At 66.9% G+C, this 52,437-nt stretch carries 61 protein-coding genes and 1 tRNA gene (1 of these 62 cut by a window edge); 37 read left to right on the forward strand and 25 right to left on the reverse strand.

What is annotated here, in order from left to right:
• Positions 1–27: 27 nt before the first annotated feature.
• Complete coding sequence (locus AC1DS0_RS21980; RefSeq protein ID WP_476816396.1) at positions 28–633, reverse strand: outer membrane protein; 606 nt, start codon at positions 631–633, stop codon at positions 28–30.
• An 87-nt stretch (positions 634–720) separates the two neighbouring features.
• Complete coding sequence (locus AC1DS0_RS21985; protein ID WP_476816397.1) at positions 721–1,734, reverse strand: DUF2336 domain-containing protein; 1,014 nt, start codon at positions 1,732–1,734, stop codon at positions 721–723.
• Positions 1,735–1,997: 263 nt separating this feature from the next.
• Between AC1DS0_RS21985 and AC1DS0_RS21990 the strand changes: the two genes are divergently transcribed.
• Positions 1,998–3,713 (forward strand): OpgD/OpgG family glucan biosynthesis protein, encoded by a 1,716-nt coding sequence (locus AC1DS0_RS21990; protein ID WP_476816398.1) that lies wholly within the window; start codon positions 1,998–2,000, stop codon positions 3,711–3,713.
• 38 nt (positions 3,714–3,751) lie between these two features.
• On the opposite strand, the gene AC1DS0_RS21995 is transcribed toward AC1DS0_RS21990, so the two are convergent.
• The 6 genes from AC1DS0_RS21995 to AC1DS0_RS22020 form a co-directional block, all read right to left on the reverse strand.
• Positions 3,752–4,678 (reverse strand): hypothetical protein, encoded by a 927-nt coding sequence (locus AC1DS0_RS21995; RefSeq protein ID WP_476816399.1) that lies wholly within the window; start codon positions 4,676–4,678, stop codon positions 3,752–3,754.
• A 54-nt stretch (positions 4,679–4,732) separates the two neighbouring features.
• A complete protein-coding gene (locus AC1DS0_RS22000; RefSeq protein WP_476816400.1) occupies positions 4,733–5,095 on the reverse strand; it encodes a peptidoglycan-binding domain-containing protein in 363 nt (120 codons plus the stop codon).
• Between the two features lie 84 nt (positions 5,096–5,179).
• Complete coding sequence (locus AC1DS0_RS22005; protein ID WP_476816401.1) at positions 5,180–6,379, reverse strand: UxaA family hydrolase; 1,200 nt, start codon at positions 6,377–6,379, stop codon at positions 5,180–5,182.
• Positions 6,376–6,690, reverse strand: coding sequence for a UxaA family hydrolase (locus AC1DS0_RS22010; RefSeq protein WP_476816402.1), 315 nt, complete (start codon positions 6,688–6,690; stop codon positions 6,376–6,378). The genes AC1DS0_RS22005 and AC1DS0_RS22010 overlap by 4 nt, the downstream gene beginning before the upstream one ends.
• A complete protein-coding gene (locus AC1DS0_RS22015) occupies positions 6,690–7,337 on the reverse strand; it encodes an RraA family protein (protein WP_476816403.1) in 648 nt (215 codons plus the stop codon). Before AC1DS0_RS22015 ends, AC1DS0_RS22010 begins: the two co-directional genes overlap by 1 nt.
• Before the next feature lie 224 nt (positions 7,338–7,561).
• Positions 7,562–8,308 (reverse strand): arginyltransferase, encoded by a 747-nt coding sequence (locus AC1DS0_RS22020; protein ID WP_152014171.1) that lies wholly within the window; start codon positions 8,306–8,308, stop codon positions 7,562–7,564.
• 166 nt (positions 8,309–8,474) lie between these two features.
• Between AC1DS0_RS22020 and AC1DS0_RS22025 the strand changes: the two genes are divergently transcribed.
• Positions 8,475–9,305, forward strand: a complete 831-nt coding sequence (locus tag AC1DS0_RS22025; RefSeq protein ID WP_476816404.1) for a class I SAM-dependent methyltransferase — start codon at positions 8,475–8,477, stop codon at positions 9,303–9,305.
• 7 nt (positions 9,306–9,312) lie between these two features.
• Here AC1DS0_RS22025 and AC1DS0_RS22030 read toward each other — a convergent pair whose 3' ends face one another.
• Positions 9,313–9,786 (reverse strand): RDD family protein, encoded by a 474-nt coding sequence (locus AC1DS0_RS22030; protein ID WP_476816405.1) that lies wholly within the window; start codon positions 9,784–9,786, stop codon positions 9,313–9,315.
• Positions 9,787–9,973: 187 nt separating this feature from the next.
• Between AC1DS0_RS22030 and AC1DS0_RS22035 the strand changes: the two genes are divergently transcribed.
• On the forward strand, positions 9,974–10,231 hold the full coding sequence (locus AC1DS0_RS22035) for a type II toxin-antitoxin system ParD family antitoxin (protein WP_152014174.1): 258 nt from the start codon (positions 9,974–9,976) through the stop codon (positions 10,229–10,231).
• Positions 10,232–10,237: 6 nt separating this feature from the next.
• Positions 10,238–10,537, forward strand: a complete 300-nt coding sequence (locus AC1DS0_RS22040) for a type II toxin-antitoxin system RelE/ParE family toxin (protein WP_476816406.1) — start codon at positions 10,238–10,240, stop codon at positions 10,535–10,537.
• A gap of 9 nt (positions 10,538–10,546) precedes the next feature.
• On the opposite strand, the gene AC1DS0_RS22045 is transcribed toward AC1DS0_RS22040, so the two are convergent.
• Together AC1DS0_RS22045 and AC1DS0_RS22050 are read right to left on the reverse strand one after the other, a co-directional pair.
• Positions 10,547–11,791: a threonine ammonia-lyase gene (locus AC1DS0_RS22045; protein WP_476816407.1), complete on the reverse strand. Its 1,245-nt coding sequence runs from the start codon at positions 11,789–11,791 to the stop codon at positions 10,547–10,549.
• Between the two features lie 20 nt (positions 11,792–11,811).
• Complete coding sequence (locus tag AC1DS0_RS22050; RefSeq protein WP_476816408.1) at positions 11,812–13,143, reverse strand: branched-chain amino acid ABC transporter permease; 1,332 nt, start codon at positions 13,141–13,143, stop codon at positions 11,812–11,814.
• Between the two features lie 152 nt (positions 13,144–13,295).
• Here AC1DS0_RS22050 and AC1DS0_RS22055 point away from each other — a divergent pair, with 152 nt between their 5' ends.
• Positions 13,296–14,033, forward strand: coding sequence for a class I SAM-dependent methyltransferase (locus tag AC1DS0_RS22055; protein ID WP_476816409.1), 738 nt, complete (start codon positions 13,296–13,298; stop codon positions 14,031–14,033).
• A gap of 1 nt (position 14,034) precedes the next feature.
• Here the strand turns inward: AC1DS0_RS22055 and hemB are convergent, their stop codons facing one another.
• Positions 14,035–15,081, reverse strand: a complete 1,047-nt coding sequence (hemB, locus tag AC1DS0_RS22060; RefSeq protein WP_476816410.1) for a porphobilinogen synthase — start codon at positions 15,079–15,081, stop codon at positions 14,035–14,037.
• A gap of 157 nt (positions 15,082–15,238) precedes the next feature.
• Between hemB and AC1DS0_RS22065 the strand changes: the two genes are divergently transcribed.
• The 5 genes from AC1DS0_RS22065 to AC1DS0_RS22085 all read left to right on the forward strand — a co-directional run bounded on the left by AC1DS0_RS22065 (position 15,239) and on the right by AC1DS0_RS22085 (position 19,421).
• Positions 15,239–15,589: a hypothetical protein gene (locus AC1DS0_RS22065; RefSeq protein WP_476816411.1), complete on the forward strand. Its 351-nt coding sequence runs from the start codon at positions 15,239–15,241 to the stop codon at positions 15,587–15,589.
• Positions 15,590–15,676: 87 nt separating this feature from the next.
• Entirely contained in the window at positions 15,677–16,732 is a 1,056-nt protein-coding gene (locus AC1DS0_RS22070) for an enoyl-CoA hydratase/isomerase family protein (RefSeq protein ID WP_476816412.1), read from the forward strand.
• 1 nt (position 16,733) lies between these two features.
• The gene (locus AC1DS0_RS22075; protein ID WP_152014182.1) at positions 16,734–17,174 is read left to right on the forward strand and encodes a DUF6163 family protein; all 441 of its coding nucleotides are present in this window, start codon (positions 16,734–16,736) and stop codon (positions 17,172–17,174) included.
• A 206-nt stretch (positions 17,175–17,380) separates the two neighbouring features.
• Positions 17,381–17,893, forward strand: coding sequence for a transcriptional regulator LdtR (gene ldtR, locus AC1DS0_RS22080; RefSeq protein WP_057192211.1), 513 nt, complete (start codon positions 17,381–17,383; stop codon positions 17,891–17,893).
• A 286-nt stretch (positions 17,894–18,179) separates the two neighbouring features.
• On the forward strand, positions 18,180–19,421 hold the full coding sequence (locus tag AC1DS0_RS22085) for a L,D-transpeptidase family protein (RefSeq protein ID WP_152014183.1): 1,242 nt from the start codon (positions 18,180–18,182) through the stop codon (positions 19,419–19,421).
• Between the two features lie 193 nt (positions 19,422–19,614).
• Here AC1DS0_RS22085 and AC1DS0_RS22090 read toward each other — a convergent pair whose 3' ends face one another.
• Both AC1DS0_RS22090 and AC1DS0_RS22095 read right to left on the reverse strand, forming a co-directional pair.
• On the reverse strand, positions 19,615–20,709 hold the full coding sequence (locus tag AC1DS0_RS22090; RefSeq protein ID WP_476816413.1) for an isocitrate/isopropylmalate dehydrogenase family protein: 1,095 nt from the start codon (positions 20,707–20,709) through the stop codon (positions 19,615–19,617).
• Between the two features lie 50 nt (positions 20,710–20,759).
• Positions 20,760–21,734, reverse strand: coding sequence for a Bug family tripartite tricarboxylate transporter substrate binding protein (locus AC1DS0_RS22095; RefSeq protein ID WP_476816414.1), 975 nt, complete (start codon positions 21,732–21,734; stop codon positions 20,760–20,762).
• 139 nt (positions 21,735–21,873) lie between these two features.
• Between AC1DS0_RS22095 and AC1DS0_RS22100 the strand changes: the two genes are divergently transcribed.
• On the forward strand, positions 21,874–22,527 hold the full coding sequence (locus AC1DS0_RS22100; RefSeq protein ID WP_476816540.1) for a GntR family transcriptional regulator: 654 nt from the start codon (positions 21,874–21,876) through the stop codon (positions 22,525–22,527).
• 194 nt (positions 22,528–22,721) lie between these two features.
• Here AC1DS0_RS22100 and nhaA read toward each other — a convergent pair whose 3' ends face one another.
• Positions 22,722–23,981, reverse strand: coding sequence for a Na+/H+ antiporter NhaA (gene nhaA / locus AC1DS0_RS22105; RefSeq protein ID WP_476816415.1), 1,260 nt, complete (start codon positions 23,979–23,981; stop codon positions 22,722–22,724).
• 155 nt (positions 23,982–24,136) lie between these two features.
• Positions 24,137–25,345, reverse strand: coding sequence for an MFS transporter (locus tag AC1DS0_RS22110; protein WP_476816416.1), 1,209 nt, complete (start codon positions 25,343–25,345; stop codon positions 24,137–24,139).
• Positions 25,346–25,412: 67 nt separating this feature from the next.
• Here AC1DS0_RS22110 and AC1DS0_RS22115 point away from each other — a divergent pair, with 67 nt between their 5' ends.
• Complete coding sequence (locus AC1DS0_RS22115) at positions 25,413–25,859, forward strand: helix-turn-helix domain-containing protein (protein WP_476816417.1); 447 nt, start codon at positions 25,413–25,415, stop codon at positions 25,857–25,859.
• A 95-nt stretch (positions 25,860–25,954) separates the two neighbouring features.
• On the forward strand, positions 25,955–27,253 hold the full coding sequence (gene glyA, locus AC1DS0_RS22120; protein WP_152014189.1) for a serine hydroxymethyltransferase: 1,299 nt from the start codon (positions 25,955–25,957) through the stop codon (positions 27,251–27,253).
• Positions 27,254–27,276: 23 nt separating this feature from the next.
• Here the strand turns inward: glyA and AC1DS0_RS22125 are convergent, their stop codons facing one another.
• Positions 27,277–28,227 (reverse strand): hypothetical protein, encoded by a 951-nt coding sequence (locus tag AC1DS0_RS22125; protein WP_476816418.1) that lies wholly within the window; start codon positions 28,225–28,227, stop codon positions 27,277–27,279.
• A 261-nt stretch (positions 28,228–28,488) separates the two neighbouring features.
• On the opposite strand from AC1DS0_RS22125, the gene nrdR reads away from it, so the two are divergent.
• The 10 genes from nrdR (at position 28,489) to AC1DS0_RS22175 (ending at position 38,368) form a co-directional block, all read left to right on the forward strand.
• Positions 28,489–28,986, forward strand: a complete 498-nt coding sequence (gene nrdR / locus AC1DS0_RS22130) for a transcriptional regulator NrdR (protein ID WP_476816419.1) — start codon at positions 28,489–28,491, stop codon at positions 28,984–28,986.
• Entirely contained in the window at positions 28,979–30,109 is a 1,131-nt protein-coding gene (gene ribD, locus AC1DS0_RS22135) for a bifunctional diaminohydroxyphosphoribosylaminopyrimidine deaminase/5-amino-6-(5-phosphoribosylamino)uracil reductase RibD (RefSeq protein ID WP_476816420.1), read from the forward strand. The genes nrdR and ribD overlap by 8 nt, the downstream gene beginning before the upstream one ends.
• Complete coding sequence (locus AC1DS0_RS22140; protein ID WP_476816421.1) at positions 30,109–30,756, forward strand: riboflavin synthase; 648 nt, start codon at positions 30,109–30,111, stop codon at positions 30,754–30,756. Before ribD ends, AC1DS0_RS22140 begins: the two co-directional genes overlap by 1 nt.
• Positions 30,757–30,790: 34 nt before the next feature.
• The gene (gene ribH, locus AC1DS0_RS22145) at positions 30,791–31,288 is read left to right on the forward strand and encodes a 6,7-dimethyl-8-ribityllumazine synthase (RefSeq protein ID WP_476816422.1); all 498 of its coding nucleotides are present in this window, start codon (positions 30,791–30,793) and stop codon (positions 31,286–31,288) included.
• Entirely contained in the window at positions 31,285–31,752 is a 468-nt protein-coding gene (gene nusB / locus AC1DS0_RS22150) for a transcription antitermination factor NusB (RefSeq protein ID WP_091830088.1), read from the forward strand. The genes ribH and nusB overlap by 4 nt, the downstream gene beginning before the upstream one ends.
• An 8-nt stretch (positions 31,753–31,760) precedes the next feature.
• The gene (gene thiL, locus AC1DS0_RS22155; protein WP_476816423.1) at positions 31,761–32,756 is read left to right on the forward strand and encodes a thiamine-phosphate kinase; all 996 of its coding nucleotides are present in this window, start codon (positions 31,761–31,763) and stop codon (positions 32,754–32,756) included.
• A 36-nt stretch (positions 32,757–32,792) separates the two neighbouring features.
• Positions 32,793–33,995, forward strand: a complete 1,203-nt coding sequence (locus tag AC1DS0_RS22160) for an MFS transporter (RefSeq protein WP_476816424.1) — start codon at positions 32,793–32,795, stop codon at positions 33,993–33,995.
• Positions 33,996–34,033: 38 nt separating this feature from the next.
• Complete coding sequence (gene allE / locus AC1DS0_RS22165; protein ID WP_476816425.1) at positions 34,034–34,834, forward strand: (S)-ureidoglycine aminohydrolase; 801 nt, start codon at positions 34,034–34,036, stop codon at positions 34,832–34,834.
• 254 nt (positions 34,835–35,088) lie between these two features.
• Entirely contained in the window at positions 35,089–37,245 is a 2,157-nt protein-coding gene (locus AC1DS0_RS22170; RefSeq protein WP_476816426.1) for a sodium-translocating pyrophosphatase, read from the forward strand.
• 202 nt (positions 37,246–37,447) lie between these two features.
• A complete protein-coding gene (locus tag AC1DS0_RS22175; RefSeq protein WP_476816427.1) occupies positions 37,448–38,368 on the forward strand; it encodes a DMT family transporter in 921 nt (306 codons plus the stop codon).
• Between the two features lie 80 nt (positions 38,369–38,448).
• Here the strand turns inward: AC1DS0_RS22175 and AC1DS0_RS22180 are convergent, their stop codons facing one another.
• Positions 38,449–39,261, reverse strand: coding sequence for a class I SAM-dependent methyltransferase (locus AC1DS0_RS22180; protein ID WP_476816428.1), 813 nt, complete (start codon positions 39,259–39,261; stop codon positions 38,449–38,451).
• Positions 39,262–39,460: 199 nt separating this feature from the next.
• The gene (locus AC1DS0_RS22185) at positions 39,461–39,955 is read right to left on the reverse strand and encodes an outer membrane protein assembly factor BamE (RefSeq protein WP_152014200.1); all 495 of its coding nucleotides are present in this window, start codon (positions 39,953–39,955) and stop codon (positions 39,461–39,463) included.
• A gap of 174 nt (positions 39,956–40,129) precedes the next feature.
• On the opposite strand from AC1DS0_RS22185, the gene AC1DS0_RS22190 reads away from it, so the two are divergent.
• The 7 genes from AC1DS0_RS22190 (at position 40,130) to sugE (ending at position 44,912) form a co-directional block, all read left to right on the forward strand.
• The gene (locus AC1DS0_RS22190) at positions 40,130–40,630 is read left to right on the forward strand and encodes a ubiquinol-cytochrome C chaperone family protein (protein ID WP_476816429.1); all 501 of its coding nucleotides are present in this window, start codon (positions 40,130–40,132) and stop codon (positions 40,628–40,630) included.
• The gene (locus AC1DS0_RS22195) at positions 40,627–41,178 is read left to right on the forward strand and encodes a YceD family protein (protein ID WP_476816430.1); all 552 of its coding nucleotides are present in this window, start codon (positions 40,627–40,629) and stop codon (positions 41,176–41,178) included. The genes AC1DS0_RS22190 and AC1DS0_RS22195 overlap by 4 nt, the downstream gene beginning before the upstream one ends.
• A gap of 112 nt (positions 41,179–41,290) precedes the next feature.
• Positions 41,291–42,355 carry a phosphate acyltransferase PlsX gene (gene plsX / locus AC1DS0_RS22200; protein WP_476816431.1) on the forward strand — a complete coding sequence of 355 codons (1,065 nt, stop codon included), beginning with the start codon at positions 41,291–41,293 and terminating at the stop codon, positions 42,353–42,355.
• A 15-nt stretch (positions 42,356–42,370) separates the two neighbouring features.
• The gene (locus tag AC1DS0_RS22205; RefSeq protein WP_476816432.1) at positions 42,371–43,348 is read left to right on the forward strand and encodes a beta-ketoacyl-ACP synthase III; all 978 of its coding nucleotides are present in this window, start codon (positions 42,371–42,373) and stop codon (positions 43,346–43,348) included.
• A gap of 203 nt (positions 43,349–43,551) precedes the next feature.
• Complete coding sequence (locus AC1DS0_RS22210; protein WP_057192231.1) at positions 43,552–43,866, forward strand: integration host factor subunit alpha; 315 nt, start codon at positions 43,552–43,554, stop codon at positions 43,864–43,866.
• A gap of 35 nt (positions 43,867–43,901) precedes the next feature.
• Positions 43,902–44,468, forward strand: a complete 567-nt coding sequence (locus tag AC1DS0_RS22215; RefSeq protein ID WP_476816433.1) for a MerR family transcriptional regulator — start codon at positions 43,902–43,904, stop codon at positions 44,466–44,468.
• A gap of 129 nt (positions 44,469–44,597) precedes the next feature.
• Positions 44,598–44,912: a quaternary ammonium compound efflux SMR transporter SugE gene (gene sugE, locus AC1DS0_RS22220; RefSeq protein ID WP_476816434.1), complete on the forward strand. Its 315-nt coding sequence runs from the start codon at positions 44,598–44,600 to the stop codon at positions 44,910–44,912.
• Between the two features lie 28 nt (positions 44,913–44,940).
• Here sugE and AC1DS0_RS22225 read toward each other — a convergent pair whose 3' ends face one another.
• A complete protein-coding gene (locus AC1DS0_RS22225) occupies positions 44,941–45,111 on the reverse strand; it encodes a hypothetical protein (RefSeq protein WP_167561519.1) in 171 nt (56 codons plus the stop codon).
• 151 nt (positions 45,112–45,262) lie between these two features.
• Here AC1DS0_RS22225 and AC1DS0_RS22230 point away from each other — a divergent pair, with 151 nt between their 5' ends.
• Positions 45,263–45,766 (forward strand): YciE/YciF ferroxidase family protein, encoded by a 504-nt coding sequence (locus AC1DS0_RS22230; RefSeq protein ID WP_476816435.1) that lies wholly within the window; start codon positions 45,263–45,265, stop codon positions 45,764–45,766.
• A gap of 7 nt (positions 45,767–45,773) precedes the next feature.
• Here the strand turns inward: AC1DS0_RS22230 and AC1DS0_RS22235 are convergent, their stop codons facing one another.
• Both AC1DS0_RS22235 and AC1DS0_RS22240 read right to left on the reverse strand, forming a co-directional pair.
• Positions 45,774–46,727 (reverse strand): LysR family transcriptional regulator, encoded by a 954-nt coding sequence (locus AC1DS0_RS22235; protein WP_476816436.1) that lies wholly within the window; start codon positions 46,725–46,727, stop codon positions 45,774–45,776.
• A 97-nt stretch (positions 46,728–46,824) separates the two neighbouring features.
• Entirely contained in the window at positions 46,825–47,250 is a 426-nt protein-coding gene (locus AC1DS0_RS22240) for a DoxX family protein (protein ID WP_476816437.1), read from the reverse strand.
• A gap of 184 nt (positions 47,251–47,434) precedes the next feature.
• On the opposite strand from AC1DS0_RS22240, the gene AC1DS0_RS22245 reads away from it, so the two are divergent.
• Complete coding sequence (locus tag AC1DS0_RS22245) at positions 47,435–48,367, forward strand: ring-cleaving dioxygenase (protein ID WP_476816438.1); 933 nt, start codon at positions 47,435–47,437, stop codon at positions 48,365–48,367.
• Positions 48,368–48,436: 69 nt separating this feature from the next.
• Positions 48,437–49,084 carry an alpha/beta hydrolase gene (locus AC1DS0_RS22250; RefSeq protein WP_476816439.1) on the forward strand — a complete coding sequence of 216 codons (648 nt, stop codon included), beginning with the start codon at positions 48,437–48,439 and terminating at the stop codon, positions 49,082–49,084.
• A gap of 7 nt (positions 49,085–49,091) precedes the next feature.
• Here AC1DS0_RS22250 and AC1DS0_RS22255 read toward each other — a convergent pair whose 3' ends face one another.
• Entirely contained in the window at positions 49,092–49,241 is a 150-nt protein-coding gene (locus AC1DS0_RS22255) for a hypothetical protein (protein ID WP_158673524.1), read from the reverse strand.
• Between the two features lie 151 nt (positions 49,242–49,392).
• Positions 49,393–49,695 (reverse strand): SH3 domain-containing protein, encoded by a 303-nt coding sequence (locus AC1DS0_RS22260; RefSeq protein ID WP_476816440.1) that lies wholly within the window; start codon positions 49,693–49,695, stop codon positions 49,393–49,395.
• A 140-nt stretch (positions 49,696–49,835) separates the two neighbouring features.
• On the opposite strand from AC1DS0_RS22260, the gene AC1DS0_RS22265 reads away from it, so the two are divergent.
• The 4 genes from AC1DS0_RS22265 (at position 49,836) to AC1DS0_RS22280 (ending at position 51,824) form a co-directional block, all read left to right on the forward strand.
• Positions 49,836–50,114 (forward strand): hypothetical protein, encoded by a 279-nt coding sequence (locus AC1DS0_RS22265; RefSeq protein ID WP_476816441.1) that lies wholly within the window; start codon positions 49,836–49,838, stop codon positions 50,112–50,114.
• A 139-nt stretch (positions 50,115–50,253) separates the two neighbouring features.
• Positions 50,254–50,457, forward strand: coding sequence for a hypothetical protein (locus AC1DS0_RS22270; protein WP_476816442.1), 204 nt, complete (start codon positions 50,254–50,256; stop codon positions 50,455–50,457).
• A 68-nt stretch (positions 50,458–50,525) separates the two neighbouring features.
• Positions 50,526–50,603 (forward strand) — tRNA-Pro (locus AC1DS0_RS22275).
• A 408-nt stretch (positions 50,604–51,011) separates the two neighbouring features.
• Entirely contained in the window at positions 51,012–51,824 is an 813-nt protein-coding gene (locus AC1DS0_RS22280; RefSeq protein ID WP_476816443.1) for a methyltransferase domain-containing protein, read from the forward strand.
• On the opposite strand, the gene AC1DS0_RS22285 is transcribed toward AC1DS0_RS22280, so the two are convergent.
• Positions 51,797–52,437: the 3' portion of an acyltransferase family protein gene (locus AC1DS0_RS22285; RefSeq protein WP_476816444.1), read on the reverse strand. It continues 502 nt past the right edge of the window; only the last 641 of its 1,143 coding nucleotides appear in the window; the start codon falls outside the window, past its right edge; the stop codon is at positions 51,797–51,799. The two genes, AC1DS0_RS22280 and AC1DS0_RS22285, sit on opposite strands and share 28 nt — an antisense overlap.

Here is a 52,437-nt window from a genome sequence, read left to right on the forward strand (position 1 = left end):
AACCCGCCAGCGTCTTGAATCGCATCCTCAGCGCATCGCCGGCCCGACGACGCCGACTTCGAGTCCGAGCGTCAGCTTGTCGGTGACCGCCCATTCGACGCCCGCACGCGCCTCCGGCCTGACGGCGATGTCGGAGCGCGAGAACGGCGCCGAGAACGACGTCGCGCCATAGCGGAAGGTCTCGTTGGCTGCCGCCAGGCCGACCGTGGTGTAGAGCAGCACATCAGGCGTCGCGAACACGCCGGCCTTGACCTGGAAGGCGCCGGCGATGTCGCGGGTATAGGTCGCGCGGTTGAAGCCGGGATTGGCATAGCCGCCGAAGGCGGGGGAGAATTCGAGTGCTCCGGAGATGCCGTAGACGAAATCGCCGTCGCGCCACATCTTGCCGGCTTCCAGCCCGATCACCGGGCCGGCGGACGTTCCGTAATGCTTCGAGCTGATGACCTGGAAGCCACTGGAGATGCGGGCATAGGAGCCTTCCCATTTCACGCCGCCGGGCGACAGGGTCGGCTGCGACCAGGCGAAGGAGGGCAGGACGCTGAAGCCGGAGAGCGGCAGGAAGGCCTGCGCCTGCGCCGGGGCGCCGGCCGCGAGCAGCGCGGCCAGGGCTGCGCCGGCTGAAAGAAGCTTCATGCGTGCGGTGCCGAGGGCCGGGATCATGCTCATGGCATAGCAGGTGAGGGTGGGATTGTCGCGCTTTTGTGGCGCGACACCCGGTCGTCAGCTGAGCTTGGTCTTGAGGCGCAGGAACCGCATCGTCCGTTCGGCGGTGGCCATGTCGAGGTGCTCATAGCCCTTGAGATCGTCCTCGATGTCCTTGGCCTTGAAGTAGAGGCGTCGTGCGCGCAGTTCCAGGATCGCGTGAAAGCTGTGCTTGTCGAGTTCCAGTATGCGCGCCAGCACGGCGATGCCGCTGACGTCGCGCTGCATCAGCACACGCAGGGCCTGCTCGTTGGTGACCTCGGCGCTGGTCGCGATCACCTGGGCGAGGTGGAAGGCGCGATCCTCCTCCGCCAGCATCGTGACGACGTCGTCGAGCGTGCGGGTCTTCGCGCGCAGATCCGAGAGCAGCAGCTTGACCTCGAGCCTTTGCTGGCGCGCCTGCTTGGCGAGTGTCTCGGCTTCCTCGTTGCGCTCGGACTGGTCGGACATCTGCTCCACGATGCGCAGCACGCGCTGGGCACGCTGCGGCGACAGGTCGGAGCGGCGTGAGAGCGCCTCGCCTACGGCCGCATCGTCGCCGCCGCGTTGCAGCAGCCGGTCGAAGCCGTGGTCGGAGAATTGCGCCCCTTCATTGCCGGAGACCGTGCGCAGCACCGTCGTGTCGCCGCGCTCGACCAGGATATCGGTCACGCCTTCGGACAAGCGGGCGCGTTCGGCGATCGCCGCGAGATGGGCTTGCGTCTGGCTGACGGCGATGGCTGCGAGGTCGGTGTCGGTCAGGACCGGGGAGAGCTTGAGCACGAGCCGCGCGACGTCGGCATCCGCATCGTTCGCCAGCGTCACCGCCACCTGCCGCGGCAGCGTTTCGGTCGCGGCGACCGAGTCAGCGTATTCGCGGCGGCCGTCGGTATCGAGATGCGGCAACGAACGCAGCGCGATGTCGCCATAGTGATCCTTCGATTCCTCGCTCGGATCGGTATCGAGCAGAAAGAGGTCGGTCACGGCGTTGAGGAGCTTGCGCCGAGAATCGGACGACATCTCCGCGGGCATGCGGGTGAGAGTCTGCAGCATGGATTCTTCCACAAGGCTCCGGCGGCATTCTGACGCCAGTTCCCGCAACCTGCCGCAGCGCCGTTTGATTTAGTCTTAAGCCGGCCGGCGATTCTTCAGTATTTCCAGTGTTTTTAATTACAACCAGTGATTGTATCAATGTATATATTCAATTACCAAGTTGTATCTGCACTTCGTGCAATGGAACTTCATCCTCCGCGCCACGTTGCCACACCGCCAGCTGCGATGCGACGCGCGGCGCCAGGAACAGCGCGGAGCCCAAGGTGAGCACGATCCGGCCTGACCATCGCGATGGGCTTCGCCAGCAGGCACGGCCGCTGCTGGCCGAACCGTCGCGCCGCGCGATCCTTGCAGCCCTGGCGTCGGCGGCGGCACTCTCTTCGCCCGCCGGCGCCCAGGATGCGGGCCGGCCTCCGGCGGCGGCGAACAACGCGCCAACCGAGCCCAGGCGCGGCAGTTTCAGCTATGAAGCTGTGGTCAAGCAGGCCCAGGAGCTTGCGGCACGGCCGTTCGACGCGACCGCTCCCGACCTTCCGGAGGCGCTGAAGGCGCTGACGTATGACAGCTATCGCGAGATCCGGTTCCGGCGCGACAAGGCGCTCTGGCGCGAGAGCGGTTCTGACTATCGTCTCCACCTGTTCCATCTCGGCTTCCTGCATGACCGGCCGGTGCAGATCCATGACGTGGTCGACGGCAATGCGATCCCGATCCCCTACAGCATGGCGCTGTTCGAGTTCGGCAAGGCACAGGTGCCTCAGAAGCTGACGGTTTCGCTCGGCTTCGCCGGTTTCGCGGTCACCACGACCCTGAACGACCTCAAGCGCCAGGACGAGCTGATCTCTTTCCTCGGCGCGAGCTATTTCCGCTTCCTCGGGCGTGGCCATCGCTATGGCCTGTCGGCCCGCTCGCTCGCCCTCGATGTCGGCGGCGAGCAGCCCGAGGAGTTTCCGTTCTTCCGCTCGCTCTGGCTCGACCGCCCGAATGCGGACAGCGTCGATCTCGTCATCTATGGCCTGGTCGACTCGCCTTCCGTCAGCGGCGCCTTCCGCTTCATCGTTTCGCCCGGCCAGCAGACCAGCGTCGCCGTTACCGCGACGATCGTCCCGCGCAAGCCGATCGCGCGGCTCGGCATCGCGCCCCTGACCTCGATGTTCCTGGCCGGCGAGGGCGACCGCGAGCAGCGTACCGATTTCCGGCCGGAGATCCATGATTCCGACGGGCTGATGCTGAACACGGGGAGCGGCGACTGGATCTGGCGACCGATCCGCAACCCGAAGGCGCTGAGCATCTCCTCCTTCCAGGATCGCAATCCGCGTGGCTTCGGCCTGATCCAGCGCGATCGCGAATTCGGCCACTACCAGGATCTCGAAGCGCACTATCACGCCCGGCCCGGCTACTGGATCGAGCCCTCTGGCGAATGGGGCGAGGGGCGGGTCGACCTGATCGAGATTCCGACCCAGGGCGAGGCCTTCGACAATATCGTCTGCTGCTGGACGCCGAAGGAGCCTCTGCCGCCGGGGCAACCGAGCGAGTTCCGCTATCGGATCCGCACGATCTCGACCACCGAGACGCTGCACGCGCTGGGGCAGGTGCAGAGCAGCTTCGCCGCCGACGAGGTGGTCGACGAGGCTGCCGGCCGGGTCCGCAAGCGCTTCATCGTCGACTTCAACGCCGGCGATCTCGAATATTACCTCTCCGACCCGAAGCGCGTCACCATCGCCACCTCGGTTTCGAGCGGCTCGGTCGCCGGCACGATCGTCGACGCCAACGTCGCGGCGAAAGGTTTCCGGGCCATCGTCGATGTCGCGCTGCGTCCGGGCGAGAGTACCGATCTCAGCCTCTTCCTGCGAACGGCGAAGCGCGCGCTCACGGAAACCTGGGTGACCTCCTGGGCTACGGCAGCCCCTCAGCCGGCGCCTCCTCAGCCGGCGCCCGCGCCGCCGGCCGGCGCTACGGACCCGGCCGCGTCGCGCAATTGAACCCGGTCAGGCGTTAGCGATCCGGAGATGTCTAGGCGCTACGGCGTCGCAAAAAAATTGCTCGGCAGGTTGCCGGGCCGCGTCGTCGACTCGGTCCGCACCGGTTCTCTCGCACCGATGCCATAGCCCCTGTCGAAAGCGGTGCCATCCTGCTCGTTGCAGGTCGGCCGCTGCGGGTTCTTGGCGATGGCAGCCGATTTGGGGAAAGCGGTGTTGTCGACCGCGTCGGTGGTCGGCTGGCCGATATCGATACGCGAGGTCACCATGCTTACGGTCGGCTTGGCGGTCGGCGTGGTCCAGCCGAGCGTGCCGTGCCAGATGATGTGCCAGCCGATCCGCGCCAGATGATGCACCGTCGAGCCGCGTTCCCGCGCGACGAAATAGGCGATGAAGCCTTCGTCGCGCCGTGCCGTGTGCAGGAAGTTCGGCGCAGGCACCTTGCTGTTGGTCTGGCGCAGGGGGAACGGGTTGTTGGGATGGTCGCCGAGCTTGTAGGTCACCAGAAAGCCCCTGGTGCCGGTGGTCTGGTCGGTGATGACCTGATTGCTCGGGTCGAAGATCATCTCGTCGACAGTCGGCAGATCGCCGTCGCCGTCCAGCGATGGGTTGGTGCCGAAGGCGGATTTAAGATTGACGGCGATGCTGCCTTCATTGGCCATCCGCCCGGCATAAAGCGCCTCGTAGACCACGATGTCGGAGACCAGGATCATCCCGAACTCCCAATTGGTCGTCAGGTCGACCTTGTCCTGCCGGTTGGCCGGATCGCCTGACATCAGCACGGTGCCGGTGCAGGTGATCATCGGGCCGGTATGGCCGGGATGCCCCGCCGGATCGTCGGCGGCGGCGCGGCGAGCATTGGTCGTGCAGTGCAGCAGGGCGTGCTCCGTGCCGACATGGATGTCGGTACGCGAGCCACCCTTGTTGGCGGTGATCGTGGCGGTGCCGGGAGCGATCGCGACAACCATGGCTTCTCCTGCGGTTATCCGGCTGTCTGATGTCTTCGGGCGGGGCGCGTCGATCTAGCGAACCGCTGCGCTGTGGGTGCGCGCCTTGGCCGCTTCGGCGCGGCGATTGAGGGCACTCACCGCGATGATGGCGCGCTCCAGCGCCGCCATGGTCAACGGGCCGACGATGGCGTCGGCGACGAGCCCGTTGGCCGTCTGGAAGCTGCGCACCCGGTTTGCCGTCTCCGGGCCGAAGATGCCGTCGGGCAGGGTGCGGCCCTGGCTGGTCGAATTCGGCATTGCCAGGCCGAGATCAATCAGCGCCAGCTGGACGATGGCGACGGCCTGGCCGCGCTCGCCCTGCTTCAGCGGCGGCGCGTTCTCGGCCGCCTTCCTAAGGCGGTCATTATTCGAAAAGCGCGGTGACGTGAGCGCCATGATCTCGATCCTGCCCGTCCCCGATGACCCAAGGTTAGTTCCGGGTCCGGGGAGGGGTCAAGGATCGCGCCGGGTCTTTTGGCCTCACGCCGCCGGCAGGCAGGCCGGACCGAGCGGTTCGAAGCTCTTATAGGTCAGGATGAATTCCTGATGGCCGAGCTCTTCCGACTTGGTGCGTCCGCCCTGCGCCAGCGAGACGACGAGGTCGCGGATCTCCGTGCCGACCTCGTCGAGGCTGGCTCGGCCTTCGAGGATGCGGCCGGCATCGACGTCCATGTCGTCGCTCATCCGGCGATAGGTCTCCGGATTGGCGCAGATCTTGACAACCGGCGAGATCGCCGAGCCGACGACCGAGCCGCGTCCGGTAACGAACAGCACGCAATGCGCGCCGCAGGCGATCAATTCGGCGATCTCGGCATTGTCGTTGATGTTGGGGAAGCCGAAGCGGACCTCGCCATCCGGCACCACGTCGAGCAGATAGAGCCCGCCATGCGGCGGCACATCACCGGGCTTGATCAGGCCGGAGATCGGCGACGCTCCCGACTTGGCATAGGCGCCCATCGATTTCTCCTCGATGGTCGAGAGCCCACCCTCGGCATTGCCGGCGGCGAAGGAGCCATAGCCAAGCGTCGCGTAGTAGCGCGCCGCCTTGGCCACGGATTTCTCCAGTTCGACGCCGAGCTCGGGCGTGATCGCGCGCGCCGCCATGATGTGCTCGCAGCCGATCAGCTCGCCGGTCTCCTCGAAGATGCAGGCGGCGCCCTCCGCGATGAGCTGGTCGAAGGCGCGGCCCGCAGCCGGGTTGCCGGTGATGCCGGAGGTGCCGTCCGAGCCGCCGCAGACGGTGCCGATCACCAGTTCGCTGACCTGCATCGGCACGGTCTCGGCGGTATCGAGCGCGATGCGCTGCTCCTCGACCCAGGCGCGGCCTTCCTTGATCGAGGCGCGGGTGCCGCCGGTGCCCTGGATCACGATGGTCTTCACCGGCCGGCCGGTGGCGCGCACCGCCCGCTCCAGCGCATATTTGTTGAAGCTCTCGCAGCCGAGCGAGACCAGCAGCACTGCCCCGACATTGGGGTGGGTGCAGAGCTGCTCCATCATCCGCTCGGCATAAGGGTTCGGGTAGCAGCCCGGGAAGCCGATGGCGTGGACCTCATGCTCGCGCCAGGGCAGGGCGATCTCGCGCGCGACATGGTGGGCGCATTCGACCAGATAGGCGACGGCGACGACGTTGCGGATGCCCTTGCGGCCGTCGCTGCGCAGATAACCTTGCAGTCCGCTCATTGCGCCGCTCCCGCCTTGCGCTCGTCTTCCAGATGATAGGTCGGCGTGTAGTCGCTCTTCATGTTCTGGACATGTACATGGTGACCCGCAGCGATCGCCTGTGTCGCCACGCCGATCGGCGCGCCGTATTTCAGGATCTTCTCGCCCGGCGCGATGGCACGCCGGGCGATCTTGTGGGCGAGCGCGATGTCGCGGTCGATCACCGCCGGGCCCGTGCCGGTCTCGATGGGCTCGCCCGCCGGCAGGCGGGTGCGCGCGACGAAGACGTTGTCGCGCGGGTCGAGCAGGATCAGGCGGGGATCGTGGGACATCAGAACTTGCCGAATTGCAGATAGGCCTGCTGGGGATCGGTGCCGGCGAGGATCGCGGTGCGCACCTCGTTTTCGGCCGAAATCGCGGTCTCGGACTTCTCCAGGACTTCCTCGATGATCTCTGAGGGGATGCGGACGACGCCGTCGCGGTCGGCTAGGATGTAATCGCCCGGCCGGATCCAGACCTCGCCGATCTTGATCGGCTCGTCGACCGCCTTGGGCAGCCAGACGCCGACGATGTCACGCGGTGTATAGGCCTTGAAATAGGCCTGGAAGCCCATCTCGACCATGAATTCGGTATCGCGCGACAGACCGTCGATGACGCAGCCGCGCACGCCCTTGTTCTTCAGCGTTTCGGCCGAGAGCTCGCCCATCAGCGCGACCTCTTCGGTATTGGGCTGGCACACCCAGACATGGCCGGGCTTGGCGGCCGAAAGCAGGCCGGTCCAGCCGAGCAGGGTCTCGTGCGCATCGAACTCGCCGGTCTTGCCCTCGACGGTAAAGGCGGGGCCGGCGAGCTTCACGCCGGGCAGCAGCGGGCGCAGCGCCGGCGGCAGGGTGAAGTCCTTCAGGCCCATGGCCCGCATCGTGTCGTGGATGATACCGGTGTAGCAGCGTTCGAGGCGCTCGGTCAGCGTATCCGTCATGTTTCCTCCGGTGCGGCCGCTCCGGCGGCCTTGCGGGCACCTTGCGCAGAGGGTGGCTCAGGGGGCAAGTGCGGATTTTGCAGCGCAGGCGCGCGTATTAAACGATTTAAATTGCGATTCTTGTCATGCTCGGGCTTGACCCGAGCATCTCGGAAACCAGCTATCTGGTCCTGAGGTTCTCGGGGCTGCGCTTCGCCGCGCCCGAGAATGACGTGCTGGCTGCATCAGCCCACCCGCTCCCAGCCCTGCGGCATCAGCCGCTCCTGCGGCAGGAAGCGGGCCTTGTAGGCCATCTTCGGCGAGCCTTCGACCCAGTAGCCGAGATAGACATAAGGCAGGCCGAGCTTGCGGGCGCGCTCGACATGCTCGAGCACCATGAAGGTGCCGAGCGAGCGCGCTTCGAGGGCGGGGTCATAGACCGAATAGACCATGGAGAGCCCGTCGCTCAGCCGATCGGTCAGGGCGAAGGCGAAGAGGTCGCCCTGGCCTCGTCCGGTGAAGCCGCTGTCGGGGCTGCGCCGGCGGTATTCGATCAGGCTGGTCTCGACATGGGTGTCTTCGACCATCATGGCGAAGTCGAGCGCCGACATCGTCGCCATGCCGCCATCGGGATGGCGGTCGTCGAGATAGCCGCGGAACAGCGAATAATGCTCCGAGCGCGGCTGCGGCGGCAGCGTCTCGCCGATCAGGTCGCTGTTGTGCGAGAGGATCTTGCGGAAGGTGCGCGAGGGCCGGAAGTCGGCGACGACGATCCTGACCGAGATGCAAGCCCGGCAGGTCTCGCAGGCCGGCCGATAGGCGATGCTCTGCGAGCGCCGGAAGCCGCCTTGCGAGAGCACGTCGTTGAGGTCGCGCGCCCGCGCCCCGACGAGATGGGTGAACACCTTGCGTTCCTCGCGGCCCGGCAGATAGGGGCAGGGCGTTGGCGAGGTCAGGTAGAATTGCGGGGCATCCCGCAAGGGACGTGTCACGTCAGGCAGGCTCCGGAACCGCCGAATTGAACCTGAGTTTAGCAGTCGGCGCCGCGGCAACAAGCGGCAAGCCTGGGGTGGCCGCACCGCATGGGATAACCCCTGAATCAGTGCTAGCTTGCGCTCGTGGGGATTCCCTTGAGACCCCAAAGGCGGGGGTGATGCGATGCAGGCCGAGACGGTCGCGTTGACCCGCGAGAAGGAAACCCTGCTGATCACGCTCTGGGCCAAGGCCGGTGAGAGCCTGCTGCCCGATTCCCTGCTCAAGGACCGCTTCGCCGCCGAGGCTGCAACGCGCATCGACTATGATTTCGCCAGGCTCAAGGTCGACCGCGACCTGATGGTCGGCCTCGCCATGCGTGCGAGCACCCTCGATGGCTGGACACGCGATTTTCTCGGAAGGCACCCCGATGCGCTAGTGTTGCATCTCGGCTGCGGGCTCGACAGCCGCGTCTTTCGGATCGATCCGCCGGCCGGCGTCGATTGGTACGACATCGACTATCCGGACGTCATCGCGCTCAGGCAAAAGCTCTACCCGGCGCGCGATGGCTATCATCTGATCGGCTCGTCGGTGACGGAGCCCGGCTGGATCGTCGGGCTGTCGCGGGATCGCCCGACGATGATCGTGGCCGAGGGGCTTTTGCTCTATCTGCCGGAAGAAGAGGTGCCATTGCTGCTGGAGCGGCTGGTGCGGCATTGCCGCAGCGGGGAAGTCGTCTTCGACGCCTATAGTCCGCTCGGCCTCAAGCTGATCGCGCTGCAGCCCTCGATCAAGGCGACCGGCGCGGTGCTGCGCTGGTCGCTCGACGATCCCGCCGAGTTGGAGCGGCAGGTGCCGGGCCTCGAACTGGTCACCGAGCTCACGGCCTATGACCCTGATGGCTACGATCCGGCCCAGATCGCCCGCATGTCCTGGCCGGCGCGCTTTGCGATGCAGTTCTTCTCGCTGCTCCCGCCGCTGGCGCGCATCGGCTTGTTGTTGCGCTACCGCTTCTGAGACCAGCTCAGGCGCGCACCACCACGAGCCCGGTCAGGATGTCGTGGCCGAGGCGCCGGTCCTCGCGCACCAGCCCGCAGGCGATGTCGAGGAACCACAAGCCGATCGTGCCGGCCGCGACATAGAAGAACAGCGCATGCACGGCAGCCGCCAGCGCATCCGGCCGGCCGCCCGAGGCTGTCTCGACCCGAAGGCCGGCCATGCGCATGCCGAGCGTCGCCTGCTTGCGCCCGCCGATGGTGATGGCGGCATAGCCGAGCGCGACCGCGATCGTCGCTCCGCCCATCAGCAGCCAGGTCAGGCCGAAGGTGATGATGCCGAGGATGCCGAGCAGGAACCAGACGATGCTGCCCAGGATGAACAGGACGACGACATCGCCGATCCAGGCGAACAGGCGCGAGCCGAGCACGCCGCGCGTATCCTGCAGCGGCCGGTCCTCCAGCGCGACGATCGGCGGCTGGCGATAGGACGGGTTCGACATCTCTGGCTTCCATTCTCCGGCGGGCGGACGTGCCCGCTGGCTGATAATGTTTGATCAGCGAGCCGGTTCCGCAAGGCCGCTGGCGAGGAGCGGCGCCGTTTTTGGCGCGAACGCCTCAGGCTTCAGCGATAACAAACCTTGCTAAAGCCTGTGGCCGATCCCACACTGGAATGATCGGAGATCGGCCATGAACATCAACGTGTCGCTGCCGGAGGAACTGCTCCGCTTCATCAAGGCGAAGGTGGAGACCGGCCGCTATACCTCCTCGAGCGAGGTCGTGCGGGAGGCGTTGCGCCTGCTCGAGAAACATGACGAACAGGAAGCCGAGAAGCTGCGCTGGCTCCAGCAAGCCTGGAAAGAGGGCGTCTCTAGCGGCGCTGGCGGCGAACTCGATCTGGCTGCCATCAAGGCCGAAGGCCGCGAGCGGCTGGGTGTGAAAGCCTGAAGCGGCATGGGCTTCGTCCATTACACCGATCGGGCGAAGCAAGACCTCCTCGACATCTGGCTTTGGATCGCGCGTGACAGCGCGACGCTCGCCGATGCGGTTCTCGAGCGCATCGAGCAGCGCGCAAGCAAATTATCGCAGCACCGCGAGATCGGCATGGCTCGGCCAGAGATCGGCGAGGGCGCGCGCGGCCTCGTCATCGAGCGTTGGCTCGTGCTCTATCGGCTGGTCGATGGCGGCGTTCAGATCGTCCGCATCGTCGATGGTGCGCGCGATCTCGTGCGCCTCGGCTGGCCGGCAGATTGAGCCGACGAGTCAGCCACTCGGCCCCGCAAGGCCACGCGGATAGATCCGCCGCGGCGCGAGGCCTTCCTGGCGCAGCGCTTCCTCGATCGCGGCGGTGTGCGCCTCGTCGCGGGTCTCGATGGTGACGTCGAGCATCACGCCCTTGGCCGGCACGTCGAGGAAGAGCCGGCCATGACTGACCTCCAGGATGTTGGCGCCGAGCGTGCCGAACAGGCTCGCGACCTTGCCGAGCAGGCCGGGCCGGTCGCTGGCGGTGAGGCGGAAAGCGGCAATGCGCTGCTCGCGCTCGAGTTCGCGCACCATGATCGCCGCGAGCAGGCGCGCATCGATGTTGCCGCCGGAGAGTACGAGCCCGATCTTGCGGCCCAAATAGCGCTCGGGCTCCTTCAGCATCGCAGCGAGGCCGGCGGCGCCGGCGCCCTCGGCGAGCGTGTGCTGCAGAGTCGCGCAGGCGTTGACGGCGCGCTCGATCAGGTCCTCGCCGACCAGCACGATGTCGGCGACCAGCGCCTTCACCACCGGCAGGGTCTGCATGCCGACGGTCTTGACCGCGATGCCCTCCGCCAGCGTCGCGCCACCGATGGGCATGTCGGCGCCATGCACCGCGTTGTGGAAGGACGGATAGAGCGCCGCCTCGACGCCGATCATCTCGATCGACGGTTTCAGCGCCTTGGCGGCGATGGCGTTGCCGGCCATCAGCCCGCCGCCGCCGAGCGGGATCAGCAGCGTGTCGAGCTCGGGCTGCTCGCGCAGCATCTCCAGCGCGACCGTGCCCTGGCCGGCCATCACGGCCGCGTCATCATAGGGGTGAACGAAGACGAGGCTCTTCTGCGCGGCGATCTCCCGTGCCTTCTGCGCCGATTCGGAGAGCGTCTCGCCGAACAGCACGACCTCGGCGCCATGGGCACGGGTATTCTCGACCTTCACCAGCGGCGTCGTCTCCGGCATCACGATCGTCGCTGGGATACCGAAGCGCTTGGCGTGATAGGCGACCGCCTGGGCATGGTTGCCCGCCGACATGGCGATGACGCCGCGACGCCTCTCGTCCTGCGTGAGGCTGACCAGCTTGTTGACCGCGCCCCGTTCCTTGAAGGAGGCGGTCGCCTGCATGTTCTCGTGCTTGACGAAGACCTCTGCACCGGTCAGCGCCGACAGGCGCGGTGCCGGCATCAGCGGCGTCTTCAGCACATGGCCTGCGATGGTCTGCGCAGCCGCCTCGATATCGGCGAAGCTGATCGCGAAGCCGCTGCCCATCCGTTACCCCGTTCTCGGACTCAAACCTGGCGCGGCGTCAGCGCGCCGTCGCCGAAGAAGCCGCCGGGGCGCAGGATCAGCGTCACGGCGAGCAAGCTATAGACTGCGATGTCGCGCTGTTCGAGCGGCATCGTCGCCGACCACAGCACCTCGAAGGCGGCGATGGCCAGGCCACCCAGGCAGGCGCCCGGCACCGAGCCGATGCCGCCCAGAACGGCGGCGACCAGCGCCTTGAGGCCCAGCGTGAAGCCGCCGGAAAAGCCCATGCCGCCATAGATCACGGTGACGATGACGCCGGCCGCGCCGCAGATCGCGCAGGCGATGATCAGTGCACGATCGTGCACTGCGCGCGGATCGATTCCGAACAGCGAGGCGGTCCTGGCATCGTCGGAGACCGCGCGCCAGGCCCGGCCATAGGAGGAGCGGGCGAGATAGAGGATGAGGCAGGTCGCGGCCGAGAAGCCGAGCCCCGCCATGGCGAGCGAAACGGGCGTCGCCGTGACGATGAACTGCTCGGCCCGCACCAGCGGCAGCGGCTCGTTGAACACCGGCGGCAACCAGCGCAATTCGGCACCCTGGGCGAGGCGCAAGTACTCGGACAGCGCGATAGCGAGCCCGATCGTCGCGATCAGCACCTGCTGGCCATTGCTCTTGTCGAGATGGCGCAGCACGAAACGGCCCATGGCGAAGCCGTGCAGTGCGCTGACGGCGATCGCGACGGCAAAGGCGATGAACAGGCCCGAGACCGGCGTCGAGACCGAAAGCGACAGGGTCAGCGCCACGCCGACCACAGCGGCGAGTGCGCCGAGCGCCGAGAATTCGCCGAAGGTCAGGATGATACGGCCGTTGAGCCCGTAGATCAGCGCATAGGCGCTGGCGAGCAGCGCGTAGATCGCGGCCGAGGGCAGGGCGGCCAGGCCCTGCTGCAGACCATAGGCGAGGCCGGGTGGTACGGTGATGAGGTCGGCCCCGGGCGACATGCCGGGATCGACCGGTGGTTCGGCCTTGTATTCGAGATAGAAGCGCCGCAGCAGCAGGAAGCTGGCATCGGTCATCGGCACGCCGTCGGAGGCGAGGCCAGCCAGCGCGCCGCGCTGCAGCGTGGTGCCTTCGCCGGCGAAGATGCAGTCGATGGTGCGCCGCCGCGGCGGTTCGTCCGGCGCCTGCGCCCGGTAGACGATACGCAGGATGCCGGTGCGCGGGCCGCTGCCGGTTCCCTCGATGCTGATGACGGTATCGGTCGGGTTCAGCGCCGGGATCGCCAGCCGGCAGGCGCGAATCTGATCGGTGTCGAAGCGCCCGCAGGAGGCGAGCGCAAGGCAGAGCAGAATCGACGTGAGCAGGGCGCGCATCGCGGCGCACGCTAGCGCGAGAACCGGGACGTTGGAACTCGCTGCGCGCGCGTCACACGGGCGATTGCAGGACTTGATAAATCGATGAAGCGGTGCACATCCGATTGGGGTTTCGTCAGATGCCGAGGCCCGGTAGCGACAAGGCAGCTTGCATGCAGCAGGACGAGATCTGGGACGCCGACGCGGCCAGGACCTATGACACACCGGGAACCGGGTTGTTCTCGCCGGAGGTACTGGATCCGGCGGTCGAGCGACTGGTGCAGCTCTCCGAAGGCGGTAGGGTCCTCGAATTCGCGATCGGGACCGGCCGCGTCGCCCTGCCGCTCAGCCAGCGGAACGTGCCGGTGGCGGGCATCGAGTTCTCGCCTGCGATGATCGCGGAGCTGCGGGCCAAGGTCGATGAAGCGACGATTCCCGTCGTCCTCGGCGACATGGCAACCGCGGTCGTTCCCGGCAGCTATTCGCTCGTCTACCTCGTCTACAACACGATCTTGAACCTGCTCACGCAAGCGCAACAGGTGGCCTGCTTCCGCAATGCGGCGCGCCATCTCTCACCCGGCGGGCGTTTCGTGATCGAGCTGTGGGTGCCGGAGCTGCGCAAGCTGCCGCCCGGGCAACAGGCCGTCGTCTGGCAGTCGGAGGCGGGCTATATCGGTCTCGATACCTATGACGTGCTGAATCAGCAGGTGGTTTCGCACCATTTCAGGTTCAGCGAGGGCAGGCAGGCCGAGGTTTTTCGCTCGCCGCACCGCTATATCTGGCCGGCGGAGCTCGACCTGATGGCCCAGCTGGCCGGCTTCGAACTCGAAAGCCGGCATGCGGATTGGAGCGGAGCGCCCTTCACGGCGGAGTCGCGCTCGCACGTCTCCGTCTATCGCCTGCCCGGCTAGATCAGCCGCGTTCCTTCAGCATCCTGGCGACCTTCGGCGCGAAATAGGTCAGCACGCCGTCGGCGCCGGCACGCTTGAAGGAGAGCAGACTCTCCAGCATCGCCTTGTCGCCATCGAGCCAGCCATTATTGGCCGCCGCCATGATCATCGCGTACTCGCCTGAGACCTGGTAGGCGAAGGTCGGTACCGAGAAGGTGTCCTTCACCCGCGCGATGATGTCGAGATAGGGCAGGCCGGGCTTGACCATCACCATGTCGGCGCCCTCTTCGAGATCGAGCGCGACCTCGGCGATGGCTTCGTCGCTGTTGGCCGGGTCCATCTGGTAAGTGCGCTTGTCGCCGATCAATGTGGCGTTGGTGCCGATCGCGTCGCGGAACGGGCCGTAATAGGCCGAGGCGTATTTGGCCGAATACGCCATGATTTGCACGTCCTCATGGCCGCAGGCGTCGAGCGCGGCCCGGATCGCGCCGACGCGCCCGTCCATCATGTCGGAGGGCGCGATCACATCGGCGCCAGCGTCGGCGAGAGCCAGCGCCTGCCGGACGAGAATGCCGACGCTGGCATCGTTCAGGATGCGCTCGCCATCCATCACGCCGTCATGGCCATGCGAGGTATAGGGGTCGAGCGCGGCGTCGCAGATGATGCCGATCTCAGGCACCGCCGCCTTGATCGCACGCACCGCCCGGCACATCAGATTGCGGCTGTTGAGCGCTTCCGAGCCGGTCGCGTCGCGTAAGGTCCGGTCGACATAGGGGAAGGGCGCGATGGCGGGGACGCCGAGCTTGGCCGCTGCCTCCGCCTGCCGCACGGCTTCGTCGATGTTGAGCCGATCGACGCCCGGCATCCAGGCGACGGGCGAGACGGGCTCGGCGGCATCGATCAGAAAGATCGGCCAGATCAAATCGTCGGTGCTGAGGCGGTTCTCGCGCACCAGCCGGCGCGACCATTCCGCCTTGCGGTTGCGGCGCATGCGGCGAGTGAGGCCGAGCGAATCCGCCGTGGTGGTTGCGGCCTGCAGCGTGGAGAGGGGCTGTACCCGGGAAGTCATCGACGCCTCCGCCGTGAATGCGATATTGGCTTGCCGGCGATCCTCTATCACATCGGCTCGCTCCCAAAACAGGCGCGATGGTCGCAGTCGCGAGAGCGGGCCAGAACGGCGCAAGCCTGCCCGGCGCGGCAATCCCGCGATCATGGAAGGGGATGCGATGCGGCCGGAACTCTTTGCTGTCGCCATGCTGGTGGGAGCGCTCGCCGCCACAGCCGCGCGGGCCGAGGTGACGCGCCGCGACGCGATCGAGGCGCAGACTGCGACGGCACTCGCCTCCGCCGACTATGCCGAGCGGCATTGCCCGTCATTGCGGCTTGGCCAGGACAAGCTCGACAGGAATCTGCGCGAGATCAAGGGCACGCTCGCGGGCCTGCGCGCCACCGAGAGCTATGCCGAGCAGGTCGCGGCATTGCGCTCGATCGAGCAGAGCCATGGCCGGGCGATGGTCTGCGGGGCTCTGCCCAAGGCCCATGGCGGCTACGGTCGCGGTATCGTCGCCGTGCGCTAAAGTCCGGACGGGACCGGGTCGGCGCTCGCGTTGACAAGCCGGGGCCCGCCTTCCAGAACCGCCTGACGGATCGGGGTCGAGGCGGACATGGCGCAGGAACAGGACATCATCTGTGAAATCCGCGGCAGCGCCGGCTTCGTCCTGCTCAACCGGCCGAAGGCGCTGAACGCGCTCAACCTTCCCATGGTGCGCGAGCTGGCCAAGGCGCTCGACGCCTGGGAGCACGATCCCACTGTCACGCGCATCGTCGTCACCGGCGCCGGCGAGAAGGCCTTCTGCGCCGGCGGCGACATCCGCAGCCTGCACGATCTCGGCAAGGCCGGCCAATACGACGAGATGCTCGCCTTCTGGCGCGAGGAATACATCCTCAATGCCCGCATCCAGAGCTACCCCAAGCCGTACATCGCGCTGGTCGACGGCATCGTCATGGGCGGCGGCGTCGGCCTCTCCCTGCATGGCAGCCACCGTGTTGCCGGCGAGCGCTGGCTCTTCGCCATGCCGGAGGTGGGGATCGGCTTCTTTCCCGATGTCGGCGCGACCTATGCCTTGCCGCGCCTGCCCGATCACGCCGGCACCTATCTCGCCTTGACCGGCGACCGTGTCGGCCAGGCTGATGCGCTCGCGCTCGGGCTGGCGACGCATGCGGTTCCCTCGGCCCGCATGGCCGAGCTCGCCGAGGCGTTGACGGGCTCCGAGCCTGTCGACGCCACGATCACCCGTTTCGCCGCAGATCCCGGGCCGGGCAAGCTCGCGCCGGAGCGAGTGACGATCGCTCACTGCTTTGGTGCCGCGACGCTGCCTGAGGTGCTGGGCCGGCTCGATGCGAAGGCGGCGGCCGGCGATGCCTTCGCCGCCAAGACGCTCGCCACGATTCGGGCGAAGTCGCCGACCAGCGTCGCCATTGCCTTCGAGCAGATGCGCCGCGGCGCCTCGCTCGGCTTCACGGAAGCGATGCAGCTCGAATTCCGCATCGTCTCTCGCATCCCGCACGGCCACGATTTCTACGAGGGCGTGCGCGCGGTGGTGATCGACAAGGACCAGGCACCGTCCTGGCGGCCGCGGACGCTGGAAGAGCTCGATCCGGCGGCGGTGGCGGCCTATTTCGCTCCGCTCGGTGCGGCCGAACTGGCGCTGGGCAGCTGAGATGACGGTGCGCGACGGCGAGGTTCTGCGCGGCCCGGGCCAGGCGGGCGAGGTGAAGCGCCGGGTTCGCTGGCGCTTGCTGCTGGTCTGGCTGCTGCGTCTGCTTTCGGTGGTCTGGATCGGCAAGGGACTGATGCACTGGGCGACGATCCTCGGCCTCGGGCTGGTATTCGAGCCCGGCCCCGCCTTCGAGACGCGCCCGCTGACCTTCCAGGCGATCACGGTCTATTTCGCGGTCTTCGATCTCGTCGCCGGCGTCGGCCTCTGGTTGACCGCGACCTGGGGCGGCGTGCTCTGGCTGCTCGCTGCCGTCAGCCAGTTGCTGCTCGGCTTCTTCTTCCCGCGCTGGCTGACATTGTCGCCGGCGCTGATAGGCACTTATGTCGCGTTGATGCTGGCCTATTTCCTCGCCACCTGGGCGGCGGAAAACCAGGAATCCTGAAGCCTGAGCCCGCCTCGAATACGCTGGGCCACAGTAAGAATCGCTTTAGCTTAAGGGATTTGCGGTTCATTTTGGATTCACCCAAATGGGTAAATCCCTGATTCATCCTGATATTTAAACTCGTTTTCATCCGCCCCGCCTATGGTGTCTCTCAGAAGCGGACCGGGAGACAATCCTGGCCGGTAATCAACAGGCGGGATATTACCATGAAGAGCAATGTAAAGACTGTGGAGCCGGCCGCATCTGACGAGGTTCAGCTCAAGGTGAAGCCGCTTTACCTTGAGTCTCTCACCTTGGTCGAGCGACTGCATCGCCGGCTGCTCGACGTGATCAAGGACGAGTTCGAGCGTCGCAATCGCGACGACGTCAACAGCGTGCAGGCGCTGCTGCTCTACAACATCGGCGACGCCGAGCTCTCGGCCAGCGAGCTGCGCACCCGCGGCTACTATCTCGGCTCGAACGTCTCCTACAACGTGAAGAAGCTGGTCGAGCTCGGCTTCCTTCACCACGCCCGTTCGCGGATCGACCGTCGCTCAGTGCGCATCAGCCTGACCGACAAGGGTCGCGAGGTGCACCACATCGTCAAGGGCGTCTACGACAAGCATGTCCGCACGGTCGAGCAGATCGGCGGCATCGCGGCCGACGACTTCGAGCGGATGAACAACGCCCTGCTGCGCCTCGAGCGCTTCTGGACCGACCAGATCCGCTACAAGCTCTGAGCGCTGGGCCACGGGCCCGGTCTCGACGGTATCCCCCGCAGCGCGCTTCGGCCTCCCGGCCGGGGCGCGTGCGCCTGTTTCTTTCCGGCAACAGTGATTTTCCTTCGGCCACAGCGATCAAACCCGCGTGAGCGCGACGCATCCCCGCCCTAAAAATGCCGCGCTCATCATGAGCTGTTAACTGTGGTAAGGGATCGTCCCCAGCGACCGACCGTGGCAGATGCCCGGCCGAAGGGGCGGGTCGCGTCCCGCTCCGATGATACGAGAAGTCCAAGGGGTACGATCGATGCCGAATATCCGCCTGACCCGCCGCGAGACGGTTCTGGCCCTGCTCTCGTCTGCTGCCGCCGGCGTGAGCCTGCCGGCTTTCGCCCAGCAGGCCGAGTGGCGCCAGAGCTATGATGCCGGCTCGCGCAACGCCGTCCAGCGCTCCTCGACGCCGATGCTGTCGCCGGCCGCTTTGGCCGCGACCGAGCAGGCGGTCGAGGCCTACCGGGCGCTCGCCGCGCGCGGCGGCTGGCCGACCCTGCAGGTCAGCGAGCGCCTTTCCGTCGGTTCGCGTGGTCCGAGCGTGGTCGCCCTGCGCCAGCGGCTGATCATCACCGGCGATCTCGACGCTTCGGCCGGCGACAGCAATATCTATGATTCCTATGTCGAGGGCGGCATGCGCCGCTTCCAGTCGCGCATGGGCCTGTCGACCACCGGCAGCATCAACCGCGCGACGCTGGCGGCGCTCAATGTGCCGGTCGACAGGCGCATCCGCCAGCTCGAGACCAATATCGTGCGCTTGCGCACCTGGTCGGGCAGCCTTGGCAACCGCTATGTCGTGGCGAACATCCCGGCAGCCGCGGTCGAGACGGTCGAGAACGGCCATGTCGCGACCCGCCATGCTGCCGGTGTCGGCAAGATCGACCGCCAGTCGCCGCTGCTGCAGACCAAGATTCCCGAGGTCAATTTCAACCCGACCTGGACGGTTCCGGCTTCGATCATCCGCAAGGATCTGATCCCGAAGATGCAGAAGGAGCCGACCTACCTCACCGAGAACAAGATCCGCATCATCGGGCCGAGCGGCGAGATTCCGCCCGACCGCGTCAACTGGCGCTCGGACGAGGCGACCCGCTACACCTTCCGCCAGGATCCGGGCGGCGAGTTCAACTCTCTTGGTTTCGTGCGCATCAACATTCCGAGCCCGCACGGCGTCTACATGCACGACACGCCGTCGAAGGGCATCTTCGGCGACGATTACCGCTTCGTGTCCTCGGGCTGCATTCGCGTCCAGAATGTGCGCGATTACATCGCCTTCCTGCTCAAGGAGACCCCCGGCTGGGATCGCGCCAAGATTGACGAGACCATCGCCTCGGGCGAACGCGTCAATGCTCGCATCGCCAATCCGGTGCCATGCTACTGGGTCTACATCACCGCCTGGGCCACCCCGGATGGCGGCGTGCAGTTCCGCGACGACATCTACAACAAGGACGGTCTCGGACCGGCGGCGGTCGCTGCCCTGCAGGGCGATCAGGATATCTGAACGGCACTACAAAGTGCTCGAAACAATGAGGCCCGCCGATCAACGGCGGGCTTTTTCTATTTTAGCCCTCATCCTGAGGAGGCCCGAAGGGCCGTCTCGAAGGATGTTCCAGATGTTTCAGGAGCCTCCTGGAGCATCCTTCGAGACGCCGCTACGCGGCTCCTCAGGATGAGGGCTGAGAAAAGTATTCAGCTCAACCCGCCTTCGCCAGATTGGCCGCGACGCAGTTCGCGAAGGCTCGCGTACCGAGTGGACCACCGAGATCGCGCGTGCGCTGCTCCGGCGCCTTGATCGTCAGGTCGATCGCCAGCTCGATCGCTTGCGCTGCCTGCAGCAGGGCAGGGGCCCGCCGCCGCTCGCCGAGCCAGGCGAGCAGCATCGCCGCCGAGCCGATCAGCGAGGCCGGGTTGGCGAGGTCGCGACCCGCGATATCAGGCGCCGAGCCGTGCTGCGCCTGCGCCACCGCGTGATCCTCGCCGGCATTGAGCGAGGCGGCGAGGCCGAGGCTGCCGGAGATTTCCGAGGCCTGGTCGGAGAGGATGTCGCCGAACATGTTGGTGGTGACGACCACGTCGAAGACGCTGGCATCGCGCACCAGCAGCGCCGCCATCGCATCGATGATCTTCTCCTCGTATTCGACATCGGGATAACGCTCGGCCACCGAGCGCACGCATTCCAGGAAGAGCCCGTCGGAGATGCGTAGCACATTGGCCTTGTGCACGGCCGTGACCTTGCGCCGGCGCTGGCGAGCCAGCGCAAAGGCGCTCTCGGCGATGCGCAGGGAAGCCTGCCGCGTCACCTTGCGGAACGACATGGCAAGGTCCGGCGTCGGCATGATCTCGCCGGGGCCGAGATGCATCGAGCGGTCGGAGTAGAAGCCTTCCGTATTCTCGCGCACCACGACGAGGTCGAGTGGCTTGCCGCAGCGCGGCGCAAAGCCGTCGCGCGAGCGGGCCGGGCGTATGTTGGCATAGAGGTCGAGCCGCTTGCGCAACTGGCCGGATGGGTTGAGCCCGCCCTTCTCGGCTGGCGGATACTCGTTGTGCGAGACCGGGCCGAGGATGACGCCGTCCGCCCGCTTTGCCGCCTCCAGCACGGCCTCGGGGAAGGTCGTGCCCTGGTTCTTCAGCGCAGCGAAACCGATCTCCGCCCGCTCATAGGCGAGCCCGAAGCCGAAGAGCTTGCTCGCGGCGTCGAGCACCTTGCAGGTCGCCGCCGCGATCTCGGGGCCGATGCCGTCGCCTTCGAGGACGAGCAGGCGCAGGGCAGGGGATGTCGCGTCGGTCATGGTCGGCATCGGTCCGTGAATGATGGAAGGTGATGGAGCGGGAGGGCGCCTTACTCGATCTTGATGTCGGCCTCGGCGACGACCTTCGACCACTTTTCGCGCTCGGCCTTGACGAAGGCGGCGAACTCGGCAGGCGTATTGCCGATCGGCTGGGCACCTTCGAGCTCGAGGTTCCGGCGCACCTCCGGCAGGTTGATGATGGTCGCGACCTCGCTGCGCAGCCTGTCGATGATCGCCTGCGCCGTGCCCTTGCGTACGAAGACGCCGTACCAGCCGCTCGCCTCGTAGCCGGGCACGCCGGCTTCCGCGAGCGTCGGCACCTGCGGCAGCGCCGGAGCCCGCTCGGCCGTGGTGACGGCGAGCGCCTTGAGGCCGCCGCCATTCACATGGCCGATCGCCGAAGGCAGCGTCGCGAACATCATCGGGATATGCCCGCCGATGAGGTCGTTCAGCGCCGGCCCGGCGCCGCGATAGGGGGCGTGCTTCAGCTTGACGCCCGCCATCAGTTCGAACAGCGCGGTGGCGATGTGGTTGGCCGAGCCGTGTCCGGCGGTGCCATAGGTCAGCCCTTCCGGCTGGGCTTTGGCGAGCGCGATCAACTCGGCGACCGAGTTGGCTTTGACCGATGGATGCACAAGCAGAAGCAGCGGCGCCTTGGCGATCAGCGTCACCGGCTCCAGCACCTCGGCCGGGTCATGCTTCAGATTCTTGAACAGGCTCGGATTGACCGCCATCGGGCCGATATTGCTGATCAGCACGGTGTAGCCGTCGGCAGGAGCCTGCGCCGCGGCAGTGGTACCGAGATTGCCGCCGGCGCCGGCGCGGTTCTCGACCACGACGCCAACCCCGAGCCGATCTTGCAGCTTCTGCGCCACCGCCCGCGCGATCACGTCGGTGCCACCGCCGGCGGCATAAGGCACGACCATGGTGATCGGCTTGCTCGGCCAGTCCTGCGCTTTCGCGGCGATGGCCGGCAGCGCGGCGAATGCGGCTGCGAGCAGGAGCGTTGGAAACCGGCGCGACATGAAGCCTCCCACGTTGTTTTGATTTTTCAGTATACCGAAGTATGCTGAATTTGGTCGCACGGGCAAGCGTTGATTTCGGCGCAGGGCCGAGCGATCACGGCATCCGGCCTTGAGGAATGGGAGAGGGCGCAGTTTGACGGTGTTCGCCGATGTCCAGCCGGTGCGCTCGCTTGCGGGCCAGGCCTATGCGCGTCTGCGCGAGGCGATCGATGCCGGCGAGCTCAGGCCCGGCATGCGCTTGCGCGAGGAAGACCTCGCCATCCGGCTGGAAATGAGCCGCACGCCCTTGCGCGAGGCAGTGCGCCGGCTCGAGGCCGAGGGCTTCTTTACCCGTGATTCGCGCACGCTCGTCGTGATGACACTCGACCATCAGGCGGTCTCCGAGCTCTATGCGATGCGCGAGGTGCTGGAGGGGACCGTCGCTGCCTTCGCCGCACGTCACGCCTCCGAGGGCGAGGTCGCGTTGCTGCGTGATCTGCACGCGATCGAGGCCGGGCTGCTCACCCGCCCGCAGGAACTGGCGCGCCACAATGAGCGCTTTCATTCTGCGCTCTATGGCGCCGCACATAACCGCTATCTGCTGAAAGCGCTGAACGCGCTGCGCGATGCGCGTGCGCTGCTCGGCTCCTCGACCTTGCTCGATGTGGGGCGTGCGGGACAGGCGCATGCCGAGCATGACGCCATCGTCTCGGCGATCGAAGCTCGCGATCCCATCAGGGGAGAGGCTGCCGCCCGCGATCACATCAGGGCTGCCGGCCGTGAACGGCTACGGCGGCTGGTGCAGGCGGGCTGAGCCGTCCGCGGTCGGTTGGGATCAGGCCAGATTGTCGGCGATCAGGAAGCCGAGCAGCGATATGCACGCCATCACGATCGAGATTTCCAGAAGACTGAAACCCATTGCCGCCTCCACAGCTGCGAAGGTAACGCAGTCGGCTCGCCATGGTTCCGCCGCAGCTGCGACGATTGTGTGATCGCCGGGGGAGCTTCTCAGCGAGTCTGCTTCTGCCGGGCGATCGCGGGCACGAGCTCGTCCTCCTTAGTCAGATGCCGGCCGGCGAGATGGAGCACGACATAGCCGATCACTGCCGACAGCGCCGAGCCGGCGAGCACGCCGATCTTGGTGGCGTCGTTGAGCGCGGCGCTGTTCGCGAAGGCCAGTGCCCCGATGAACAGGCTCATCGTGAAGCCGATGCCGCAGAGCAGCGAGACGCCGTAGAGCTGTGCCCAAGTCGCCTTGGCCGGCATGGTGCCGAGACCGAGCCGCACGGCGAGCCAGGCGAAGCCGAACACGCCGATCTGCTTGCCGAGGAAAAGCCCGAGCACGATGCCGAGCGGCACAGGCGTCAGCAGGAGCGAGGGCGACATGCCGGCGATCGAGACGCCGGCATTGGCGAAGCCGAAGACCGGCACGATCAGATAGGATGACCAGGGGTGGAGCCGGTGCTCCAGCGTGTGCAGGGGGGAGTGCTCAGGCTCGTCGCTCTCCGTGCCATGGCCGCCGAGCGGGATGGTCAGCGCCAGCGCGACGCCGGCAAGCGTGGCGTGGATGCCGGACTTCAGCACGAAGAACCAGAGCACGGCGCCGATGACGAGGTAGAGTGGCAGCAGGCGGACGCCGCGCAGGTTGAGCGTGATCAGGATGGCGAGGCACGTGGCGGCGCCGGCCAGCATCGGCAGCGAGAGATCGCCGGAATAGAACAGGGCGATGATCAGGATCGCGCCGAGATCGTCGAGAATGGCGAGCGCGGTCAGGAAGATCTTGAGCGAGACCGGCACGCGCGAGCCGAGGATGGCGAGCACGCCGAGCGCAAATGCGATGTCGGTGGCAGCGGGGATCGCCCAGCCACGCAAGGCTTCCGGGTCGCTGCGGGCGAGCGTGGCATAGATCAAGGCGGGCGCGATCATGCCGCCCAGCGCTGCCAGCGCGGGCAAGGCGCGGCGGCTCCAGGTCGCGAGCTGGCCTTCGATGAACTCGCGCTTGATCTCCAGCCCGACGAGCAGGAAGAACAGCGCCATCAGCGCGTCGTTGATCCAGTGCAGGACAGAGAGGCCGGCGACCTTCGCCTCCAGGATGGTGAAGTAGACGATCCCGAGCGGCGAATTTGCAATGATCAGCGCTAGAGCGGCGGAGAAGACCAACAGGACGCCGGCCGCCGCTCCGCTTTCGAGGAAGGCATGCAGGGGCGAGCGGCGCTTCGGCGGCCAGTCCGGCTGGTGAGCTTCGATCTCGTCCGTCTGCTGCGCCACGCCGTCCTCCTTCCGCCGGTTTCCGTTTCACCCGGCTGCTGCGACACCCCGATGTCGTTTCGATTGCAGCCGACAATCGCGCCAAGGGACGATTCGGCTTTCCCAGGTTGTGAATAAAGCAGAGTGCGCGCGAGGCGGCACTCCATATCGCCGCACTATCGCCGGCGCAGCCGGTCCGCACCACCCGCCAGCGCTGCGACGAGGGCCATGGTCGCGAGCAACGCTGCTGTGCCGCCGAACAGGCTGGTGTAACCGAAGCCCGCGATCACCGGCGTGCTGGCGAGCGGCGAGCAGAACTGGCCGATGAAGATCGAGGCGGTCAGGATGCCACCGGCGAGCCCGCGCTTCTGCGCCGGTGCGAGGTTGAGGGCGAGCGCGACGAAACTCGGCGAGACCAGCGCGTAGCCCGCGCCGATCGCCGCGACCGCGGCGAAGATCGCCGGGGTGGTCGCAGCGAGCAACAGGACGAGAAAGCCCAGCGCCATCGCGCCATAGCCCAGCGCGAAGATGCCGGCATAGCCGATTTTGCGCTGGATGCGCGGGTAGAGCAGCGCGCAGCCGCCGCCCGAGAGCATCAGCACGCCCAGCGCCGAGCCGGTCATGATCGCGCTGTCATAGCCTCGCGTATCCAGGAAGAAGGACAGCTGCGTCGGCATGATGAAGAAGATCATGTTGGTCGCGCCCTGCAGCAGCACCAGCGAGGTGAGGGGCAGTCGCCAGGGGTGGTCATCGCTGCGATCGCCCGCTGGTTTCGCGCCGCTGGCCTGCGCCGGCCTCGGCGGATCGACGATCACCAGCCACATCAGCGGCAGGAAGGCGGCGGCCAGCCCGTAGATCGCGAAGGGCAGGCGCGGCGAGAGCGTCGCGGCCCAGCCGGCGGTGAGAATGAAGACGAGGCCGCCGAGATTGCGTGCCGAGATCTGCAGGCCGGTCAGCGCATTGCGGTCGTCGCCGGTGAAATAATCGCCGATCAGCGCCGTCTGCGCCGTCATGATCAGGGCGACCGCCACCCCCAATACGAGCCGGCTCGCAAAGATCGTCGGAAGGTCGGGCAGGACGAGCCCGGCGCAGCCTGACAGCACGAACAGGATCACGCCGAAGAGCAGCAGCCGGCGCCGCCCGATCCGGTCGGCCGCGAGCCCGGCGAGTGGTGCAAGGATCGCGACGCTGAGCGAGGGCGCCGGTACCAGAAGCCGTGTCAGCAGCGCGGCATTGGGCTCGCCGGCGAACAGTCGTTCCAGCCCGGGCAGGGCCGGAGCGATCGTCGCGTTCGCCATGGTGGTGAGCGATGCCGCCATCAGGAGGGCGATGGCGCGCCGATCCTGCCAGATCGGAATTTGCCTTGAAACGAGAACAGCTTCCATGATGATCCTCTTGCCGAAATGATGAGTTCGGCAGAGCGTACGAATTCAAGTCGACTTGAGGTCAAGCATGACTGTTCTCGATATCGGCGAGGTCGCCGAACGCTCGGGCGTCGCGCCCTCGACCCTGCGCTATTACGAGGAGATCGGCCTGATCGCCTCGCTCTGGCGGCGGGGCCTGCGGCGGCAATTCGATGCCGATGTGCTCTTGAGGCTTTCGCTGATCGCCATGGGCAAGGCGGCCGGCTTCTCGCTGGAGGAGATCGCCGGCATGTTCGGCCGCGACGGCAGGCCCGATATTCCGCGAGATCAGTTGCGCGTCAAAGCGGACGAACTGCAGCGGCAGATGATCGAGCTGCGCACGCTGCGGGACATCCTGCGCCATGTCGCCGACTGTCCCGCGCCCTCGCATCTGGAGTGCCCGACCTTCCGCAAGCTGATGCAGGCTGCCTCGCGCCGGAAGCTCGTCTACCGTCCCTCCGTCCGGCGTTCGGGCGCGCGCCGGGCAGCTCCTTAGCCGCGTCCATCTAGCGCTTGGACAGCCTCACTCTGCGTGATAGGGACCGCGCGGGGATCGGCCGCGATCGGCCGCCGCATTCTTAGGAGCCGGACATGACCGAAGCCGCGCGCGACAAGCACCTCTCCAACTCCTTCTTCGGCGCCGGCCTTGCCGATGTCGATCCCGAGATCGCCCGTGCCATCGAGCTCGAGCTCGGTCGCCAGCGCGACGAGATCGAGCTGATCGCCTCGGAGAACATCGTCTCGCAGGCGGTGCTCGAGGCGCAGGGCTCGGTGATGACCAACAAATACGCCGAGGGCTATCCGGGCCGGCGTTATTATGGCGGCTGCCAGTTCGTCGACATCGCCGAGAAGCTCGCAATCGAGCGCGCCTGCCGGCTGTTCGACTGCCAGTTCGCCAATGTCCAGCCGAACTCGGGCTCGCAGGCCAACCAGGCCGTGTTCATGGCGCTGATGCAGCCGGGCGACACCTTCATGGGCCTCGATCTCGCTGCCGGCGGCCACCTGACCCATGGCGCCCCGGTCAACCAGTCCGGCAAGTGGTTCAAGGTCGTGCCCTATGGCGTCTGCGTCGTCGACCAGATCATCGACTATGACGCGATGGAGCGCCTCGCCGTCGAGAACAAGCCGAAGATCATCGTCGCCGGCGGCTCGGCTTATGCCCGCCACTGGGATTTCGCCCGATTCCGCGAGATCGCCGACAAGGTCGGCGCTTATTTCATGGTCGACATCGCCCATTTCGCCGGGCTGGTCGCCGGTGGCGCCCATCCCTCGCCGTTCCCGCACGCCCATGTCGTCACCACCACCACGCACAAGACGCTGCGCGGCCCGCGCGGCGGCATGGTGCTGACCAATGACGAGGCGATCGCCAAGAAGATCAACTCGGCCGTGTTCCCGGGCCTGCAGGGCGGCCCGCTGATGCACGTCATCGCCGCCAAGGCCGTCTCGTTCCACGAGGCGCTGCAGCCGGAGTTCAAGAGCTACGCCCATGCCGTCGTCGCCAACGCCAAGGCGCTGGCCGAGACCCTGAAGAGCAAGGGCTTCGACCTCGTCACCGGCGGCACCGACAACCACCTGATGCTGGTCGACCTGCGCTCGAAGAAGGTCACCGGCAAGGCCGCCGAAGCCGCGCTCGGGCGCGCTCACATCACCTGCAACAAGAACGGCATCCCCTTCGATCCGGAGAAGCCGATGGTCACCTCCGGCATTCGCCTCGGCACCCCGGCAGCGACCTCGCGCGGCTTCGGCGTCGCCGAGTTCAAGAAGGTCGGCGAGTTGATCGCCGAGGTTCTTGACGGCCTCGCCGCCAATGGCGAAGAGGGCAACGCCGCCGTCGAGCAGGCGGTCAAGGCCAAGGCCCACGAGCTGACCGCGCGCTTCCCGATCTACTGAGGGGAGGCGACTGGGACCTCTTTCTACGGGAAGGTCCCGGTCAATTTGATCATGAACAGGTTCTCCGGGCCGCCGGGCGCATCGCCCCGGTTGGCCCGGCTGAGCTCGGCGTTGAGATCGAGCCCCTTGGTGATTTTGTAGCCGGCCGAGGCACTGCCACCGAACTGGCCGTCCTTGACCTGCGCGGCGACGGAGACGTTGAAGCGGTCGTCCGTCGCGCTCAGCTTGAGGTTGAGATCGACGGTCGGCTTGGTCACATCCTTTTTGACGATGCCGCTGAGCTCGAACGAGCCGTACTGGACCATGACCTCGCCTTCGACCTTCTCGATCGCGGCCGATTTTGTCACCACCTGAAGCGAAAGATCGAGCTTCAGCCGGTCCCATTTCAGCTTGCCGGTCAGTTTGGCGCCGACCAGCTCGGCCGTCGGATCGAAGACGATGCCGCCGACGCCGAGCTTGAGCGCGCCGAGCTTGACGACCTCGAATTTCAGCTTCTCCAGCTGCTGCAGGCCGAGCGTCACCGCACCATTGTTCGGCTTGGTGACGAAGAGGGCGGCGCCCGCTCCCAGCGCCAGCGCCGCGCCGACGACGTAGACGATACCCTTGTGCTGATCGACCCAGACGCCAAGTGCCGACGAACTGGCGGCCTGCTTGAAGGCGTCGACCTGCTTCTCCAAAGCCTTGTAGTTCGACGACTTCTTGATCTGCTTGAAATACTCGTCGGCGGCCTTGGACAGGACGTCGTCGCCGATGGAGCGGAGCTTCTGGATGTCCTCGGACGAGAGCTGGGTCGTCTGGCTCTTGAGTTTCGCGTTCGCGAAGCTGAGCAGTCCCTTCTGGGCCGTCGACAGCACCACCGGGCTCTTGAGGATTTCGGCGAGGCGTTCGGGAGACCTTTGGATCTCGCTGTCGAGAAGGTCGAAGGCCAGGACGACCAGGCCGCCGAAGGCGTCGCCGGTAGTGTCATTGGACATCTGCGAAACTCCGATTGGCAGGCGATGGGGATCGGCAGGCAGGCGCAGGCGCGTCGCAGAACGATATCTTGCCATGGGCAAGGCAAATCGTCCGGCGTCATTTTCTGGCGAGGGCTGCGATCCGGTGCCGGAGCGTCATGCGATCTCGTGCTTGCTCCCTTGCCGCCGGCTGGTCGTTTTTCGCTGGCCTGCGACGGCATGGCTGGGGCAATGAAGGGCCGCGGGCGCTATCGTCCCTCAAGTCAACCTCGAGGCCAGTTCATGCGTTGTCCCTATTGCGGCTCGCTCGATACCCAGGTGAAGGATTCGCGGCCGACCGACGACCACGCCTCGATCCGGCGCCGGCGCGTCTGCCCCGATTGCGGCGGCCGCTTCACCACCTTCGAGCGCGTGCAGCTGCGCGAGCTCACCGTGGTCAAGCGCTCGGGCCGGCGCACCGTGTTCGACCGTGACAAGCTGCAGACCTCGATCGAGGTGGCGTTGCGCAAGCGCCCGGTCGCGCCCGAGCGGATCGAGCGCATGGTCAACGGCATCGTCCGCCAGCTCGAAAGCTCCGGCGAGGGCGAGATCCAGAGCTCGGCCATCGGCGAGCTGGTGATGGAGGGGCTGAAATCGCTCGACGACGTCGCCTATGTCCGCTTCGCCTCGGTCTACCGGAATTTCCGCGAGGCCCGCGATTTCGAGGAGCTGCTCGGCCAGCTCGGCGGCGACGAGATCGAGCCCGCGACCAAGCCGGCGCCTGCCCGCGACGATGCCTGATCAGGACGCGATCGACCGCGCTTTCATGGCGCGGGCGCTGGAGCTCGGCGCGCGCGGGCTCGGCCGGACCTGGCCGAATCCCAGCGTCGGCGCCGTCGTCGTGCGCGATGGCCCGGACGGTCCCGTGGTCGTCGGCGAGGGGCATACGCAGCCGGGCGGCCGTCCGCATGGCGAGGCGATGGCCTTCGAGCAGGCCGGCTCGGCGGCGAGCGGCGGCACGCTCTACGTCACGCTCGAGCCCTGCTCGCACCGCACCGTCCGTGGCGGCACGCCGTGCGTCGAGCGCACCCTGCTCGCCGGTGTCAGGCGCGTCGTCTCGGCGATGTCGGATCCCAACCCGCAGATCGCCGGCCTCGGCCATGCCCTGCTGCGCATGGCGGGCCTGGAGGTCGTCACCGGCGTGCTCGAAGGCCAGGCGCAGCGCAGCCATCGCGGCCATGTCCTGCGGGTGACGGAGGGCCGGCCGATGGTGACTTTCAAGGTCGCGCGGACCGCCGATGGCTTCGCCGGTGGGGTAGGGGGCGCAAGGCTCGCCATCTCATGCCCTGAGTCCGGCGAATGGGTGCACCGCCTGCGCGCCAGCCATGATGCGATCATGCTCGGCATCGGCAGCGTCCTTGCCGACGATCCGCTGCTGACCGTGCGCCTGCCCGGGCTCGAAATCCGCTCGCCGATCCGTGTCGTGCTCGATTCCTCGCTGCGCCTGCCGCTGACCGCCAAGCTGGTGCAGGGGGCGACAACCGTGCCGCTCTGGGTGATCGCAGCTGAAGATGCGCCGGTCGCGGCCGAGGAGAGGCTGGTCGCCGCCGGCGTCGAGGTCATGCGTGTCTCCCGTGGCGCCGATGGCCATCTCGACCTCGCCGAGGCGCTGCGTCTGCTGGCGACGCGCGGCATCACCCGTGTCTTCTCGGAAGGCGGCCCGACGATCGGCGAGCAATTGGCGCTGCAGGGCCTCGCTGACGAGGTCATCGTCTCGACCTCGCCGAAGCCGCTCGCAGCCGAGGGCATCGTCGCTGTCCGGCCAGGGCTTGCGGCTTTGCTCGCCGATCCCGAGATTTACGCCGTCACCGAAGCCGGACAGGTCGGCTGCGACCGTTTCGAAGTTTTCACGAGGATCGCCTGATGTTCACCGGCATCGTCACCGCCATCGGCACCGTCACCCGCGCCCAGACCAAGGGTCCGAGCCTGAAGCAGTTCGATATTTCCTGCCCGTGGGAGGCATCCGGCATCGAGCTCGGCGCCTCGATCGCCTGCGCCGGCGTCTGCCTGACCGTGACGGCTCTCAAGCCGCGCGAAGATGGCGAGCCCGGCTGCCTCTTCCAGGTCGAGGCGGCCGCCGAGACCCTGGCGAAGACGTCCGTCGGCGCGTGGACGCCTGGTACGAAGATCAACTTGGAGCGCTCGCTCAAGATGGGCGACGAGCTCGGTGGTCATCTCGTCACCGGCCATGTCGACGGTGTCGGCACCATCCTGAAGATCGATGAGATCGCCCCCGATCCGAGCGAGCCCTGGGGTGCGACGGCCCGTTTCCATATCCGCGCTCCGCAGGGGCTCGCCCGCTTCATCGCGGCCAAGGGCTCGATCTGCCTCGACGGCACCTCGCTGACCGTGAACACCGTCGAGGACGATGTCTTCACCGTGCTCCTGATCCCGCACTCCTTCAGCGTCACCACTTGGGGCGAACGCCGGAAGGGGGACGGCGTCCACGTCGAGGTCGATCTGATGGCCAGGTATGCCGCGCGGCTTGCGGAGGCGCGCCCGGGCGGCTAACCAGCGTCCTCAATCCCAGACAAGGAATGTCATCATGGCCGGATCCCGGCAATCTTCGGCCGTTTCGGCTGCTCCGCTCGACGATGCCCGCGTGCTCGTGGTCGAGGCCCGCTTCTACGACGGCCTCGCCGATGAGCTGCTCGCCGGCGCGACCGCCGTGCTCGAGAAGGCCGGCTGCCGCGTCGATGTCGTGACGGTCCCCGGCGCGCTCGAAATCCCCTCTGCCATCGTCATCGGCCTGCGCGCCGCCGACGAGGCGGTCGACCCCTATGAGGCCGTCGTCGCGCTCGGCACCGTCATCCGCGGCGAGACCGGCCATTACGATATCGTCGCCGGCGAGAGCTCGCGCGCGCTGATGGACCTTTCGGTCGCCTTTGCCCTGCCGCTCGGCAACGGCATCCTCACCGTCGAGAATGACGCGCAGGCCTGGGCCCGCGCCAACCGCAGCGAGATGGACAAGGGCGGCGGCGCGGCGGAAGCTGCGCTCGCGGTGCTGCGTTACAAGCGCTCGCTGGCGGAGGAGTCGAAATGAGCCGATCCGAGATGCGCCGCGGCGCCCGGCTGTCGGCCGTGCAGGCGCTCTACGAGATGGAGGTTGGTGGACGCGGCGTGGTCGAGGCCATGGCCGAGTTCGAGGCGTTCTGGATCGGCAAGGAAGTCGAGGACATCGAGCTCCCCAAGGCCGAGATCGCCTTCTTCCGCGATCTGCTTGGCGGCGTCGTCCGTGAGCAGCGTCTGGTCGACCGTTCCGTCGACGATCTCCTCGCCTCCGGCTGGCCGCTGAAACGCGTCGAGGCGGTGGTGCGCGCCATCCTGCGCGCCGGCGCTTATGAGCTCGCCTTCCGCAAGGACGTGCCGGGCCGCGCCGTGATCTCGGAATATGTCGCGGTCGCCCGCTCCTTCTACGAGGGTGACGAGGTCGGCATGGTCAACGCGGTGCTCGACAGGATGGCCCGCGACGTCCGCGCCGAGGAATTCGACGCTCCGGCGGCGTGAGCGGCGCCGTGGCCGGAACCCAGCCTCCCGGCGAATTCGAACTGATCGCCCGCTATTTCGCGCCGATCGCCGGCCGCGCCGGGCTCGGCCTGATCGACGATGCCGCCCTGCTGCGCCCGGCGCGCGGCTACGAGCTCGTCGTCACCGCCGATGCGCTCGTCGCCGGCGTGCACTTCTTCGCCGACGATCCGCCGGCCTCGATCGGGCGCAAGGCGCTCGGCGTCAATCTCTCCGATCTCGCCGCCAAGGGCGCGAGGCCCGACGGCTTCGTGCTGACGCTGGCTCTGCCCACGGGCTGGACGGAAGGATGGCTCGCCGGCTTCGCACAGGGGCTCGGCGCCATGGCGGGCGAGGGCGATTGCCCGCTGATCGGTGGCGACACGGTCTCGACCACCGGCCCGCTGACCCTCTCGATCACCGCCTTCGGCAGCGTTCCCGCCGGCCGCATGGTGCTGCGCTCCGGGGCCAAGCCGGGTGACATCGTCGCCGTCACCGGCACGATCGGCGATGGCGCGCTTGGGCTGAAGGCGCATGGGCCGGATCGGCCCGACTGGGTGGCCAAGCTCTCGGAAACCGATCGCGCCTTCCTCGCCGACCGCTATCTGCACCCGCAGCCGCGGGTTGCGCTCGCCGCCGCCCTGCAGGCGCATGCCTCGGCCGCGATGGACGTCTCCGACGGTCTCGTCGGCGACCTCGGCAAGCTGCTGACAGCTTCGAAAGCAGGCGCCGAGATCGACCTCGACGCCGTGCCGCTCTCGCCCGCGGCCCGCTCTGCCGTCATGGCCGATCCCGCATTGGCGGAACTGGCCTGGACCGGCGGCGACGACTACGAAATTCTCTGTACGATCCCGGAAGGAGAATTTCCTTCTATGGTTGCTGCCGCCGAGGCGGCGGGGCTCAGCCTCGCGCGCATCGGGCGCGTCACCGCCGAGGCGGGGAGCGTGCGCTATACCGAGGCGGGCCGACCGCGAAGCTTCGTACGCGGCTCCTTCGCTCATTTTTAGAAGGCGGCCGCGCGGCCGCGAAGGGCGGCGGCTGCGATGAACCAGCATGTTCCGGTGATGGACGGCGATACGCTCGCCAGGCGCAATGCGCTGGTGCTCGCCGGTGCCCAGGCGCTCGGTGGTGCGAGCCCGGCGATCGTGATCTCGCTCGGCGGCATCGTCGGTTCGCAACTGGTCACCAACCAGGCCTTCGCCACCGTCCCGGTCAGCCTGATGCAGCTAGGTCTCGCCACTGGCGTCATTCCGGCAGCGTTCCTGATGCGCCGGCTCGGCCGCCGCAACGGCTATGTCATCGGCGCGCTGATCGGTGCCGTCGGCGCCAGCATCGCCGCGGCCGGTGCGGCCGAGCGGTTGTTCTGGCTGTTCTGCCTCGGCACCTTCCTGTGCGGGCTCTACAGCTCCTACGTCCAGAGCTATCGCTTTGCCGCTGCCGATACGGCGAGCGAGGGTTTCCGGCCGCGCGCCATCTCCTGGGTGATGATCGGCGGATTGCTGGCGGGGGTGATCGGCCCGCAATCGGTCTATTGGACGCGCGACCTGACGCCGGCCGCGCCCTTTGCCGCGAGCTTCCTGGCCCAGGGCGTGCTCGCCCTCCTTGCCATCGGCGTCGTGCTGGCGCTGCGCGCTCCACCGATGAAGGAGGCGAAGACCGGCGGCGGCCGGCCGCTTCCCGAGATCATGCGCCAGCCCAAGTTCATCGCCTCGGTGATCGCGGCGCTCGTCGCCTACGGGCTGATGAGCTTCGTCATGACCGCTGCGCCGATCGCGATGGTCGCCTGTGGCCATAGCGTCGGCGACGCGGCGCTCGGCATCCAGTGGCATGTGCTCGCCATGTATGGGCCGAGCTTCCTCACCGGCCGCCTGATCGCGCGGTTCGGCAAGGAGAAGGTCACGGCCGCCGGCCTCTTGCTGACGGCGCTCGCGGCGATCGTTGGGCTCTCCGGCCTCAGCGTCGCGCATTTCTGGATCGCGCTTGTTCTGCTCGGAATCGGCTGGAATTTCGGCTTCATCGGCGCGACGGCGCTGGTGACCGACTGCTATCGGCCGGAGGAACGGGTCAAGGTCCAGGCGGCCAACGACTTCCTTGTTTTCGGCTCGGTCGCCATCGCCTCGTTCTCATCTGGTGGTCTGCTGAGCGCCGGCGGCTGGGACAGCGTTAACTGGCTGGTCTTCCCGCCGGTCGCGGTCGCGTTGGCCCTCGTGGCCTGGCAGAGCTTGCAGAGGCGCGTGGCGGCGTGATCCTTGCTGGGTAGTCCAGCCTGAAGCGGAGACCTCGCATGCGCCCTCACCAGCTTCCCCAGTTCGCCGGTCGTCCCGTCGCGGGCGCGATCGGTCACAACCGCGGCGTCGTGCAGAGGAACTATGCCTTCATGCCGCCCGAGGGCGTGCTGGTCAGCCGGTTGCCGCATTTGGAAAAGACCATTGCGCGCATTCTCGCGGCGCCGGTGCTGGGCGCTCAGTTCGCGCAGTACGTGCTCGAGATCGAGCCTGGCGGTGGCACGCTCGCGCCTTTCGCCGAGGACGGCGTCCAGCACTTCTATTACGCCCTGTCCGGCGAAGCGGCGTTCGCCATTGACGGTGCGGGCGGCAACTCCTTCGGTCCCGGCAGCTTTGCCTATGTTCCGGGTGGGACGCGGTTTTCGCTGCGCAACGACAGTGACGCCCGGGCCCGCGTACTTGGCCTGCGCAAGCGCTACGAGCCGGCGCCCGGCCTGGCCGTGCCCGAGCCGATCCTGTCGCATCGCGATGCGGTGCCGCTGACCAATCATACCGGCATGGAAGGGCGCGGCTTCCAGTTCCTGCTGCCCTATGGCGACATGCGCTTCGACTTCGAGATGAACCTGATGTGGTTCAAGCCCGGCGCCTTTTTCCCGGATGTCGAAACCCATGTGATGGAGCATGGGCTCTACATGCTGGAAGGGCAGGGCCTCTATTTCCTCGGGCAGGACTGGCACGAGATCTGGGCCGAGGACTTCATCTGGATGGGCGGCTACTGCCCTCAGCAGTTCTATCCGACCGGTTTCGGCGACGCCTGCTACCTGCTCTACAAGAACGTCAATCGGGACGTGGCACTTTAGAGTGACCCTCAAAAGGTCACGGCCGATCAACAAGTCGGTGCGCCATGACCTGACATTCTCCCGGAATTCTCAGCCGATCCGTTTGCGATTCTGGCGGAAACTGGGCAACAATCCGATCCGACACTGGTGATCGGCGCTGTGGCCTGATTCTTCGTGAGGCCGACAGAGCCGTTTCCTGCGTTCAAAGAACCGGAAAACCGGCTCCGTCGGGGTGTCCTACCCCGGATGACGAAATCTCAGGGATAGGAAATTCGATGTCGGCCTTGCTCATCATCATTGTCTTGAGTGCGTTATCGATCGTCTACGGCTTATGGGCCTATGGCGACGTGATGAAACGCGATGCCGGCAACCAGCGCATGCAGGAGATTTCCGGTGCGGTGGCAGAGGGCGCGCAGGCTTATCTCAAGCGCCAATACGTCACCATCGCCATGGTCGGTGTCGTGCTCTTCGTCGGGCTGACCTATCTGCTCGGCGCCTATGTCGGCATCGGCTTCCTGATCGGCGCCGTGCTCTCGGGCGTCGCCGGCTTCATCGGCATGAACGTTTCGGTCCGGGCCAATGTCCGCACTGCGCAAGCCGCGATGCAGTCGCTCGGCGATGGCCTCGACGTCGCCTTCAAGGCGGGCGCGGTCACCGGCATGCTGGTCGCCGGCCTCGCTCTGCTCGGCGTCGCCGGCTATTACGGCTTCCTGACCTCGATCAAGGACTTCGCGCCCTCGAGCCGCACCGTCATCGACTCGCTCGTCGCCCTCGGCTTCGGCGCTTCGCTGATCTCGATCTTCGCCCGTCTCGGCGGCGGCATCTTCACCAAGGGCGCCGATGTCGGCGCCGACCTCGTCGGCAAGGTCGAGGCCGGCATTCCCGAGGATGACCCGCGCAACCCGGCCACCATCGCCGACAATGTCGGCGACAATGTCGGTGACTGCGCCGGCATGGCGGCCGACCTGTTCGAGACCTACGCGGTGACGCTGGTCGCGACCATGGTGCTTGCCGCGATCTTCTTCGCCGGGCAGGCCAGCTTAAGCACGATGATGCTCTACCCGATGGCGATCGGCGCGGCCTGCGTCGTCACCTCGATCATCGGCACCTTCTTCGTCAAGCTCGGCGCCAACCAGTCGATCATGGGCGCGCTCTACAAGGGCTTCATCGCCGCCGGCGTGCTCTCGGTCGGCGCGATCGCCGCGGTCAACTACCTGATGTTCGGCGGCTTCGCCGCCTCGTTCACCACGGTCCAGGGCGTGACCTTCACCTCGGGCGCCCTGTTCGGCTGCGCGCTGGTCGGCCTCGCGGTGACGCTGCTCATCGTCGTGATCACCGAATACTACACCGGCACCGGCAAGCGCCCGGTCGTGTCGATCGCCCAGGCCTCGGTCACCGGCCACGGCACCAACGTCATCCAGGGCCTCGCGGTCTCGCTGGAATCGACGGCGATGCCGACCATCGTGATCATTGCCGGCATCATCGTCTCCTACGGTCTCGCCGGCCTGTTCGGCATCGCCATCGCCACCACCGCGATGCTGGCCCTCGCGGGCGTCGTCGTGGCGCTCGACGCCTTCGGCCCGGTCACCGACAATGCCGGCGGCATCGCCGAGATGGCCGGCCTGCCCAAGGAGGTCCGCCACTCCACCGACGCGCTCGACGCCGTCGGCAACACCACCAAGGCGATCACCAAGGGCTATGCGATCGGCTCGGCCGGTCTCGGCGCGCTGGTGCTGTTCGCTGCCTACACCTCGGACCTCAACTTCTTCGTCGCCGAAGCCAATAAGGCGGGCTCGACGACCTTCCAGTACTTCAAGGGCGTCGTCGTCGATTTCTCGCTGTCGAACCCCTATGTGGTCGTCGGCCTGCTGCTCGGCGGCCTCATCCCCTTCCTGTTCGCCGGCATGGGCATGACTGCGGTTGGCCGCGCTGCCGGCTCGGTGGTCGAGGAAGTCCGCCGCCAGTTCAAGGAGAAGCCCGGCATCATGGAAGGCACGGACCGGCCCGATTATGGCCGCGCCGTCGACATGCTGACCAAGGCGGCGATCAAGGAGATGATCGTTCCCTCGTTGCTGCCGGTCCTGGCGCCGTTCGCCACCTTCTTCGTCATCAACGCCATCGCCGGCAAGAACCAGGCCTTCGCCGCGGTCGGCGCCATGCTGATGGGCGTGATCGTCACCGGCATCTTCGTCGCGATCTCGATGACCTCGGGCGGCGGGGCCTGGGACAACGCCAAGAAGAGCTTCGAGGACGGCTTCGTCGACAAGGACGGCGTGCGCCATCTCAAGGGCTCCGAGGCGCACAAGGCCTCGGTCACCGGCGACACCGTCGGCGACCCCTACAAGGACACGGCGGGCCCCGCCGTGAATCCCGCGATCAAGATCACCAACATCATCGCGCTGCTGCTGCTCGCCATCCTGGCGCATAGCTGAGCGGCAGATCGCCTGACCAACGCCTGGCCCCGCGGAGCGATCCGCGGGGTTTTTCGTTGCGCTGCAATGGATTGCGCTGGGCAGTGGAATCAGATTGTCAGCCGGTTGAATCGACCTGCGAGCCTACGGTCGGGGCCGTAGCGTTCCGGCGCGACGGAGCAGCCTTCGCCTGTCATGGTCCCGGCCATCCGAGGAGGACCCGATGACCACCCCAGCCGCTTCCGCCACCGCACGCTCCGGCCGCCTGACCGATCTGGCCTCTCTGCTCCTGCTGGCGACGCTCTGGGGCGGCTCCTACAGCTTCATCAAGCTCGGTGTGGAGACGATCCCGCCGCTGACGCTGATCGCGCTGCGTACGCTGATCGCCGGCGCGATCCTGCTCGTCGTCATCCGCTGGCGCGGCCTTGTCCTGCCGCGCGACCCTGTCATCTGGCGGCGCTTCCTGATCCAGGCCTGCCTCAACAGCGCCGTGCCGTTCACATTGATTGCCTGGGCCGAGACCAGCGTCGATGCCGGCCTCGCGGCGATCCTCAATGCCGGCTCGCCGATCTTCGCCTTCCTGCTCAGCCTGCTGTTCTTCCGCACCGAGGCTGCTGCGGGCAGGAAGCTGTTCGGCGTCGCGGCCGGCATGCTCGGCGTCTGCCTGATCATCGGCATGGAAGCGCTCTCGGGCTTCGGCCGCGAGCTCTGGGCCCAGCTCGCCCTCGTCGCGGCGGCGGCCTGCTATGGCGGCGCGGCGCTGTTCGGGCGCAATTTCAAGGGGCTCGACCCGATCATGCCGGCCGCGGGCTCGCTGATCTGCGGCGCCGTGATCCTGATCCCCTTCAGCCTGATCATCGACCGGCCCTGGACGATCACGCCCTCAACCACATCGATCCAGGCGCTGCTGGCGCTGTCGGTGTTCTCGACTGCGCTGGCCTTCATCCTCTATTTCCGGTTGATCGACCGGCTCGGTACGGTCGGGACGACCTCGGTCGCCTATCTGCGCGTGCCCACCGGGGTCGCCCTGGGCGTCATCTTCCTCGGCGAGCGCCTGAGCCCGACCGCCTGGGCCGGGCTCGCGCTGGTTATCGTCGGGGTGTTCGCGATGACGCTGCCGGAACGGAAGCCGAAGGGCGGCTAGAGCACGCGCCGATCAGATTGCAACGCGATCTGATCGGATAACGCGTTCTCTCTCATAAGCTTAGAGACGGCTCCGCGAACTTAGGCGACTGCCAGGATGACATGGGCCTGGATCTTGGCGGCCACCTCGCCGCTGCCATGCCGGTCGGTGAGCACCGAGGTCGCGTAGTCGGTCGCAGCAGCGAGTCCCCCCGGCTCCCTGGCCTCGATCTCGGTGCGCAGGACCGTTCCCTGGCAATAGGCGACGGCCGGAAGGCGCGGCGAGGGCGCGCGGCTGATCTCGGCTCTCGTCTCGATCGCGACATCGGCAAAGCCCGCGCTCGCCAGATCGCTGCGGATCAGCATCTTGTCGTGATAGCCGTGCGGCGTGCGTGCCAGGAAGCGTGGCGGGTCGTTGGGGAACAGCTTTGCCAGCGCATTCGTCACATCGTCGGCGAAGACGTTGTCCTCGATGCGGTCCCAGACGCTGAAGAGAAAATGCCCACCGGGCTTAAGGACTCGCCTGGCCTCGCGGTAGGCCGCCGGACGGTCCGGGAAGAACATCGCGCCGAATTGACAGCAGACGAGATCGAAGGCGGCTTCGTCGAACGGCAACGCCATCGCATCGGCCTGGCGCCAGCTGACGCGGCCGTCCGGCGGCTGCTGCGAAGCCGCATAGTCGAGCATGGGCTGGTTGAGGTCGGTGACGACATAGCGCGCGCCGGAAGGCAGCTTCGGCGCCAGAGCGCGGGTGACGGCTCCTGTGCCCGCAGCGATCTCCAGAACGGCCATTGGCGACAGGGCGGCGACGCGCCTTGCAAGATCCGCGGCGTATTGCGCGAAGATCAGCGGCACCATGTAGCGGTCGTAATTTTCCGGGATCGAGCCGGAGAACAGCTTGTCGGAGTCCAACATCGTGACCCCTTGCCAGCAGCATGAGGGATAATATAGCGGAGGCGGCGGGCCGACGATAGCGACCGCCGCATCGCCCCGGGCGCCCGAGTCGGCGGCTCGAATCATCCGCCTCATCGATGAACGCGGCGGCCTTGTGCCAAGAAAAAGCCCCGCGGCGATACCGCAGGGCTTTTGCGTTGCGTGCGTGGCGAGAAGCCGCTCAGGCGCCGAACGGCGTGAACTTGGTGACGCCCTTGAACAGGTTGCGCAGGAAGCTCTGCTCCTCGCCGCCCGTCGAGGTGGTGCGGCTGATGAAGTCGAAGATCACGCCGTCCTGCAGGCCGTAATTGGCGATGCGCTCGACCTTGAAGCCCTTGTTGAAATAGACCACCAGCACCTTCTGATCGATGACGGCGAAGTCCTGGAACTGGAAGCGGCGGCGCACTGTCTGGCTGATATAGTAGAAGGTGCGGTTGCCGACGGTCGAGGTGGTCGATGGCGTGCCGAGCGTGGTCAGCACAGTCTGCACGTCCATGCCGACCTTCACCTTGGCGATCAGTTCGTCGTCCATGACGAAGCCGCGGGTGAACTCCTCGTTGAGGCCGGCGGAGGTCGGGGTGCGGAAGCCGAGGCTGGTGGCAGTGCCGCAGCCGGCCAGCGGCAGCGCGGCGGCCAGCGAGCCGATCAGGACGGTACGGCGGGTCGGAGCGGTCATGCTTGGCGGATCCGGGGGAAGGCGCGCGGAGCTACCGCGCTTGTCAGGGTGGGTGCGCTTGGCGTAACGCCCGAGCATGGCTTTGGCAAGGCAAGTCACTTTTTAGCCGAGCTGGTTGGGAAAGGCGGGGTAGGGGCTGTGATCTTCGGCCTGTTCGGCAGGAAGCGGGCGCGCATGGCGCCGGTCAACACGTTGCTTGAGCGCATCGTCGGCGCCTCGCGCGAGCCGGCCCTGTATGTGCAAGGCCGCGTGCCCGATGATTTCGAGGGGCGGTTCGAGGCGCTGACGCTGCATCTCTTCCTGGTGCTGCGGCGGCTGCGCGACTTGCCGGCCCCGGCGGCCGACGTGGCGCAGGACCTGATCGACGCCAGCTTTGCCTATCTCGAGCTTGGTTTCCGCCAGGGCGGCATCAGCGACGTTGCCGTGCCGAAGCGGATGAAGAAGATCGGCCGCAGTTTCTATGGCCGTCTCGGCGGCTATGAGGAGGCGCTTGCCGCCGGGGAGCCTGGAGCCTTCGAAGCCGCGCTCGCCCGCAACATCGCCCCGCAGATCGATGCAGCGGCGCTCGCCCGCCATGCGAGGGCGGGGGCCGCCGTCTTGGCCACGCGCTCGCTCGACGATATCCTTGCCGCCGATCCGTTGTTCCCGCCTTTCTCAGACAGTATCGAAGCATGACCGTTTCCCCTCAGGACAAATTGCCCCTTCACCGTCCGATTCGCGTCGAGAGCATCACCTTGCGGCCGGTTCCGGTCGAGATCACGCCGGAGCAGGGCGATCTTGCCGCGATCGCGACCTATCTCGGCGTCGTCTCGGTCGAGGCGCTGAAGGCGAGCTACTCGCTCTCGCGCAATGGCGAGCGGCTCAAGCTCGAAGGCATGATCAAGGCGGGGCTGCACCAGAACTGCGTCGTCACGCTCGAGCCCTTCCCGGTCGAGCTCAAAGTGCCGGTCAAGCTCGATTTCGCGCCGGAGGCCGAGATCGCCGCCATGGCGAAGCCGTCCGAGGACGACGAAATCGACATCGAGGTGCTGCTCAACGAGGAGGAGCCGCCGGAGCCGATCATCGACGGCACGATCGATCTGGGTGTGGTCACGCTCGAATTCCTGGCGCTGTCGCTCGATCCCTATCCGCGCAAGCCCGGCGTGGCGTTCAGCGAGCCGGCTCCCGAGACGCCGGCCGAATCGCCTTTCGCCGCCCTGCTGCAGCTGAAGCGCGAGCAATGACCGGCGAAAACCTCCGCGCTTTCCCTTGCGGCGAGCGGCCAACCCGCTATTGTCCGCCGCCCGCCCGGCCGCCTGGCACGGGGGCGCAGGCCCTGGAATCGATCACCACCGCATGACACGCCCGGTTACAATCGCGCTCGACGCCATGGGCGGGGACCACGGTCCGTCCGTGGTCATCCCGGGCGCCGCCCTCACGCTCGAACGTCGCCCGGACGCGAAATTCGTGATCTTCGGCAACGAGGCCGAGGTCGTGCCGCTGCTGGATGCGCATCCGCAACTCAAGGCCGTCACCACCTTCCACCACACCGAGGTCTCGGTGAAGATGGACGACAAGCCGAGCCAGGCCCTGCGCTATGGCCGCTACAAGTCGTCGATGTGGCGCGCCATCGACGCCACCAAGACCGGCGAGGCCGACGTCACCATCTCGGCCGGCAACACCGGCGCGCTGATGGCGATGTCGAAGTTCTGCCTGAAGTCGATGCCGCAGGTCGATCGCCCGGCGATCGCCTGCCTGTGGCCGACGGTTCGCGGCGAGAGCGTCGTGCTCGACGTTGGTGCGACCATCGGCGCCGATGCCCAGCATCTGGTCGATCTCGCCGTGATGGGCGCCGCCATGGCGCGCGTGGTCCTCGACATCGACCGGCCGAGCGTCGGCCTGCTCAATGTCGGCGTCGAGGAGATCAAGGGCGTCGAGGCGGTCAAGGAAGCTGGCCGCATCCTGCGCGAGAGCAACCTGCCGCATCTGGCCTATCACGGCTTCGTCGAAGGCGACGATCTCGGCAAGGGCACGGTCGACGTCGTCGTCACCGAGGGCTTCACCGGCAACATCGCCCTGAAGACCGCCGAAGGCACCGCCAAGCAGATCGGCGAATATCTGCGCGCCGCGATGGGCCGTTCCTTGATGTCGAAAATCGGCTATCTTTTCGCCCGCGGCGCCTTTGCGGCGCTGAAGGACAAGATGGACCCGCGCAAGGTCAATGGCGGCGTCTTTCTTGGCCTGGAAGGCATCGTGATCAAGAGCCATGGCGGCACGGATGCCGTCGGGTTCGCCAGCGCGACCGAACTCGGCTACGAGATGGCGCGCGAGAATCTGATGGCGAAGGTGCGCGAGATGGTCGCCGCGACGGCGCGGCCCAGCGCGGCACCGGCAAGCCCACAAGTCGCCGCCGGCGAGTAGGGAAGAGAAACGTCCTTGTCCAGAATGCGATCCGTCCTGCGCGGCTGCGGCTCCTATCTGCCGGCGCGCATCCTGACCAACGCCGAGTTGGCGCAGAAGGTCGACACCAGCGACGAGTGGATCGTCCAGCGCACCGGCATCCATGCCCGCCACATCGCGGCCGACGATGAGACCACTGGCACGCTCGGCCTGAAGGCTGCGCAGGCCGCGCTTGCCGACGCCGGCATCCCGGCGAGCGAGGTCGACCTCATCATCGTCGCGACGGCGACGCCCGACCACACCTTCCCGGCGACCGCGACCCAGATCCAGGCCGCGCTCGGCATCACGCAAGGCGCCGCCTTCGACCTGCAGGCCGTCTGCTCCGGCTTCGTCTTCGCGCTCGCCACCGCCGACAAGTTCCTGGTGAGCGGCGCGGCCAAGACCGCCATCGTCATCGGCGCCGAGACCTTCTCGCGCATTCTCGACTGGGAAGACCGCGCCACCTGCGTGTTGTTCGGCGACGGTGCCGGCGCCGTCGTGCTGCGGGCGGAGGAGGGCGCCGGCACGCTCGCCGATCGCGGCGTGCTGACGACCCATGTCCGCTCCGACGGCCGCTATATGAACAAGCTCTATGTCGATGGCGGGCCGGGCTCGACCAAGACCGTGGGCTTCCTGCGCATGGAGGGCCGCGAGGTCTTCAAGCATGCCGTGGTCAACCTCGCCGACACCGTGCGCCACACTTTCGAGGAGACGGGGCTCAGCGGCGCCGACATCGACTGGTTCGTGCCGCATCAGGCCAACCGCCGCATCATCGACGCCACCGCCCACAAGCTCGGCATCAGCGAGGACCGGGTCGTTATCACTGTCGGGCAGCACGGCAACACGTCGGCGGCCTCGATTCCGCTTGCTTTGGCGCAGGCCCATATGGACGGGCGCATCAAGCCCGGCCAGCTCGTCCTGATCGAAGCGATGGGTGGCGGCTTCACCTGGGGGTCGGCGCTGATCCGCTGGTAGCGGCCCGGTTTGGCCGCCCAGGCTAAGCACTTTGGATTTATGACATTTTCTTAGCGGTCGTCAGCGCGGATTTCCGCGTTTTTCAACTTGTGCGGGTGTGTCGAGGATTGACCGTAGTCGCCTCGCCGCCTAGCGTCCGCCTCCGGTGGGGCGATGGTTGATTTAGGGACGCCGCTGTTTGAAGAAACGCCTTGGAGGAGCTGATGGCGGGGCAAACGATTACGCGGGCTGATCTGTGCGAGGCCGTCTATCAGAAGATCGGTCTGTCGCGGACGGAGTCGTCCAAATTGGTCGAAGCGGTGCTGGACGAGATCTGCGACGCGGTGGCACGTGGGGAAAACGTCAAATTGTCCTCGTTCGGCTCGTTCGTGGTACGCGACAAAGGCGAGCGAATCGGGCGTAATCCGAAAACCGGCGTCGAAGTCCCGATCGAGCCGCGTCGCGTGATGGTGTTCAAGCCGTCCAATGTGATGAAGGCGCGGATCAACGGATTGAACGGCGTGGGTGAGGAAGAGTGACTCTGGAGTTCCACGGCAGCGGATTCGAGGCCGAATTGGATAACAAGAGCCCAGACGCATTCAGAACGATCAGCGAGGTCGCCGAAGACCTCGACATTCCCCAGCACGTTCTGCGTTTCTGGGAAACGCGCTTTTCCCAGATCAAACCGCTGAAGCGCGGCGGTGGCCGGCGCTACTACCGGCCTGACGATGTCGCCCTGCTCAAGGGCATCCGCCGCCTGCTCTACGGCGAGGGCTACACGATCAAGGGCCTGCAGCGCATCCTGAAGGAGCAGGGGCCGCGTTACGTCCAGGCGATCGGCCGCGGCGGCGAGATCGTCGGTGGCAACGCGCCTGCCCAGTCGCCTGCGCCCGTCCACATGGCACCGCCGCGGGGCGAAGCGATGCCGGCGGCCCAGCCGGTGCAGCATCATCAGCCTGCCCCTGCCATGGAGCCAGGTTTCGCAGCGAAGGCGCTTCTGTCCTCCTTGCCGCGCGCGGCCCAGCCGCTCGTCGACGCCGACGACCTCGCTTTCCTGAAGGCGACGCTCTCCGAGCTGATCGAATGCCGTCGTCTGCTGCATGGTGCCCTGGCCGGCGCGACCGTTGGCGAGGACGGTTGAGCGCGCCTGCGCTTGAATCGTCGCATTCGGCTCGCTAGATCAGCGCGCGAGGACGACCTCCGCGACGCTTTGAGCGCGCGTTTCCCAATAGGCGTGGACGACCCCGCCCTTCCCATAAGGAGGGCCGCCATGGCCTGGACCTATCTCTTCTTCGCTGGCTTGTTCGAAATCGGCTGGGCCATCGGGCTGAAATACACGCACGGCTTCAGCCGCCTCGTCCCGACCGTTTTGACGGTCGCCAGCATGGCGGTGAGCCTCGGGCTGCTCGGTCTCGCCTTGAAGAGCCTGCCGCTTGGCACCGCCTATGCGATCTGGACCGGCATCGGAACGATCGGCACCGCCATCCTCGGCATCATTCTGTTCGGAGAGCCGGCGACGGCGCTGCGCCTCGTCTGCGTCGGCCTGATCGTCGCCGGCATCGTCGGGTTGAAGCTCGTCTCCTGAACGACCGCACAGGCTTTCCGGCGGCGTCTCAGCGCCGCCGGAAAGCCTCGGGCCAGAGGCCGTTGCGCTCGAGTAGGACGACTGCGACGATGACCGCCAGCGTGACGACGATCGTCACCAGCTTGGCGTCCCAAGGCACGCCGCGGCCGATCAGCCAGATCAGCGCAAGGCCGGCGATCAGGGGGATGAGGAGCTCCATGCGGGCAGCCTAGCGTAGATGTCTGCAGGCTGCATCCGCCGCCGCAAATTTCCGGAACAGTTCGCGGCGGCACACGTTGCAGCGACAGGGAAGCACGCCGCCCGCGCAGGCTGCGTCGGTACATCCGGAAAAATGCAAGCAGGAGGAAGGCATGGGCCTGTTTTCCAAGGACATCAAGACGATGGACGATCTCTTCGTGCATCAGCTGCAGGACATCTACTACGCCGAGAAGCAGATCAGGAAAGCACTTCCGACCATGATCGAGAAGGCGACCGATACGCAGTTGCGCAACGGTCTGCAGACCCATCTCGGCGAGACCGAAGGCCATATCCGCCGGCTCGAGCAGGTCTTCCAGCAGCACGGCGTCGAGGCCAAGGGGACCGATTGCCCGGCGATCGACGGCATCCTCGAAGAGGCCGACGAGGTCACCGGCGATGTCGACGACAAGCAGGTGCTGGATGCGGCCATCATTGCGGCGGCGCAAGCCGTCGAGCACTACGAGATCACCCGCTACGGCACGCTGACCGCCTGGGCCAAGCAGCTTGGGCGCGAGGATTGTGCTGCGCTGCTGCAGCAGAATCTCGATGAGGAACATGCCGCCGACAGCAAGCTGACCAAGCTGGCGGAATCCGGCATCAACCGTCAGGCGGCCTGACCGCTCGCTATACCTCGGCCGGCGAGGGCGCTTCGGTGTCCTCCCGGCCTGCCGGGCTGCCTTCCATCAGTGGCCGCAGCTTGGCCAGTTCCTGCGCCATGAAATCGAGGAAGAGCCGCACGCGCGGCGAGTGGCGCAGGTCGGGATGGGTCAGCAGCCAGAGATCGGCGGCATAGCCGGTCTGCGGTTGCGCCAGCCGCACCAGCGCCGGACGCTTGTCGGCGATGAAGCAGGGCAGGAAGCCGATGCCGATGCCGGACTCGACCGCTTCGGCGAGACCGAGCACGGTGTTGAGCTTGTAGACGGTCTGGTCGGCCGGAATGTGCTTCTGCCGGTACTGCACGACTTTGAAGTTACCGAACTGGTCGCCGAGCGAAATCCAGCGCTGCTGCGTGAGCTCGGTGGGGTCGGCCGGCGCGCCTTCCGGGAAGTCGATTGCGCGTCCATAGAGTGCCCAGCCGATCTGGGCGACCCGGCGGCCGACCAGGTTCTCCGGCGGATTGTCGGTGGCGCGGATCGCGACATCGGCGTCGCGCTTGCTGAGATTGAGCGCCTGGTTGCCGAGCAGCACGTCGAGCTTGATGTCCGGGCATTGCCTCATGAAGACGGCGAAGAGCGGCGTCAGCAATTCGACCAGCAGCGAGTCGTTGGTGGTGACGCGCAATTCGCCGGCCGGCTGGATCTCGCGGCCGGCCAGGCGCCGGGTGAAGCCGGCGATGTCGGTCTCCAGCCGCTCTGCCAGGACGGCCATCTCCTCGCCGGCGGGCGTCGGCACATAGCCGGAGCGATGCCGCTCGAACAGGCGCGTCCCGAGACTCTCCTCGATCTGGCCGAGGCGGCGGAAGACGGTGGAATGGTTGAGCCCGATCAGCTCGGCGGCGGCCGGCAGGCTGCGTGCCTCGGCGATGGCCTTGATCAGTCGGAAATCGTCCCAGGCGACAGAGGAGGTGGCGGTCGGCAAGCGGGCGGCTCCGGGCGAGTCAGCTACCCCTGATACATGGTACGGGCGACAGGTTGCAGCAACCTGTCGCCCGTTCTGTCGCAATGGTCGCCGAGGCTCAGGCCAGAGCGGGCTTGGCCGCAACCGGCAGCCCGGCCGAACGCAGCGCCAGCGCGCCATCGCCGATCAGGGCATGGGCAAAGGCGGTCAGAGCGAGGAAGGCGGGGTATTCCCAGCCGCCGTTCGGTGCGTTGAAGACCCAGCCATTGGGGGCGTGGATCGAAAGCGCTCCAAGCAGGATCGGCAGCAGCAGGACCGAGACGTAGCGGCCATAGAAGCCGGTCAGGATGGCGAGGCCGCCGAGCACTTCCGCCAGGATGATCGGCCAGGCGAGGAAGCCGGGCAGGCCGACCTGCCCGAGGAAGCCGGTGAAGCCGGGAACGGTGAAGACGGCGAACTTCAGATAGGCGTGGGCGATGAACATGACGCCGAGCGCGACGCGCAATACGAGGGCGCCATAGGGGGCGAAACGAGTGTCGATCATGGTCTTTCTCCGAAGGACCGGTTGGGTCTGCGGCAGAGAATGTCGATTTCGATATCGCAATTCAAATTGGAATTTCAAGATAATGACATTGCTAGTGTGCAATGAGTGGGGTCTGGCAATTTGGCGAAGCGCGATCATCTTGGCGTCAACGAGGGCCGCTTCTCGCAGCCCGGAGGACGACATCATGCAGATCAACGGCATCCACCACGTCACCGCCATCGCCGGCCCGGCCCGCCGCAATCTCGACTTCTACAGCCGCGTCCTCGGCCTGCGCCTGGTCAAGAAGACGGTGAACTTCGACGACCCGACCACCTGGCATCTCTATTTTGGCGATGCCGACGGCAATCCGGGCACGATCCTGACCTTCTTCCCCTGGGAGCATGTCGCGCCCGGCCGGCTCGGCGTCGGCGAGACGGAGGTGACCGCCTTCCGCATCCCCGCGGCGGCGGTCGGCTACTGGACGCATCGGCTCATCGCCAACGGCGTCGCCCATGATGCCCCGCAGAAGCGCTTCGGCGAGACCGTGCTGAACTTCCGCGATCCCGACGGGATGCGGCTTGCGCTGGTCGGCGTGCCTGGCAGCGAGGATGAGCCGGCCTTCGACAATGGCGAGGTGCCGGCTGAATCCGCGATCCGCGGCTTCCACGGCGTCACGCTGCTGCTCGACAAGACGGAGACGACCGCCGCGATCCTGCGCGACGTGTTCGGCTTCGTCGAGGCGAGCCGCGAGGGCAACACTGTCCGCATGCGGGCTGAAGGCACCGCTCATGGCGGCGTCGTCGACCTGCGTGCCGCCGGCGGCTTCCTGCCGGCAAGGATGGGCGCCGGCTCGGTGCACCACATCGCCTTCCGCGCCGGCGACGACGCGGAGCAGGCCCGCATGGTGAAGACGCTGACCGAAACCTTCGGCCTGCGCCCCACCGAGCAGAGGGACCGGAACTATTTCCGCTCCGTCTACTTCCGCGAGCCCGGCGGCGTGCTGTTCGAGATCGCGACCGACGCGCCCGGTTTCGCCATCGACGAGCCGGCCGACGACCTCGGCGGCGCGCTCAAGCTGCCGGCGCGGTACGAGACGCGTCGCGCCGAGATCGAGGCCGTCCTGCCGGCTCTGGTCTGATCCCTGAATGCGCTCCGCCTTCGGGCGGGGCGCCCATCACCGAACACCATCGTGAAAGGAGGCCGCGCCATGACACTTCCTCTATCGACCCGCGCGCTTGAGCCCTTCATCCATCGCTTCGAGCCGGCGAGCGCACCCGGCCAGGCGCCGCTCCTGCTGCTGCACGGCACCGGCGGCGGCGAGAACGACCTTTTGCCGCTCGGGCGCACCGTCGCCCCGGGTGCGGCTCTGCTCTCGCCGCGCGGGCGGACGCTGGAAGCCGGCATGCCGCGCTTCTTCCGCCGTCTGGCCGAGGGCGTCTTCGACGAGGACGACCTCATCCGGCGGACCCATGAGCTCGCCGATTTCGTCGAGCAGGCGCGGGCGGAATACGGGCTGCCGGCGCCGATCGCGCTCGGCTTCTCGAACGGCGCCAACATCGCCGCCGCGATGCTGCTGCTGCGGCCGGAGGTGCTGTCGGGAGCGGTGCTGCTGCGGGCGATGTCACCCTTCTCCAAGCCGCCGAGCGCGACTCTGGATGGTAAGCCCGTGCTGATCGTCTCCGGCAGCTTCGATCCGATCATCCCGGAGGAGAATGCGGCGCGATTGGCGGCGACGCTCTCCGGGGCAGGGGCTTTGGTGGAGCACCGCAGCCTGCCGACCGGCCATGGCCTGTCACAGGCGGATCTGGGGCTGGTGCGGGATTGGCTGGCTCAGCGTCTCGCGCTTGCGGCGTGAGACGGGCTCAGGCTCCGGGCCTGGCGTGCTTGGTAAGATAGCACGTCAGGCCGAGCCCGCCGAGCATCACCGAGATCATATAGGGGCCGAACAGGCAGGTGACGAACACGGCCGCGATGAAGCCGAGCATCAGGCTGTTGCGCCAGTCCAGGGTCATGACGGGGCCTCCATGAAGCGGTGCCTATATCATGAAGATAATATTCACCCTGTGAACCGCATTTGAACAGAATACGTTAACAAAATCTTGCCGTTACAGACCCTGGTTCATGCAGTTGGCAGCCGTATTCGTCATTGTCTTGCCTCGCCGCTCAGCCGCAATCCCTCAGGAAGCGGCGCGCGACATGGCCCTCGCTGAAGCCCTCATAGCCCTTCGCCAGCCTGGTATCGCCGGGCCAATGCCTGACCTTGCTCCAGCCGCCGCGGCCGCCTTCGATGATCTGGACCTCGTCGCCGGCCCTCATGCGCAGGATCAGCCGGCTTTGCGCGCCCGGCGCGGCGCGCAGGGCGACGAAGCCGTCGGCCGTCTCCGGGACGAGGCAGAACAGCGAGGCGCTGGCGTCGCCGATGTGGAACAGAAGGCTGCACAGCACGAGCAGGGCCGGGCGGATCATCGCGTTTCCCCTGGTTTGAGGCGCCTCAGCATGCCGTAAGACACCGGGCAAGGCACCAAGAATATCGCGGCGCGGTGGCACCTGTGCCGCTCTCGCGCGTTGTGCCTGCGACGCCGCGCTGCGGCATGGAGGCGAAGGCGATGATGTTCCAGTTGTTCGAGGCGATCGCTGGCCGGGTCCGCGATCAGGCTGCCGACTATGCCAGCGCGCAGGCGCGGATCGTCGCGAGGACGCTGATGCAGGCTGCAAACCCACTAGGATTTGCGCCGGGCGGCATTGCGGAGACGCCCCTGCTTGTGCCGGTTGCCGAACCGAAGGCGCGGGCGTCGCAGCCACGAAGCGAGCAGCGCGTTCGGCGCAGCGCACATGCGAAGGCTGGGCGCTCTCCGCGCCGGCGTCCAGTCCTGAACGTGGCTTGACGCTGGTGCGATCCGCTCGGAAAGTCCCGAGCATGTTTGGCCGGCTGAAGAGTGGATTGGCCACAGTGCGAAGCTTATCCTCGCCGGAGGAGCAGTCGAGCAGGCCGCAGCGGCGGTCCTGGGCCGGATTGGACACGGCATGACCAACATTCTCCTCGTCGTCGCGATGATCGCGACGCTGGCGGCTTCGATCTGGCTCGCGCTGGAGGGTAGCGCGGTGCTGGCCTTGCCGCTGGTGATCGTCTTCGCCGGGCTCGTGCGCACCCTGGTCCGTCGTGCGGGGCGAAGGGGCATTACGCCGGCCGAAGTCGCACCGCCGCCGCATGACGACAGGCAGCTGTGAATCCAGCGTTCCGATCCGGCAATTGCCGCGTTGCATCGCGGCGTCGTGCGCTCTATAAGCCGACCCGTCGGAGCGTAGCGCAGCCCGGTTAGCGCACTTGTCTGGGGGACAAGGGGTCGGAGGTTCGAATCCTCTCGCTCCGACCATTCTTCTCTTACATTTCAGTTTTGCGAGAGGCGGCCCGGCCGCTCGCCCTAGCGCGTCCTGAACGAAACCGGCTCAGTTACCGCCAACTGGCGGACATGTCCGCCAGCCAGCCGCGCGCTCCCATGCCGTTCCGTCCAGTGAGAATCATCGTCGCCTTGTCGCTCCTCGCTTTCGCGCTTTCCGCTTGCGCGCGGGAGCGGACAGGCCAGGCGACATGCCAGACCCACAAGGTCAGCAATGGCGATTTGACCGAGTGCGATTGAAGGCTGGGGGCCTCAGCCTGGCGCTGTCCCTTTTCGGAGCGGCCGGCTCTATGGCTCGTTAACCTTCCCTTAAGGCTTCGATTGCGCGGCCCCTGCAGCGGGCGCAGGGTCGGGGCCTCACAGCAGGAAACGGGACATATCGTCATGTCGATGGCGCTGACCGAACGTCGGCCGCTGCGGTCGCAGGACGCCGCGGCGGTGGACAGGGGCTCGATCGAGAGCTTCTTCGCCGGGCTCCAGCCCGATTGGCATTCCAACTGGGCCTGGGACCATTACGAGGCGACGATCCTGGCGCTGATGCACCAGTTCGGCCTGACGCGGCTCTGCGAGATCGGTGGCGGCCGTGATCCGCTATTCTCGGCCGAGGACGCGCGCCGTCATGGGCTCGACCTCATCGTCAACGATATCGATGCGGGGGAGCTCGCGCTGACGCCCAAGGGGCTGCGCACCGCGCGCTTCGACATCGCCGGCGATCTTTCCGAGCCGGACGTCGCCCGCGGCGGCTACGACATGATGATCTCGCGCATGGTGTTCGAGCATGTCCACGACGTCGAGCGCGCCTGGGCCAACATCCATGCCCTGCTGGCGCCCGGCGGTATCGGGCTCGCCTTCATGCCGACGCTCTGGGCGCCGGTCTTCGCGCTCAATCACATCCTGCCGAAGGCGGCTTCGCGCGCCATCATGCATGCGCTTTTCCCGGCGCGGCGGCAGGACGGCGACGACCCGGTCTTCCCGGCCTTCTACGACCAGTGCCGTGGCAGCCACGCGACCTTGGCGCCGATGCTTCAGCGGGCCGGTTTCCGCGATGTCCACGTCCAGCCCTTCTGGGGTAGCGGCTATTTCGAGCGGATGCCGGGTTTGCGCGGCCTCGATGCAGCCTTCAACCGGCTCGCCGCCAAGGTCGATTGGCGCCTGGTGACGACCTATGCCTATGTGGTGGTGCGCAAGGAACGCTGATCCGCCAGGGGCGAGGGCGCTTCGCGCTCGCCGGCTCCGCCCGGCCGCCGGCTGCGCATGGCGCGCAGCAAGGGCTGCTCCGCATAGCGATAGAGCAGCAGCGCGGTGAGGCCGGAGGCTCCCGTCGCGACCACGACATAGGCGGTGAGCGGAAGCGCGCCGCCAACGGCCTGCGTCCAGAGATTGCGCAGCGGGCGCAGTACGAACGGGTGCACCAGATAGAGGCTGTAGGAGGCGTTGCCGAGCAACACCGCGAGGCCGAGCAGGCGCGACGGCGCTCCACGCCCCGCGCTGGCGCCCCGATGCAGAGCCGCGGCAGTGACGATCATCAAAGCAGGCACGCCCCAGCGCAGCGCGTCCGGCAATTGCAGATCCGCCAAAATCGACCATTGCACCAGGCCCGCCATGCCGGCGCAGGCCAATATGAGTGCGGCCGGCGCGCCGAGCCGCAGGCTGCCGAGATAGGCGAGCGCCAGCAGGCAGCCGAAGGCGAATTCGAGGATGATCGACTGGGTCCAGAAGGCGAGCTGGACCTGCGTCGGCTCGAGCGCGAGGCCGATGCCGGCGAGCACAGCAAGGATCGCTGTCAGCACCAGCACGGCCCAGCGCATCG

It is taken from the genome of Allobosea sp. P4_H5 (assembly GCF_056400825.1).

What these genes read in the sequence shown, in the direction of transcription:
- AC1DS0_RS21980 (WP_476816396.1), bottom strand. Translation starts at nt 633, where the DNA reads ATGAAGCTTCTTTCAGCCGGCGCAGCCCTGGCCGCGCTGCTCGCGGCC.
- AC1DS0_RS21985 (WP_476816397.1), bottom strand. Translation starts at nt 1,734, where the DNA reads ATGCTGCAGACTCTCACCCGCATGCCCGCGGAGATGTCGTCCGATTCT.
- AC1DS0_RS21995 (WP_476816399.1), bottom strand. Translation starts at nt 4,678, where the DNA reads ATGGTTGTCGCGATCGCTCCCGGCACCGCCACGATCACCGCCAACAAG.
- AC1DS0_RS22000 (WP_476816400.1), bottom strand. Translation starts at nt 5,095, where the DNA reads ATGGCGCTCACGTCACCGCGCTTTTCGAATAATGACCGCCTTAGGAAG.
- AC1DS0_RS22005 (WP_476816401.1), bottom strand. Translation starts at nt 6,379, where the DNA reads ATGAGCGGACTGCAAGGTTATCTGCGCAGCGACGGCCGCAAGGGCATC.
- AC1DS0_RS22010 (WP_476816402.1), bottom strand. Translation starts at nt 6,690, where the DNA reads ATGTCCCACGATCCCCGCCTGATCCTGCTCGACCCGCGCGACAACGTC.
- AC1DS0_RS22015 (WP_476816403.1), bottom strand. Translation starts at nt 7,337, where the DNA reads ATGACGGATACGCTGACCGAGCGCCTCGAACGCTGCTACACCGGTATC.
- AC1DS0_RS22025 (WP_476816404.1), top strand. Translation starts at nt 8,475, where the DNA reads ATGCAGGCCGAGACGGTCGCGTTGACCCGCGAGAAGGAAACCCTGCTG.
- AC1DS0_RS22030 (WP_476816405.1), bottom strand. Translation starts at nt 9,786, where the DNA reads ATGTCGAACCCGTCCTATCGCCAGCCGCCGATCGTCGCGCTGGAGGAC.
- AC1DS0_RS22035 (WP_152014174.1), top strand. Translation starts at nt 9,974, where the DNA reads ATGAACATCAACGTGTCGCTGCCGGAGGAACTGCTCCGCTTCATCAAG.
- AC1DS0_RS22040 (WP_476816406.1), top strand. Translation starts at nt 10,238, where the DNA reads ATGGGCTTCGTCCATTACACCGATCGGGCGAAGCAAGACCTCCTCGAC.
- AC1DS0_RS22045 (WP_476816407.1), bottom strand. Translation starts at nt 11,791, where the DNA reads ATGGGCAGCGGCTTCGCGATCAGCTTCGCCGATATCGAGGCGGCTGCG.
- AC1DS0_RS22050 (WP_476816408.1), bottom strand. Translation starts at nt 13,143, where the DNA reads ATGCGCGCCCTGCTCACGTCGATTCTGCTCTGCCTTGCGCTCGCCTCC.
- AC1DS0_RS22055 (WP_476816409.1), top strand. Translation starts at nt 13,296, where the DNA reads ATGCAGCAGGACGAGATCTGGGACGCCGACGCGGCCAGGACCTATGAC.
- hemB (WP_476816410.1), bottom strand. Translation starts at nt 15,081, where the DNA reads ATGACTTCCCGGGTACAGCCCCTCTCCACGCTGCAGGCCGCAACCACC.
- AC1DS0_RS22065 (WP_476816411.1), top strand. Translation starts at nt 15,239, where the DNA reads ATGCGGCCGGAACTCTTTGCTGTCGCCATGCTGGTGGGAGCGCTCGCC.
- AC1DS0_RS22070 (WP_476816412.1), top strand. Translation starts at nt 15,677, where the DNA reads ATGGCGCAGGAACAGGACATCATCTGTGAAATCCGCGGCAGCGCCGGC.
- AC1DS0_RS22075 (WP_152014182.1), top strand. Translation starts at nt 16,734, where the DNA reads ATGACGGTGCGCGACGGCGAGGTTCTGCGCGGCCCGGGCCAGGCGGGC.
- ldtR (WP_057192211.1), top strand. Translation starts at nt 17,381, where the DNA reads ATGAAGAGCAATGTAAAGACTGTGGAGCCGGCCGCATCTGACGAGGTT.
- AC1DS0_RS22085 (WP_152014183.1), top strand. Translation starts at nt 18,180, where the DNA reads ATGCCGAATATCCGCCTGACCCGCCGCGAGACGGTTCTGGCCCTGCTC.
- AC1DS0_RS22090 (WP_476816413.1), bottom strand. Translation starts at nt 20,709, where the DNA reads ATGACCGACGCGACATCCCCTGCCCTGCGCCTGCTCGTCCTCGAAGGC.
- AC1DS0_RS22095 (WP_476816414.1), bottom strand. Translation starts at nt 21,734, where the DNA reads ATGTCGCGCCGGTTTCCAACGCTCCTGCTCGCAGCCGCATTCGCCGCG.
- AC1DS0_RS22110 (WP_476816416.1), bottom strand. Translation starts at nt 25,345, where the DNA reads ATGGAAGCTGTTCTCGTTTCAAGGCAAATTCCGATCTGGCAGGATCGG.
- AC1DS0_RS22115 (WP_476816417.1), top strand. Translation starts at nt 25,413, where the DNA reads ATGACTGTTCTCGATATCGGCGAGGTCGCCGAACGCTCGGGCGTCGCG.
- glyA (WP_152014189.1), top strand. Translation starts at nt 25,955, where the DNA reads ATGACCGAAGCCGCGCGCGACAAGCACCTCTCCAACTCCTTCTTCGGC.
- AC1DS0_RS22125 (WP_476816418.1), bottom strand. Translation starts at nt 28,227, where the DNA reads ATGTCCAATGACACTACCGGCGACGCCTTCGGCGGCCTGGTCGTCCTG.
- nrdR (WP_476816419.1), top strand. Translation starts at nt 28,489, where the DNA reads ATGCGTTGTCCCTATTGCGGCTCGCTCGATACCCAGGTGAAGGATTCG.
- ribD (WP_476816420.1), top strand. Translation starts at nt 28,979, where the DNA reads ATGCCTGATCAGGACGCGATCGACCGCGCTTTCATGGCGCGGGCGCTG.
- AC1DS0_RS22140 (WP_476816421.1), top strand. Translation starts at nt 30,109, where the DNA reads ATGTTCACCGGCATCGTCACCGCCATCGGCACCGTCACCCGCGCCCAG.
- ribH (WP_476816422.1), top strand. Translation starts at nt 30,791, where the DNA reads ATGGCCGGATCCCGGCAATCTTCGGCCGTTTCGGCTGCTCCGCTCGAC.
- nusB (WP_091830088.1), top strand. Translation starts at nt 31,285, where the DNA reads ATGAGCCGATCCGAGATGCGCCGCGGCGCCCGGCTGTCGGCCGTGCAG.
- AC1DS0_RS22160 (WP_476816424.1), top strand. Translation starts at nt 32,793, where the DNA reads ATGAACCAGCATGTTCCGGTGATGGACGGCGATACGCTCGCCAGGCGC.
- allE (WP_476816425.1), top strand. Translation starts at nt 34,034, where the DNA reads ATGCGCCCTCACCAGCTTCCCCAGTTCGCCGGTCGTCCCGTCGCGGGC.
- AC1DS0_RS22170 (WP_476816426.1), top strand. Translation starts at nt 35,089, where the DNA reads ATGTCGGCCTTGCTCATCATCATTGTCTTGAGTGCGTTATCGATCGTC.
- AC1DS0_RS22175 (WP_476816427.1), top strand. Translation starts at nt 37,448, where the DNA reads ATGACCACCCCAGCCGCTTCCGCCACCGCACGCTCCGGCCGCCTGACC.
- AC1DS0_RS22180 (WP_476816428.1), bottom strand. Translation starts at nt 39,261, where the DNA reads ATGTTGGACTCCGACAAGCTGTTCTCCGGCTCGATCCCGGAAAATTAC.
- AC1DS0_RS22185 (WP_152014200.1), bottom strand. Translation starts at nt 39,955, where the DNA reads ATGACCGCTCCGACCCGCCGTACCGTCCTGATCGGCTCGCTGGCCGCC.
- AC1DS0_RS22190 (WP_476816429.1), top strand. Translation starts at nt 40,130, where the DNA reads ATGGCGCCGGTCAACACGTTGCTTGAGCGCATCGTCGGCGCCTCGCGC.
- AC1DS0_RS22195 (WP_476816430.1), top strand. Translation starts at nt 40,627, where the DNA reads ATGACCGTTTCCCCTCAGGACAAATTGCCCCTTCACCGTCCGATTCGC.
- plsX (WP_476816431.1), top strand. Translation starts at nt 41,291, where the DNA reads ATGACACGCCCGGTTACAATCGCGCTCGACGCCATGGGCGGGGACCAC.
- AC1DS0_RS22210 (WP_057192231.1), top strand. Translation starts at nt 43,552, where the DNA reads ATGGCGGGGCAAACGATTACGCGGGCTGATCTGTGCGAGGCCGTCTAT.
- sugE (WP_476816434.1), top strand. Translation starts at nt 44,598, where the DNA reads ATGGCCTGGACCTATCTCTTCTTCGCTGGCTTGTTCGAAATCGGCTGG.
- AC1DS0_RS22225 (WP_167561519.1), bottom strand. Translation starts at nt 45,111, where the DNA reads ATGGAGCTCCTCATCCCCCTGATCGCCGGCCTTGCGCTGATCTGGCTG.
- AC1DS0_RS22230 (WP_476816435.1), top strand. Translation starts at nt 45,263, where the DNA reads ATGGGCCTGTTTTCCAAGGACATCAAGACGATGGACGATCTCTTCGTG.
- AC1DS0_RS22240 (WP_476816437.1), bottom strand. Translation starts at nt 47,250, where the DNA reads ATGATCGACACTCGTTTCGCCCCCTATGGCGCCCTCGTATTGCGCGTC.
- AC1DS0_RS22245 (WP_476816438.1), top strand. Translation starts at nt 47,435, where the DNA reads ATGCAGATCAACGGCATCCACCACGTCACCGCCATCGCCGGCCCGGCC.
- AC1DS0_RS22250 (WP_476816439.1), top strand. Translation starts at nt 48,437, where the DNA reads ATGACACTTCCTCTATCGACCCGCGCGCTTGAGCCCTTCATCCATCGC.
- AC1DS0_RS22255 (WP_158673524.1), bottom strand. Translation starts at nt 49,241, where the DNA reads ATGACCCTGGACTGGCGCAACAGCCTGATGCTCGGCTTCATCGCGGCC.
- AC1DS0_RS22260 (WP_476816440.1), bottom strand. Translation starts at nt 49,695, where the DNA reads ATGATCCGCCCGGCCCTGCTCGTGCTGTGCAGCCTTCTGTTCCACATC.
- AC1DS0_RS22265 (WP_476816441.1), top strand. Translation starts at nt 49,836, where the DNA reads ATGATGTTCCAGTTGTTCGAGGCGATCGCTGGCCGGGTCCGCGATCAG.
- AC1DS0_RS22270 (WP_476816442.1), top strand. Translation starts at nt 50,254, where the DNA reads ATGACCAACATTCTCCTCGTCGTCGCGATGATCGCGACGCTGGCGGCT.
- AC1DS0_RS22280 (WP_476816443.1), top strand. Translation starts at nt 51,012, where the DNA reads ATGTCGATGGCGCTGACCGAACGTCGGCCGCTGCGGTCGCAGGACGCC.